Genomic DNA, 56,445 nt, shown 5'->3' with positions numbered 1-56,445 from the left:
CGCTCCAGCTCGCTGTCGTTGATCAGTGGAATCATCGGCGCACAGATCACGCTGACCGGCACGCCGGCCTCTTGCAGCGTGCGCATGGCGCGCAGGCGCGCCCCCGGCGAGGCGGCGCGCGGCTCCATGATGCGTTTCAGCTCGTCGTCGAGGGTGGTCAGGCTGAAGGCCACGCTGACCAGGCGCTGACTGGCCAGCTCGCTGAGCAGATCGAGGTCGCGCAGGATCAGCGAGCCCTTGGTGATGATGTGCAACGGATGCTTGTAGCGCAGGAGAATTTCCAGGGCCTGGCGGGTCAGGCGCTGCTCGCGCTCGATCGGCTGGTAGGCATCGGTGTTGATCCCCAGGGCGATCGGCTGCGGCACATAGCCGGGCTTCTGCAGCTCTTCCTCGAGACGGCTGGCCAGGTTGGTCTTGGCGATCAGCCGGGTTTCGAAATCGATGCCCGGCGACATGTCCCAGTAGGCGTGGCTCGGGCGGGCGAAACAGTAGATGCAACCATGCTCGCAGCCGCGATAGGGATTCACCGAACGGTCGAAACCGACATCCGGCGAGTTGTTGCGGGTGATCACCGTCTTCGCCAGTTCGCTGCGCACCTCGGTGGCGCGCGACGGCGGCGTCTCGTCCTGAAACCAGCCGTCGTCTTCGGCCACCGAACGGGTCGGGGCGAAACGGTTGTGCGGGTTGCTGGCGGTACCGCGACCGCGGGGTGGCAGGGAAACGGACATGGGGCGACTCCGACAGAATACTGTATATAAATACAGTTATTCTGCCCTACCACCAAGTACCAGCCGTCGCCCTGCCGGCAGCATCCCCATGCCCAGGCCGTTGACCCTACGGTCATGTCCAAGGTCTGTGGCGTGGCGCCCCCCTGCGCTCGTAGGAACATAGGATCTACGGTTTGCGGGTGTCTCGTAGGAATTCGCTCGCCGCCTTCGACGAAGCGTTGTCGCGCAGCAAACTGTGTAGGGTAGGAGCCAGGGTGACGCCTAGTCCTTGCTGGCGATCCGGCGTCCCAGCGATATTTGCTGACCAAAAGCATCGCCAGCAAGCTGGCTCCTACAAAAAACGTCATAACCCATAGCGTCCATGACAGACGGGTTGTTTGATAAGAGCGGCGGAAACACCCAGTTCCATGCCCGCAAAAGACATCGCGAGCATGGGCTAGACGCCCCCGCCGCTCCTACGCTTGCGCATGCAACATAGGATCTACGGAGCCAGGCATCGAGGTCGCTGTCGCTGCCCGAGCCTTATTCCGTCGGCTTCTTCAGCTTGGGATTGGGGAAGAACTGCACCGCCTGCACCTTGGGATCGGCGGCCTTGGGTTTCAGGGCGCTGACGTTGACCCGGGTCGGCAGCTCCTTGGGCACCGAATTGCCGCGCGCATCCAGGGTGTCGGCGTAGCCGCAGGCCACGCATTCGCGGTGCGGCACGCCGTCTTCGTCCCACATCTGGATCTTGTCCTGCTCGCTGCAGGCCGGGCACACGGCGCCGGCGATAAAGCGACGCTTGCTGACATTCATCGGGACGTCGCTCATGCGGCCTCCTGGCTCAGGCCCAGATGGCGCAGCAGCGGGTCGATGCTCGGCTCGCGGCCACGGAAGTCGACGAACAACTCCATCGGTTCGCGCGAGCCGCCACGGGCGAGGATCGCCTCGCGGAAGGCGCGGCCGGTGTCGCTGTTGAACACGCCTTCTTCCTCGAAGCGCGAGAAGGCATCCGCCGACAGCACTTCGGCCCACTTGTAGCTGTAGTAACCGGCCGCGTAACCGCCGGCGAAGATGTGCGCGAAGCTGTTGGGGAAGCGGTTGTAGGCCGGCGGGCGCAGCACCGAGACCTCGGCGCGGATGCCTTCGAGCACCTCGAGCACGCTGCGGCCGTCGCCGTGGCTGGCGTGCAGTTCGAAGTCGAACAGGGAGAACTCCAGCTGGCGCACCATCATCAGCCCGGACTGGAAATTCTTCGCCGCCAGCATCTTGTCCAGCAGGTTCTGCGGCAGGGCGTCGCCGGTCTGGTAATGCCCGGAAATCAGCGCCAGACCTTCCGGCTCCCAGCACCAGTTCTCCATGAACTGGCTCGGCAGCTCGACCGCGTCCCAGGCCACGCCGTTGATCCCCGAAGCGCCGGCATGCTCGACCCGGGTCAGCAGGTGGTGCAGGCCGTGGCCGAACTCGTGGAACAGGGTGGTGACTTCGTCGTGGGTCAGCAGCGCCGGCTTGGCGCCCACCGCCGGGGTGAAATTGCACACCAGATTGGCCACCGGGCTGATCAGTTTGCCGCTGGCGTCGCGGCGCTTGTCGCGGGCGCCGTCCATCCAGGCGCCGCCGCGCTTGTTGGCGCGGGCGTAGAGGTCGAAGAAGAAGCGCCCGACATGTTCGCCGTGCTCCTTGATCTCGAACAGGCGTACATCCGGGTGCCAGGCATCGAACCCGGACAGCTCCTCGATCTGGATGCCGTAGAGCTTCTCGACGATGGCGAACAGGCCGCCCAGCACCTTGTCGATGGGGAAATAGGCGCGGAGGATTTCCTGGGAAATGCTGTAACGCTGCTCGCGCAGCTTCTCGCTGTAGTAACCGACATCCCAGCTTTGCAGGTCGCGGCAGCCTTGCTCGGCGGCGAAGGCTTGCAGCTCGGCCAGGTCCTGGACGGCGAACGGCTTGCTGCGCACCGCCAGGTCACGCAGGAAGTGCAACACCTGATCGGTGGACTCGGCCATCTTGCTGGCCAGGCTCAGCTCGGCGTAGTTGGCGAAACCCAGCAGCTTGGCCAGCTCCTGGCGCAGCTCGAGAATCTGCTGCATAACCGGGCTGTTGTCGTGCTGGCCGGCGTTCGGCCCCTGATCGGAGGCGCGGGTGCAGTAGGCGGCATACACCTCTTCGCGCAACGCGCGGTGGTCGGCGTAGGTCATCACCGCGAAGTAGCTGGGGAACTCCAGGGTGATCAGCCAGCCGTCCAGGCCCTTGGCCTCGGCCGCCTGGCGCATCTGCGCCTTGGCCGAATCGGTCAGGCCGGCCAGCGCCGACTCCTCACTGACCTGCTTGCTCCAGGCCTGGGTGGCATCCAGCAACTGGTTGGAGAAACGGCTGCCGAGTTCGGAGAGCTTGCTCTGGATCGCACCGAAGCGCTGCTTCTCGGCTTCCGGCAGGTCGATGCCGGACAGATGGAAGTCGCGCAGGGTGTGCTTGAGGATGGTCTGCTGGGCGACCTCGAAGGTGGCCGCCTCGGGGCTCGCGGCCAGGGCGTGATAGGCCTCGTACAGCGCGCGGTTATGGCCCAGCTCGGTCGAGTATTCGGACAGCTTGGGCAGGCAGGCCTCATAGGCCGCGCGCAGCTCGGCGTTGTTGCACACCGCATTGAGATGGCTGACCGGACTCCAGGCGCGATTCAGGCGATCGTTCAATTCGTCGAGCGCCAGCACCAGCCCATTCCAGCTCGGTGTGCCAGACTGTTGCTTGAGCAGTTCGGCAATGGCGGCGCGGTTCTCGGCAAGTAGCTTATCCACCGCCGGCTCGACATGCTCCGGGCGGATGACGGAATAGGGTGGCAGGTCGAAGGCTTGCAGCAGCGGGTTGTTGGCGGTCACGATTGGGCACCTGTAACGAAATGGGTTTGAAGCCATGAACCTGCGCTGGGCAGGCTGGACTCGGCACATATGCCCGTCATCATAATTACAATCACAGCTCACCGCAGCCTAAGAGGTTATATCGTGGCGATACGTACTTACCAACAGTTCACCCCGCAGCTTGGCGAGCGGGCCTTTGTCGATGCCTCGGCCGTGGTTATGGGCGACGTGGAAATCGGCGCCGACAGCTCGATCTGGCCGCTGGTGGTGATCCGTGGCGACATGCACAGCATCCGCATCGGCGAACGCACCAGCATCCAGGATGGCTGCGTGCTGCACATCACCCACGCCGGGCCCTTCAATCCGCGCGGCTACCCGCTGAATATCGGCGACGACGTGACCATCGGCCACAATGTCACCCTGCACGGCTGCAACATCGCCAACCGGGTGCTGATCGGCATGGGCAGCATCATCATGGATGGCGTGGTGATCGACGAGGAAGTGGTGCTCGGCGCCGGCAGCCTGGTCACCCCCGGCAGCCACCTGGAAAGCGGCTACCTGTACGTCGGCAGCCCGGCGCAGAAAGCCCGCGAACTGACCGAAAAGGAACGCAGCTACTTCCGTTACAGCGCCGACAACTACGTGCGCCTGAAGGATCAGCACCTGATGGAAGGCTATGCCAGCCGATGACGCGGGGAGGCATGCACTACCAGAACATCCTCTTCGACCTCGACGGCACCCTGACCGACCCGCGCGAGGGCATCACCCGCTCGGTGCAGCATGCGCTGGCGCAGCTCGGCATCGATGAGCCGGATCTGCAGGCGCTGGAGCACTTCATCGGGCCGCCGCTGTTGCAGTGTTTCATGCAGACCTATGGCTTCGACGAGGCCACGGCCTGGCAGGCGGTGGGGCATTACCGCGAGCGGTTCGCCGAGGTCGGGCTGTACGAGAACCGGGTATTCGCGGGCGTGACGGCGTTGCTCGAGCTGCTGCAGGCGCAGCGGCGCACCCTGTATATCGCCACTAGCAAGCCGCGGGTGTTCGCCGTGGAGATCGCCCGGCATTTCGATTTCGCCCGGCACTTCACCCTGATCTACGGCAGCGAACTGGATGGCACCCGCACCGACAAGGTCGAGCTGATCGGTCATCTGCTGGAGCGGGAGGGTCTCGATACGGCCAGCACCCTGATGATCGGCGACCGCAAGCACGATCTGATCGGCGCGCGGCGCAACGGCCTGGATGCGGCGGCGGTAGGTTATGGTTTCGGCAGCTTCGCGGAACTGCAGGCCGAGGCGCCGACCTATCATTTCCCTACCCTGGCCGAGCTGCACCGGGCCTTTAGCGACTGAGGCCCGGGATGGCCAGATACGCAGCGCGATGGGTCAGGCGCGTAGCGGCGTAATCCGTGGTAGGGGCAGCATGGGTATCGCCATGCTCAACCCATCATAATCAACCGTTCTTCTGGTAGATGATCTTGCGGGTGCCGCCGTCGCAGCTGCCGACCACCATGCTCTGATCCTGCACCTCGTCGTTGTCGACGATCTCCAGGGTGTAGCTGGAAACGCCGGCGGCCTGGATCTTCACTTCGATTTCCTGCTTGAGTTCCTCGCAGGGTTTGGGCGCCGCCCATGCCGTGCTGCCAAGCACGCCGAGCAGCACAGCCACTGTCCATCGGTTCATTGCACATCTCCTGGGTTTTGCGAAACTCGCCAGTATTCGACCGGCGCGCGGTACAGCAAGTTCTAGTTGGCTTTGGGCAAGGCTTCCAGTGCCCGGGTGCGCGCCTCGGCTGGCAACGTGCCGAGGGCGGCAACCCTCTGGTAGAAGCGCGGCCAATCACCGCCAACCTCGGCGAACAAGGCGGCGAACGCCGCTACCCACTTGTCGTAGAGGCCGAACGGCAGCAGCTTGGCGTTGTTCAGCGGCGCCGCGACCCAGGCATCGTAGCGGCCCTGGCCGCCCCACTCGCGCTCACGCAGGGTCCGGTACTCCTGGCGCAGACGCTCGAACTCGGCCTGTTTGGCCGCACGCATGGCGTCCACCGCCAGGTCGCTGGCATACAGCTGCTCCAGGCGCGCGCGACTGGCCAGCACCAGCGCGCTGAATTGTTCGCGCTGCCTGGCTTCGCGGCGGTCGACGGCGTTCAAGCCGCGCGCCAGCTGCCACTGGCGCAGACCTTCGCGCTCGACGAAGGTGGCGAAGGATTCGTTGAACGCGGTGTCGTCGGCCACATACAGCTGCTGGTGGGCCAGTTCGTGGAAGAGCACCGCCACCAGGCGCTCATCGTTCCAGCGCAGCATGGTGTTGAGAATCGGGTCGTTGAACCAGCCCAGGGTGGAGTAGGCCTCGACGCCGCCCAGGTAGGTGTCGAAACCTTGCTGCTGGAGCAGCGCCGCCGCACCACGGGCACGGCCCAGGCTGTAGTAACCGCGATAGGCCACGCAGCCGGCGATGGGAAAGCAGTGCAGCTCGGGCTTGACGGAAAACTCCGCCGTGGCGAACAGGTTCCACACCACGTAAGGCCGCTGGATATCGGCATACCGGCGGTAGCTGCGGTTATCCGGCAGGCCCAGTTCGGCACTGGCGAAGTCGCGCGCCTGCTGGGTCAGAACCAGGCGTTGCTTGAGGCCGGCATCCACCTGCGGATCGCGCAGCAAGGCTTCGACCGGCTGGCTCGCCTGCAACAGCTGCACCTGCCCGCGGGCCAGGTGGCTGTAGTAATCCAGGGTGCTGCAAGCGCCGAGCGACAGCAGCGCCGCCAGCAGCGGAACCCAGCGCCGGCGGAGCGAGTCGATAGAGAAAGGTGCAATGCGATGCGTCATGCCCGCCAAACTAGCGCATTGCAGCGACTGCCTGCACTATCGACGTAAGCTGATTGCAGCGCATCAATTGCGGAGACTCCCATGCGTTACCCAGCCCTGATCCTCAGCCTGTTGCTTCTCGGCGCCTGCGCCTCGCCGTTGCCAGCGCGCGACCCCGGCATGGCCTGGGTCGACCTGTACACCAGCGCCAGCGATCTGCTGATGGCCGAGGAACTCGACGGCAAGCGGGTCAACGATGGCCGTTACTTTCAGATCAGCCCTGGCGCCCACGAACTGATCGCGCGCTTCCAGTTCGAAGTGCAGGGCGGCGGCAACTTGATGGCCGAGCCGGTGCAGCGCACCTGCGAGCTGCGCGTGCGCTACGACGACTTCGCCGCCGGCCAGCGCTACCGGATCGAAGCGCGGACGCTGGCGATGAGCGCCCAGGGCTGGCTCTACGACGACCAGCGCAAGGTGCTGGCACGCGCCAAGGTACTGCGCTGCGGCGTTTTCTAGCCGCTAGCAGGCGGTTGCAAGACTGCCAGCGGGAACCTCGCGGATACTATCGGATCAAGCGTCGAGCACGGCTTCCAGGGTGATCTCGGCATTCAACAGCTTGGATACCGGGCAACCGTTCTTGGCGGTTTCTACCGCCTGCTCAAAGGCCGCTCGGTCGGCACCCGCAATCTTGGCGCGCAGGGTCAGGTGCACGGCGGTTATGGCGAAACCGCCGTCGAGCTTGTCGAGGGTAACCTCAGCCCTGGTCTCGATGCTTTCGGCGGTCATTCCGGCGTCACCCAGCTCCTTGGACAGGGCCATGGAAAAACAGCCGGCATGGGCCGCGCCGATCAGCTCTTCCGGGTTAGTGCCCGGCTGATCCTCGAAGCGCGAATTGAAGCCATAGGGGCTGTTCGACAAGGCACCGCTCTGGGTGGAGATAGTGCCTTTGCCATCTTTGATGCCGCCTTGCCAGTGGGCCGATGCTGTCTTTTTCATCTGAATTCTCCATTGCATTAGGGGCTACAGAGTTGAGAGAGCTATCGGCGCGACAAGTTCGCGCCGATTTAGCCAGCACGTACCTGCGCGAGAATCTCGAAGGCGCGCAAGCGGTCGGCGAAGTCGTAGAGGTCGCAGGTGAAGATCAGCTCGTCGGCCCCGGTCTGCTCCAGCAGCACCTCCAGGCGCGCCCGAACTTTCTCCGGGCCACCAACCACCGCCATGCCGAAGAAGCTGGCGACCGCCTCCTTCTCGTGGGGCAGCCACAGGCCGTGCATGCTCTTGACCGGCGGCTTCTGCACCAGGCTGTGGCCACGGATCAGGGCGAGAATGCGCTGGTAGGCCGTGGTTGCCAGGTATTCCGCCTGTTCGTCGCTGTCGGCGGCGATCAGTGGCACACCGAGCATCACATAGGGCTCGTCGAGCAGCGCCGAGGGCTTGAAATGGTTGCGGTAGACGCGAATCGCCTCGTGCATGAAGCGCGGTGCGAAGTGCGAGGCGAAGGCATAGGGCAGGCCTTTCTCGCCCGCCAACTGGGCGCTGAACAGGCTGGAACCGAGCAGCCAGATCGGCACCTGGGTGCCGCTGCCCGGCATGGCGATGACCCGCTGATTCGGCGTGCGCGGGCCCAGGTAGCCCTGCAATTCCTCGACATCCTGGGGGAAGTCATCGGCACTGCCGGAGCGCTCGCGGCGCAGGGCATGGGCGGTGAACGGGTCGGCGCCTGGCGCGCGCCCCAGGCCCAGGTCGATGCGCCCCGGATACAGGGTGGCGAGGGTGCCGAACTGCTCGGCGATCACCAAAGGCGCATGATTGGGCAGCATCACCCCGCCGGAGCCGACGCGAATGGTCGAGGTACCCGCGGCCAGGTAACCCACCAGCACCGCAGTCGCCGAGCTGGCGATACCGTCCATGTTGTGGTGCTCGGCCACCCAGAAGCGGGTGAAACCGAGGCGCTCGACATGCCGGGCCAGGGCCAGGGAGTTGTGCAGCGCCTGCTCGGGCCCGCCGTCATCACGGATCGGTGCGAGATCGAGGGTGGAAATCCTGGTCTGTGCTAACGCGCTCATCTGCCCCTGCCTGTTCGATTAGGGTCTATCGAAGCGAGTCGATACCCGAGTGGAATGCTGGGGGCTTACTCTACGGCGTCCAGGCGCGAGCGGCCAGCAACGACCGCCGGCGATCCACGGCGCGCGCATAAGCCCAGGCGCAATCCGGGACGCTGCAGTGGTCCAAGACGATTGCATCCGGGCTATCGCTGATCGGCAGTAGAGTCCCTCAGCTCTCGCTGATGCGGAAACCGACCTTGAGGGTCACCTGGTAGTGGCCGACCTTGCCGTTTTCGATATGCCCGCGGCTTTCCAGGACTTCGAACCATTCCAGGTTGCGGATCGACTTGGCACACTCGGCCAGGGCATTGTTGATCGCATCATCGCTGCTGATGCGCGAAGAGCCGACGACTTCGACTTTCTTGTAGGTGTGGTGATCAGACATGACGCTTTCTCCTCGAGAGGGTAGTTAAACGCTAGTCGATAACTCGGCAGTGCGTGGCCTCTCTTTGCCCGGTGATGACCTGCTCGGGCGTGGCTCGAAGCGCCGCGGTCAACCACTCAGCTCGCCGCGCAGCCACTCGGCCAGGCATTGCGCGCGCTTGTCCAGCCGCCGCGCAGGCACCCACAAGGCCAGGCGAGCCGGGGTCGCGACGAAGCCCCAGGGGGCGACCAGGCGCCCGCCCGCCAGATCATCGGCGACCAGTTGTTGCGGGGCGATGGCCACGCCCAGGCCAGCCGCCGCGGCCTCCAGCAGGTAGTAGAGGTGCTCGAAGCCCTGACCCAGCCTGAGTGCGCGGGTATCCAGGCCATTGCGCGCCGCCCAGCTCGGCCAGGCCTGCGGGCGCGAGCTGGTGTGCAGCAGGGGTTCGCCCAGCAGCGCCGCCGCTGGCGCCGCGTGCAGTTCGGCGAAGCGTCCATAACGCGGACTCAGGACCGGCCCGATGCGCTCGACCGCCAGCTCGAACACCTGCATGTCCGCCGGCCAGGGCGGCTCGGCGAACCACAGGGTGGCGTCGACCCCGGCACGCCGCGGATCCAGCTCACCCTCGCTGGCCGAGAGTTGCAGGCGCAACTCCGGCAGCTCGCGATTGAGCCGATCCAGCCGCGGAATGAACCAGCGCGCCAGCAGGCTGCCGGGGCAGGCCAGGACGAAGGGCGCCTCGGCCTGACCCTGCTGCAGCTCGCTGCAGACCGCCCGCACCCGCTCGAACGCCTCGCTGCTGACGTCGCGCAGGCGCACACCCGCATCTGTGAGTTTAAGGCCGCGGCCATCCTTGACGAACAAGGGCACGCCGAGGTGCTCTTCCAGCGCCCTGATCTGCCGACTGACCGCACCATGGGTGACATGCAGCTGTTCCGCCGCCTGACTGACGCTGTGCAGGCGGGCGGCTGCCTCGAACGCCCGCAGGGCATTGAGTGGGGGGAGCGCTTGACTCATCTGTGAGTTTTCCTGACAGGTTTAGGCGATCTTATCGCTTTTCTGTCAACCGCCACAGCCGTATCCTCAACACAGCTCGTAGGAGCGGGGGGACGCCTAGTCGCCATGCCCGCGATCGCGCCCAGGGGGCGCTCCTACACCATTCACCCGCAGGAGAACGCCATGACCTCATACCGCAGCGGCCCCGATGCCAATGGCCTGTTCGGCTCGTTCGGCGGCCAGTACGTCGCCGAAACCCTGATGCCGCTGATCCACGAGCTGGCCGCGGAATACGAGAAGGCCAAGCTCGATCCCGAGTTCGCCAAGGAGCTGGCCTACTTCCAGCGCGATTACGTCGGCCGCCCGAGCCCGCTGTATTTCGCCGAACGCCTGACCGAGTTCTGTGGCGGCGCGAAGATCTACCTCAAGCGCGAAGAGCTCAATCACACCGGCGCGCACAAGATCAACAACTGCATCGGCCAGATCCTCCTGGCCCGGCGCATGGGCAAGAAACGCATCATCGCCGAGACCGGCGCCGGCATGCACGGCGTGGCCACCGCTACAGTGGCGGCGCGTTTCGGCCTGGAATGCGTGATCTACATGGGCACCACCGACATCGATCGGCAGCAGGCCAACGTGTTCCGCATGAAGCTGCTCGGTGCCACCGTGATCCCGGTGGTCGCCGGCACTGGCACCCTGAAAGACGCGATGAACGAAGCCCTGCGCGACTGGGTGACCAACGTCGACAGCACCTTCTACCTGATCGGCACCGTCGCCGGCCCGCATCCGTACCCGGCGATGGTCCGCGACTTCCAGGCGGTGATCGGCAAGGAAACCCGCGAGCAGATCCTCGCCCAGGAAGGCCGTCTGCCCGACAGCCTGGTGGCCTGCATCGGCGGCGGCTCCAATGCCATGGGCCTGTTCCACCCCTTCCTCGACGACCAGGACATCCAGATCATCGGCGTCGAAGCGGCTGGCCACGGCATCGCAACCGGCAAGCACGCGGCCAGCCTCAACGGCGGCGTACCCGGCGTGCTGCATGGCAACCGCACCTTCCTGCTGCAGGACGACGATGGCCAGATCATCGACGCGCACTCGATCTCCGCCGGCCTCGATTACCCCGGCATTGGCCCGGAGCACGCCTGGTTGCACGACATAGGTCGCGTCGAATACACCTCGATCACCGATGACGAAGCGCTCGACGCCTTCCACAAATGCTGCCGCCTGGAGGGCATCATCCCGGCCCTGGAAAGCGCCCACGCCTTGGCCGAAGTGTTCAAACGCGCGCCCAAGCTGCCCAAGGAACACCTGATGGTGGTCAACCTGTCCGGCCGTGGCGACAAGGATATGCAGACCGTTATGCACCACATGAGCGAACAGGAGAAGCACGCATGAGCCGCCTGCAGACGCGCTTTGCCGAGCTGAAACAACAGAACCGCGCCGCCCTGGTGACCTTCGTCACCGCCGGCGACCCTCACTACGCCGCCTCCCTGGCGATCCTCAAGGGTCTGCCGGCGGCCGGCGCCGACGTGATCGAACTGGGCATGCCCTTCACCGACCCGATGGCCGATGGCCAGGCGATCCAGCTGGCGAATATCCGCGCCCTGGACGGCGGGCAGAACCTGGCCAAGACCCTGCAGATGGTTCGTGAATTCCGCCAAGGCGAACAGAGCACGCCGCTGGTGCTGATGGGCTACTTCAACCCGATCCACAAGTACGGCGTCGCGCGCTTTATCGCCGAGGCCAAGGAGTCGGGGGTCGACGGCCTGATCGTGGTCGACCTGCCGCCGGAACATAACGTCGACCTCTGTGACCCGGCGCAAGCCGCGGGCCTGGATTTCATCCGCCTGACCACCCCGACCACCGACGATGCGCGCCTGCCCAAGGTGCTCAACGGCAGCTCCGGCTTCGTTTATTACGTGTCGGTGGCGGGCGTCACCGGTGCCGGTGCGGCGACCCTGGAGCATGTCGAACAGGCCGTGGCGCGTCTGCGCCGCCACACCGACCTGCCGATCAGCATCGGCTTCGGCATCCGCACCCCGGAGCATGCGGCGACCATCGCCCGCCTGGCCGACGGCGTGGTGGTCGGTTCGGCGCTGATCGACCAGATCGCCAACGCCGAGAACGACCAGCAGGCCGTGGACGGCGTGCTACAGCTTTGCGCCGAACTGGCCGCAGGCGTGCGCGGCGCGCGGTTGTAGACCTCGAATGCAGGGTGGGCCGGGCGGCAATCCGTGCCTTGGCCGACTACTGCGAAGCCTGCAGTTGGCGCTGCGCCATCTTCTGCCGGCGATAGCTGATCGCGGCGGCGGGCACCGGGGTGACCTTGCCGGTTTCCAGCCAGCGCTTGAGGCGGTTGGCGTCGGCCATGTGGGTGTATTTGCCGAAGGCATCCAGCACCACGAAAGCCACCGATTTTCCGGCCATCTGCGTACGCATCACCAGGCAGTGGCCGGCTTCGTCGGTGAAGCCGGTCTTGGTCACCTGCACGCTCCAGTTGTCCTTGCGCACCAGGGCGTTGGTGTTGCGAAAACCCAGGGTGTAGTTGGGCTTGCGGAAGGCCACGGTTTTTTCCCGGGTGGTGCTCAACTCGCTGATCAATGGATAGCCCTGGGTGGCCTTGAGCAACAGCACCAGGTCGGTGGCCGTGGAGACGTTATGTTCCGACAAGCCGGTCGGCTCGACGAAATGGCTGCGCGTCATGCCCAGCGCCCGGGCCTTGGCATTCATCGCCGCGATAAAGGCCACATGACCGCCCGGATAATGGTGCGCCAGGCTGGCCGCCGCACGGTTCTCCGACGACATCAGCGCCAGCAGGAGCATGTCGCGACGGCTGACCTCGCTGCCCACCCGCACCCGCGAAAACACGCCGCGCATCTCCTGGGTATCGCGAATGATGATCGGCAGCTGCTGATCCAGCGGCAACTGGGCGTCCAGCGCGACCATGGCGGTCATCAGCTTGGTCACCGAGGCGATCGGCACCACCATGTCCGGATTGCTGGAATAGAGCACCTGGTTGGTTTGCAGGTCGACCAGCAGGGCGCTGCCGGCAGCAAGCTCCTGCTGGGTCGGCGCCTGGCTGGCGGCCAGGCTGTTCGAGGTAACGCCAAGGCCGCTGCAGATCAGCAACAGACCGACTATCGAATGACGAATGTTCACGGGGAAATTCACTGGGTTGAGTGGGGAAGAGTCAGAGCGGCGGCTACTGAGCGCGTCAGTATACGGAACTCGACCAGCACTTTTGCAGTGTAGGCCGTCTATACCGCTGCATTGCGCCCGTTCGGCGGAACCTCTCAGAGCGGCGAGCCTTCCCGCGCCAGTTCCAGCTTGAGCCAGTCGACGAACTGCTGGGTCAGGCGCTGGCGGCGCTTGCGCTCGGGCAACACCACGTAATAGCCGAAGTCGGAGCGCACCTCGCCGGCGCACAGGCGGCACAGCAGGCCTTGATCGAGCAGCTCATCGACCAGGTGGCGCCAGCCGATCGCCACGCCCTGGCCGGCGATGGCCGCCTGAATCAGCAGGGTGTAGTTGTCGAAGCGCAGCATGCCCGGGCTGGGCGTCTCGGCGATGGCGAACGCCCGGAACAGGCCATTCCAGTCGAACCAGCGCGAACGAATCTCCGGGCGCAGGTGCAGCAGGGGCAACTCGGCCAATGCCGTCGGCGCCAGCGGCAAGGCCCGGCCCTTGAGCAGCTGCGGGCTGCACACCGGGAATACTTCCTCGTGAAACAGCAGATGGGCCTCGCCGTGCTTGAAACGGCCATCGCCGAACGCGATGGCCACGTCGATCTCGGCCGGCAGCGCGGCCAGGTCGCGGGCGCTGGTGATCAGGCTGACATCGAGGTCCGGATGGAGCTGATGGAAACGCTGCAATCTGGGCATCAGCCAATAGGCGGCGAAGGCGAAGTCGGTGGCCACCTGCAGCACCTCATGCTGCTGCCCGGCAGCGACCGCGGCCAGGCCGGCGTCGAGGCTTTGCAGGCCGTCCTGGACGTAGCGCAACAGCAGCGCGCCGGCCTCGGTGAGGACGATGCCGCGATAGACGCGGTCGAACAGCCGGGTCGCCAGCTGCTGTTCGAGGCGCTTGATCTGCTGACTGATGGCCGGCTGGCTGCTGCCCAGTTCGGCGGCAGCCGCGGTGAAACTCAGGTGGCGGGCAGCCGACTCGAACACCCGCAGCACATCCAGGGACAGCCCCGCAGCGCTCTTAAACATAATCTGTAGTTATCCGAGTCATGTATTAACCGCGGGTTTACCCGGTTTTTGCCAGGCCTGATCATCAAGCCAGCAATGTCGCATAAATCTTTAATATGGAAAACCAGCGACCCATGAAGCGTCCGAATATCCTCTTCATCATGACCGACCAGATGGCCGCGCCTATCCTGCCGATTCACGATGCGGCATCGCCGATCAAGATGCCCAACCTGGTGCGCCTGGCCGAGCGCAGCGTGGTGTTCGACGCCGCCTACTGCAACAGCCCGCTCTGCGCACCCTCGCGCTTCGTCCTGGTCAGCGGCCAGTTGCCGAGCAAGATCGGCGCCTACGACAACGCCGCCGACTTCCCCGCCGACGTGCCGACCTACGCCCACTACCTGCGCCGCCTCGGCTACCACACGGCGCTGTCGGGCAAGATGCACTTCTGCGGCCCGGATCAGCTGCACGGCTACGAGCAGCGCCTGACCAGCGACATCTACCCGGCCGACTACGGCTGGGCGGTGAACTGGGATGCGCCCGAGGAGCGCCTGAGCTGGTACCACAACATGGCCTCGGTGCTGCAGGCCGGCCCCTGCGTGCGCAGCAACCAGCTGGATTTCGACGAGGAGGTGGTGTTCAAGGCCCAGCAGTACCTGTACGACCATGTACGCAGCAATCCCGAGCAGCCGTTCTGCCTGACGGTGTCGATGACCCACCCCCACGACCCCTACTGCATCCCCGCAGAGTTCTGGAATCTGTACGAAGGCGTCGACATCCCGCTACCCGGCCAGGTCATCGACCAGGCCGAACAGGATGCGCATTCGCAGCGCCTGCTCAAGGTCATCGACCTGTGGGGCAAGACCCTGCCCGAAGACAAGATCAAGGACGCGCGGCGCGCCTACTTCGGCGCCTGCAGCTACATCGATGCGAACATCGGCAAGCTGCTGAAGACCCTCGCGGACTGCAACCTGGCCGAGGATACGATCATCCTGTTCTCCGGCGACCACGGCGACATGCTCGGCGAGCGCGGCCTCTGGTACAAGATGCACTGGTTCGAGATGGCCGCCCGGGTGCCGCTGCTGGTGCATGCGCCCAAGCGGTTCGCCGCCCGGCGGATCGGCCAGTGCGTGTCGACCATGGACCTGCTGCCGACCCTGGTGGAACTGGCCGGCGGCCAGGTCGACGCCGACCTGGCCCTGGATGGCCGCTCGTTGCTCAGCCACCTCAAGGGCGAGGGCGGGCACGATCAAGTGCTCGGCGAATACATGGCCGAAGGCAGCATCGGCCCGCTGATGATGATCCGCCGCGGCGACTGGAAGTTCATCTACTCCGAGCAGGATCCGCTGCTGCTGTTCGACCTGCGCCACGACCCGCAGGAGCGCGAGAACCTCGCGACTTCGGTGGATCACCAGGGTCTACTGGCCGAATTTGTCGATGAGGCGCGCACGCGCTGGGATATCCCGGCCATCCACCGGGCGACCCTGGCCAGCCAGCGCCGCCGCCGCCTGGTCGCCGACGCGCTGACCCGCGGCCGGCTGAAAAGCTGGGATCACCAGCCGCTGGTCGATGCCAGCGAGCAGTACATGCGCAACCACATCGACCTCGATGACCTGGAGCGCCGCGCCCGTTATCCACAGGTATGACAGCAACACGCGTGCAACCACATAATTAGAAATCCGAGGAAACCAGTCATGAATAAATCAGCCACAGTGTTTCTCGGCGGGCTGTTATTGGCCGCCAGCACCTTCCACGCCCAGGCCGAAGACGCCAGTTGCAGCACGGTGAAACTGGGCGATCCGGGCTGGAGCGATATCGCCGTGACCAACGGCATCGCCAGCTTCCTGCTCGAGGGCCTGGGCTACAAGGCGCAGACCCAGACCCTGGCCGTGCCGATCATCTTCGCCGGCCTGCACAAGGGCCAGGTCGACGTGTTCCTCGGCAACTGGATGCCGGCGCAGCAGAGCAACTACGACAAGTTCGTCGCCACTGGCGAGGTGGACAAGCTCAAGGAAAACCTCAGCGGCACCGAGTACACCCTGGCCGTGCCGACCTATGCCTATGAGGCCGGGGTGAAGACCTTCGCCGACCTGGAGAAGCACGCCGACAAGTTCGACCGGAAGATCTACGGTATCGGTTCCGGCGCGCCGGCCAACGAGTCGATCAAGCAGATGATCGCCGCCAATGAGTTCGGCCTGAAGGACTGGAAGCTGGTGGAGTCCAGCGAGCAGGCGATGCTGGTGCAGGTCGGCCGCGCAGTGAAGCGCGAGCAGTTCGTCGCCTTCCTCGGCTGGACCCCGCACCCGATGAACGTGCAATACGACATGCGCTACCTCAAGGGCGGCGAGAAGTATTTCGGCGAGAGCGGCAGCGTCAACACCCTGGCCCGCAAGGGCTACGCCGCTGCCTGCCCGAATGTCGGCAAGCTGCTGAGCAACCTGAACTTCACCCAGGAGATGGAAAACGCCATCATGGACCAGGTGCTGAGCAAGCAGGCGAGCAATGCCGAAGCGATCAAGGCCTGGCTGCAGGCCAATCCGGCGGTGCTCGACGGCTGGCTGGAGGGCGTCAGCAGCCGTGATGGCGGCAACGGCCTGGCGGCAGTGAAGGCGCAGCTTTGAATTAACCGGCGCGATTGGTAGGGTGGGCTGAAGCGGATCGTTGCCCGGCGGATCGTTGCCTGGCGGATCGCCGCCCGACGGATCGCCGCCCGCTCCACCCTACGTCCGACCAAGAGCGACACTGAATGCCGCTACCCAGCCGCCAGACCCTGCTGCCGTTCCTGCGCTGGCTGCCCAACACCAGCAAGCGCAGCCTCGCCAGCGATCTGCTGGTGGGCCTGAGTGGCGCCATCCTGGCGCTGCCGCAATCCATCGCCTACGCCCTGATCGCAGGGCTGCCGGCCGAGTACGGCCTGTATGCGGCCATAGTGCCGGTGATCATCGCCTGCCTGTGGGGCTCGTCCTGGCACCTGATCTGCGGGCCGACCGCGGCGATCTCCATCGTCCTGTTCACCAGCGTCAGCCCGCTGGCGACGCCGGGCAGCGACGACTTCATCGGCCTGATCCTGCTGCTGACCTTTCTCGCCGGGCTGTTCCAGTGGCTGCTCGGCCTGCTGCGCTTCGGCGCCCTGGTGAATTTCGTCTCGCACTCGGTGGTACTCGGCTTCACCCTGGGTGCGGCCGTGGTCATCGCCCTCGGCCAGTTGCCCAACCTGCTCGGCATCAGTGTGCCCAGCCAGGCCACGGCGCTGGCGACCATCCTCGATATCGGCCAGCACCTGGCGGAAACCGACTGGCGCGCCCTGGCCCTGGCCGGCTTCACCCTCGGCGTCAGCCTGCTGGTCAGGCGCCTGTGGCCGCGCTTGCCGGCCCTGCTGATCGGCATCGTCGCCGCCAGCCTGGTCGTGCTGGCGTGGCCGGCCCAGCTCGGCGCCATCGCCCTGGTCAGCGCCTTCGAGGGGCGCTTGCCGCCGTTCAGCCCGTTGACCTTCGAGCTGTCGAGCATTCTCCAGTTGCTGCCCGCCGCGGTGGCCTGCGGCATGCTCGGCCTGGTCACCAGCCTGTCGATCGCCCGCGCCCTGGCCAGCCGATCCCAGCAGTTCCTCGACGCCAACCAGGAAGTGCGCGCCCAGGGCCTGTCGAATCTGCTCGGCCCCTGGTTCTCCGCCTCGCTGTCGGCCGGCTCCTTCACCCGCTCGGCGCTGAACCTGCAGGCCGGCGCGCACTCGCCACTGGCCGGGGTGTTTTCCGCGCTGCTGGTGGCGCTGTTCGCCCTGCTCGGCGCCAGCCTGATCGCGCACATCCCGCTGCCGAGCATGGCCGCAGGCATCCTCCTGATCTGCTGGGGCCTGGTGGATGTTGCCGGGGTGCGCGCGCTGTTCCGGGTCAGCCGCTCGGAGTTCCTGGTGATGCTGCTGACCCTGCTCGCCACCCTGCTGATGGAGCTGCAGACAGCGATCTATGCCGGGGTGCTGGCTTCGCTGTTCTTCTACCTCAAGCGCACCTCTCAGCCGCGGGTGAAATTCTGGCAGGAGGGCGAGGAGGAACTGCTGCGCGTCGAGGGCTCGATCTTTTTCGGGGCCTGCCACTACCTGCAACAGCTCATCCAGCACAGCAAGGGCGAGCGGGTGATCATCGATGCCCACCACGTCAACTTCATCGATTACGCCGGGGTGGAAATGCTTCACCAGGAGGCGCGGCGGCTGCTCGCACAAGACCGCAGCCTGATCCTGCGCCGCGCCCGGCCCCAGGTGATCGAGGAAATCCAGAAGCTCGAAGGCGCCGAGCTGTGCCCGGTGCGGTTCGAGGATTAGGACGTAGGGTGGATGACGCTTTTTTCATCCACCTTGCTGGCCCATGGTGGATGGGTGAAGCGTCAGCTACGCGCCCCGATCCACCCTACGGAATTTGCCGCTTCAGGCCGCGAGCGAGCGACGCATCTCGGCCAACACCGGCGCGCTGTCCGGGCGCACGCCGCGCCAGAGTAAGAACGCTTCGGCGGCCTGCTCGACCAGCATGCCCAGACCATCCAGGGTGCGCGCCGCGCCCTGCTCGGCGGCCCAGCGGTTGAAGGCAGTCGGCTGCCTGGCATACATCATGTCGTAGCACAGCGTATGGCCCGACTCGATCAGGCTCGCGGCGATGGGCGGCGACTCGCCGGCCAGGCTGGCCGAAGTGCCGTTGATGATCAGGTCGACCGGCGCATCGATCCAGTCGAAACCGCAGGCCACCACCGGGCCCAGGTCGGCGAATTCGCTGGCCAACTGCTCGGCCTTGGCCAGCGTGCGGTTGGCGATCACCAGGGCCGCCGGCTGCTGCGCCAGCAAGGGCTCGAGCACGCCGCGCACGGCGCCGCCGGCACCCAGCAGGAGGATGCGCTTGCCGCGCAGCTCGAAGCCGGCGTTGACGCTCAGGTCGCGCACCAGTCCGGCGCCGTCGGTGTTGTCGCCGAGCAAGCTGTCGTCATCCAGCTTCTTCAGGGTATTCACCGCGCCAGCGCGTTGGGCGCGAGCGGTCAGGCTATCGGCCAACTGAAAGGCCTGCTCCTTGAACGGCACCGTGACGTTGGCGCCCTTGCCGTCGACGAAGAAGTGCCGGGCGAAACCGGCGAAGTCGTCCAGCGGCGCGAGCAGCGCCTCGTAGCTCAACTGCTCGCCGGTCTGCGCGGCAAACAGGCGGTGAATCAGCGGCGACTTGCTGTGCGCGATGGGGTTGCCGAATACGCCGTAGCGGTCCATGAAAAGTCCTGTATCGAAAGGGCCATTGTAGGAGCCAGGGGGGACGCCTAGTCCTTGCTGGCGATCAGCCTTGATCGCCAGCAAGCTGGCTCCTACAGACAATATTCGCGTGTTCTTAATGACCCGCCAGCCAGTCGCGGTCGGTCAGATAATATTCGGTCAGGCGCGCTTCTTCGCTGCCCGCCGCGGGTTTCCAATCGTAGCCCCAGCGCACGTGCGGCGGCAGCGACATCAGGATCGACTCGGTGCGCCCGCCGGACTGCAGGCCGAACAGGGTGCCGCGGTCGTAGACCAGGTTGAACTCGACGTAACGACCCCGGCGGAAGGCCTGGAACTCGCGCTCGCGCTCGCCGTAGGGGGTCAGCTTGCGCCGCTGCACGATCGGCAGGTAGGCCGCGAGGTAGGCATCGCCGATGGCGCGGACAAAGGCGAAGCTGGTGTCGAAGTCCCACTGGTTGAGGTCATCGAAGAACAGGCCGCCAATCCCGCGCGGCTCGCCACGGTGCTTGATCTGGAAGTAACGGTCGCACCAGTCCTTGAAGCGCGGATAGACCTCGGCACCGAAGGGCGCACAGGCTGCGAAGGCGACCCGGTGCCAGTGCACGCAGTCTTCCTCGTTGGCGTAATAGGGGGTCAGGTCGAAGCCGCCACCGAACCACCAGACCGGCTCCTCGCCTGGTTTCTCGGCGCTGAAGAAGCGCACGTTGGCATGCGAGGTGGGCACATAGGGGTTTTCCGGATGGATCACCAGGGACACGCCGAGTGCCTCGAAGCCGCGACCGGCCAGCTCGGGCCGATGGGCGCTGGCCGAAGGCGGCAGGCCGTCGCCAAACACGTGGGAGAAGTTGACCCCGCCCTTTTCGATCAGCGCGCCATTCTCGATCACCCGCGTACGGCCACCGCCGCCGCCCGGGCGCTGCCAGCTATCCTCGAAGAACTCGGCGCCACCGTCCTCGGCTTGCAGGGCGGAGCAGATACGGTCTTGCAGGTCGAGCAGATAGGCCTTTACGGCCTCAGTACGGTCACTCACGGCGGCACCTTGGCAAGCAGTCAGGCCAGCCGGAGGTTGCCCGGCCGGCGAAATCGGTGGCAAGCATAACATTTGCCCAGGCGCCCTCGCAGTTGACGCCGCTCGAGCGACAGGATTGGATAGATGCCCCGACGCACCCCGGCCGCCGTCATCATCGGCGGTTTGATCGAACCCCTGCAGCAAGGAGCCTTGTATGGCCAAGCGTATTCAATTCAGCAGCCACGGCGGCCCCGAAGTCCTCGAGTACCGCGACTACCAGCCAGCCGCACCCGGCCCCCACGAGGTCCGCGTGCAGAACCAGGCGATCGGCCTGAACTTCATCGACACCTATTTTCGCAGCGGCCTGTATCCGCCACCGGCCCTGCCGTCGAGCCTGGGCAACGAAGCTGCCGGCATCGTCGAAGCGGTCGGCGCCCAGGTCAGCCAGTTCCAGGTCGGCGACCGCGTGGCCTACGCCACCGCACCGCTGGGCGCCTACAGCGAACTGCACGTGCTGCCGGCGAGCAAGCTGGTCAAGCTGCCGGAGGCGATCAGCTTCGAGCAGGCCGCTGCTGTGATGCTCAAGGGCCTGACCGTGCAGTACCTGTTGCGCCAGGTGTTCGCGCTCAAGGGCGGCGAAACCATCCTGTTCCATGCCGCCGCCGGTGGCGTCGGCTCCTTCGCCTGCCAGTGGGCCAAGGCGCTGGGGGTGAAGCTGATCGGCACCGTCAGCTCGGCCGAGAAAGCCACGCGGGCCATGGAGCAGGGCGCCTGGGCGACCATCGACTACAGCCACGAGGACGTGGTCCAGCGCGTGCTGGAGCTGACCGACGGGCACAAGTGCCCGGTGGTGTATGACGGGGTCGGCAAGGACACCTGGGAAATCTCCCTCGACTGCGTCGCCCCGCGCGGCCTGCTGGTCAGCTTCGGCAACGCCTCCGGCGCGGTGACCGGGGTCAACCTGGGCATCCTCGCGCAGAAGGGTTCGCTGTTCGTTACCCGGCCGACGGTGGCCGGCTACGCCGACACGCCCGAACGCCTGCAGATGATGGCCGACGAACTGTTCGGCATGATCGAAAGCGGTCGGCTCAAGGTCGATATCAGCAACCGCTATGCACTCAAGGACGCCGCCGCCGCGCAAGCCGCCCTGAGCGCCCGGCAGACCACCGGCTCGACCATTCTGCTGCCGTAGACAAACGGCAATCGTAGGGTGGGTTACGCGGCGCCCACATACCGCATAACTATCAATTTCGTGGCAATGCGCCGCTAACCCACCCTATGCAAACGCATCCCCATCAGGACGGTCGGATCACATCGCCGCTAATCAAGTCGCGGATCAGGCTGGGGTTCTTGCGCCCGCCCAGGGTACCGCCGAGCACCTTGTCCAGTTGCCGCGGGAAGTACTGCTCGACCCGCAGGCGCGAGCGGGCCGCCGGGCGTCCGGCCGGATTGGCCGAGGTCGATACCAGCGGGCCGGTGAGGGCGCAGAGTTCGCGCACCAGCGGGTGATCGCTGACGCGCAGGGCGACGCTGCTGTGCTCGCCGGTGATCCATTCGGGCAGGCGCTGCTGATGCGGCACCAGCCAGGTATTGGGCCCAGGCCAGGTGCTGGCCAGGCGCTCTTGCCAAATATCCGGCAGGTCTTCGAGAAGAAAATCGAACTGGTCAATGCTGTCCGCCACCAGAATCAGGCCCTTGTTCATCGGCCGCTCTTTCAGCGCCAGGAGCCGCTCCACCGCGAGTTCATTCCACGGGTCGCAGCCCAGGCCCCACACCGCCTCGGTCGGGTAAGCGATTATTCCACCCTGGCGGACCACCCGCGCTGCCTGCTGTATCTGCCAACGGCTAACCATTCACTGCTCTCCCGCTAAAGGAATGCCGCGCAGTGTATCCAAGCTAGCGGGCGCGGCCCACCCAGCGTCCACCTTCGCAGGCGATATGGCCGTCCAGTTCCAGCTCGGTAAGGGCCGCCAGCACCTGTGTCAACGGCCAACCGCTGACCGCCGCCAGGCCTTCACTGCTGTGCGGCGCCGCATGCAGCAGGTCGAGCAGCGGGTGTTCGAAGCGTTGGGCCGGGCTCGTTTCGCTCGCCAATGGCGGCTGCAGCTGCCAGCCGCGCAGCGCTTCGAGGATATGCGCAATGCTTTCCACCAGCACGGCGCCATCGCGGATCAACTGATGACAGCCGCGTGCACCGGGGTGGTGGATCGAACCGGGAATGGCATAGACCTCGCGGCCCTGCTCGGCCGCCAGCCGCGCGGTGATCAGCGAGCCGCTGGACGGGCTGGCCTCGACCACCAGCACGCCGAGGGACAGGCCACTGATGATGCGGTTGCGCCGGGGGAAATTGCTCGCATGCGGCGGGCAATCCAGCGGCAACTCGGACACCAGTGCGCCGCCGTGCTCGACGATGTCCGCGGCCAATTGCCGGTGCCGCGCCGGATACAGGCACTGCAAGCCGGTGCCGAGTACCGCGATGGTCTTGCCCGCCACATCCAGTGCGCCTTGATGGGCGGCGCCGTCGATGCCCAGCGCCAGGCCGCTGGTGATGACGAAACCACCGGCAGCCAGGCTGCGGGCGAAGCTGTGCGCGGTATCCAGTCCGGGCCGTGAAGCGCGGCGGCTGCCGACCATGGCCAGTTGCGGCAGCTCGAGCAACCCCGGATCGCCGTCCACGAAGAGCAGGGGCGGTGCATCGCCGAGTTCGGCGAGCAGGCCCGGATACGTGGGATCGTCCCACATCAGCAGATGATGCCGCTCGGCCTCCAGCCAGGCCAGGGCGGCGGCGGCGCGCTCACGCACCTCGCTGCTGCGCCGCGGTTCGGCGCAGGCGGCCGGCAAACCCAGCGAACGCCAGGCACTGGCTGGCGCACTGAGGGCTGCGGAGGCACTGTCGAAGGCGCTGAGCAATTTGCGAAAACGTCGCGGCCCAAGCTCCGGCAGGCTGTGCAGACGCAGGCGGGCTTCGAGTTCGGCAGGGGAAATGCAGTAGCTGGGGCATTGCGCCATGGCGATCATCCTTGATCGGTCGCGCCCGGGAATCCCGAGGAGTGGCGGGCGGCAGGTAGCGGTGCAGCAGAAACGCCAACCGCGCAAGCGCGCGGCTGGTGTCGGGGACGTTACGGGTTACGCACCTTGTCCATCACGGCGAGCTGGCGGTTAGCGCCGAGGATCAGGCCATAACTGAGCTTGTCGTAGGTGCGAAACACCATCAGCAGACCGGCCCGCTCATCGGGGATCTTCACCGCGTCGCCGGTGACCCGATCGCGCACGGTTTCACCGGTCTTGTACACCGCCAGCACGTTGCCCTCGGTCAGGCCATCACGCGCGCCCTTGTTCAGGGTGACCACGTCGAATTGGCCGATCTGGGTCACGCCGCGCGGGACGTCGAGGATCAAACCGTTGATTTCGCTGCTCGGCTCGCTGGGCATGAAGGTCGAGTTGATCGCCCGCTCTTCGGTGGCGAACAGGCGGTCGCCAAGGCGCACTTCCTGGGTCGAGCGCGCCAGGTTCATGGTGCCGATATCGCCTTCTTCGGCAATGATCTCGCCACCACCGATGTCATCGGCGTTGATCCCGAGGAACTCCTGGGTGTCCGGATCGATGTAGGTTTTACCCTGACGGAAGATGCCATATACCGGTGCGGTTTCATCGAACACCCCACGGGCATAGACCCGATCGCCGGCACCGCTGACCACACGCTCGGAGTCGCCGGCGACTATATAGGGTGCACTCTCGAATGCTTCGGGGGTATCGACGATGCGGTTACTCAGCAGAAAGCTATTGATCGCCTCCAGCGGAATGGTCGGAATGGCTTCGGCCATCGGCGTGCTGCGGACCTGCGGCGACAGCTTGATGGTGCCGCGCGACTCGCCACGGCTGAGCATCAGGCGTGGTTGGCCATCGACATAGACCAGGCTGAGTTGATCGCCGGGATAGATCAGATGCGGGTTGGCCACCTGCGGGTTGGCGTGCCAGATTTCCGGCCATTTCCATGGTTGGCTGAGAAACCGCCCGGAAATATCCCAGAGGGTATCGCCCTTGACCACGGTATAACGGTCTGGGTGACCGTCCTTGAGTTGCACTTCGGCCTGGGCCAAGCCGCTAGCGGCAAGCAATAGCAGGGCGAGTAGTGATTTCCTCATGCGGTGAATCCCTTTATTATGTGCCTTCACGTGGAGCGCCCTAGCGCCGCGACTAAACCCAGTAGTACTGCGGCGTGAAGCCGTTTTTCAATGCTGCTCATCATCTTAGCAGCGGATTTTGACTTTATTCCACAAGTGCATCACAAACGCATATGGCTATCTTGAACATCCTCGAATTTCCCGATCCACGCTTGCGCACCATCGCCAAGCCGGTGGACACGGTCGACGACGCCTTGCGTCAGCTGATCGACGACATGTTTGAAACCATGTACGAAGCGCCGGGCATCGGCCTGGCCGCGACCCAGGTCAACGTGCACAAGCGTCTGGTAGTGATGGATCTGTCGGAAGACAGAAGCGAACCGCGGGTGTTCATCAACCCCGAGTTCGAGACCCTCACCGACGAGGTGGAGCAGTATCAGGAAGGCTGCCTCTCGGTGCCGGGCTTCTACGAAAACATCGACCGCCCGCAGAAAGTCAGGATCAAGGCGCAGGACCGCGATGGCCAGCCCTTCGAGCTGATCGCCGAAGGCCTGCTCGCGGTGTGCATCCAGCACGAATGCGACCACCTCAACGGCAAGCTGTTCGTCGATTACCTGTCCAACCTCAAACGCGACCGCATCAAGAAGAAGCTGGAAAAGCAACATCGCCAGCAGGCTTGAGCCACATCTATAAAGGCTTGCTGCGGCAAGCCTTTTTCTTTCTAGCAGTGAGAATCCATGTCCGAGTCTTTGCGCATCGTCTTTGCCGGCACCCCGGAGTTCGCCGCCGAACACCTCAAGGCCCTGCTAGATAGCCCGCACCAGATCGTTGCGGTTTATAGCCAGCCGGATCGCCCGGCCGGCCGCGGACAGAAGCTCGCCGCCAGCCCGGTCAAGCAACTCGCGGTGCAGCGCGAGATCCCGGTCTATCAACCGCAGACCCTGCGTGACCCGGCCGCCCAGGCCGAGCTGGCCGCGCTCGCGCCCGACCTGCTGGTGGTCGTGGCCTACGGCCTGATCCTGCCGCAGGCGGTGCTGGATATCCCGCGGCTGGGCTGCATCAACAGCCACGCCTCGCTGCTGCCGCGCTGGCGCGGCGCCGCGCCGATCCAGCGTGCCATCGAAGCCGGCGACAGCGAGTCCGGGGTCACCGTGATGCAGATGGAAGCCGGCCTGGATACCGGGCCGATGCTGTTGAAAGTGCGCACGCCGATCGCCGCCGACGACACCGGCGGCAGCCTGCACGACCGCCTGGCCAGCCTCGGCCCGCAGGCGGTTATCGAGGCCATCGCCGGCCTGGCTGCCGGCACGCTGCAAGGCGAGGTGCAGGACGACAGCCTGGCGACCTACGCGCACAAATTGAACAAGGACGAGGCACGCCTGGACTGGGCACACCCGGCCGTGGAGCTGGAGCGGCTGATCCGCGCCTTCCACCCCTGGCCGATCTGCCACAGCACGCTGCATGGCGAAGCGCTCAAGGTGCATGCCGCCGAGCTGGGCGAGGGCAGCGGTGTCCCCGGCAGCATACTGGCGGCCGACAAACAGGGCCTCACGGTGGCCTGCGGCCAAGGCGCACTGCGCCTGACCCGCCTGCAACTGCCGGGCGGCAAGGCGCTTGATTTCAGTGACCTGTACAACAGCCGCCGCGAGCAGTTCGCCGCCGGCCTGGTGCTCGGCCTATGAATCCGCGCCTCGCTGCCGCCCGCGCCCTGGCTGTGGTGCTCAATGGCAAGGCTTCGCTGGGCAGCAGCCTGCCGCCGCTGCTGGACAAGGTCGAGCAGCGCGACCGCGGCCTGGCCCAGGATCTGGCCTTCGGCACCGCACGCTGGCAGCCGCGCCTGGCGCTGATCGCCGAGAAACTGCTGCAAAAACCCTTCAAAGCGGTCGATCGTGACGTCGAGGCGTTGCTGCTGATCGGCCTGTATCAGCTGTTCTACACCCGTATTCCGGCCCATGCCGCCATCGGCGAGACGGTGGCCTGTGTCGACAAGCTGAAGAAGCCTTCGCTCAAGGGCCTACTCAATGCCGTGCTGCGCAATGCCCAGCGCGACAGCGAAAGCATTATTGCCAGCCTGGATCGCGATCCGGTGCTGCATAGCGCCCATCCCCGCTGGCTGCAGAAAGCCCTGAAAGCCCAGTGGCCCGAGCAATGGGAGGCCATCTGCGCGGCCAACAATGCCCATCCGCCGCTGATCCTGCGGGTCAATCGGCGCCTCGGCAGCCGCGATGACTACCTGGCCGAGCTGCACGCCGCCGACATTGCCGCCGAGCCCTGCCGGTATAGCCGTGACGGCATCCGTTTGCTCCAGGCGTGCGATGTCACCAGCCTGCCGGGCTTCGCCGCAGGCCGGGTCAGCGTGCAGGACGAAGCCGCACAGCTGGCCGCCGGGCTGCTCGAACTGGCACCCGGGCAACGGGTGCTGGATGCCTGCTGCGCGCCGGGCGGCAAGACCTGTCACCTGCTCGAAGCCGAACCCGCACTGGCCGGCGTGGTGGCGGTGGATCTGGAAGAAAAGCGCCTGGTGCGGGTGCGCGAAAACCTCAAGCGCCTCAACCTCGACGCCGAACTGATCGCCGCCGATGGTCGTGATACTGCGGCCTGGTGGGATGGCCAGCCGTTCCAGCGGATTCTGCTCGACGCGCCGTGCTCCGCCACCGGGGTGATTCGCCGCCATCCGGACATCAAGCTGACCCGTCAGGCCGCGGATATTCCAGCGCTGGCCCAGTTGCAGGGCGAGTTGCTGGATGCCCTGTGGCCGACCCTGGAAGTCGGCGGCATCCTGCTGTACGCCACCTGCTCGGTGCTGCCCATGGAAAACAGTGACACCATCGCCGCCTTTCTCGCCCGTACGCCAAGCGCACGCGAGCTGCAGATAAGCGCTGACTTCGGTCTGCAACCAGCCCATGGTCGCCAGCTGCTGCCGCAAATCGACGGCCACGATGGTTTCTACTATGCCAAGCTGAGCAAGATCGCCGCGTCTTCCCCCTCTACAGGAGTGATCGCTTGAAAATCATCATTCTCGGCGCCGGCCAGGTCGGTGGCACCCTGGCGGAACACCTGGCCAGCGAGGCCAACGACATCACCGTGGTCGACACCGACGGCGATCGTCTGCGCGACCTCGGCGACCGTCTGGATATCCGCACCGTGCAGGGCCGCGGCTCCTTCCCCACGGTGCTGCGCCAGGCCGGTGCGGACGATGCCGACATGCTGATCGCGGTGACCAACAGCGATGAAGTCAACATGATCGCCTGCCAGGTGGCCTACACCCTGTTCCACACCCCGACCAAGATCGCCCGGGTGCGCGAGGCCGCCTACCTGACCCGCTCCGGCCTGTTCGACAACGAAGCGATTCCGGTCGATGTGCTGATCAGCCCGGAACAGGTGGTGACCAACTACATCAAGCGCCTGATCGAATACCCCGGCTCGCTGCAGGTGATCGACTTCGCCGAAGGCAAGGCCCAGCTGGTGGCCGTGCGCGCCTACTACGGCGGCCCGCTGGTCGGCCAGCAACTGCGCCAACTGCGCGAGCACATGCCCAACGTCGACACCCGGGTGGCGGCGATCTTCCGCCGCAACCGGCCGATCATTCCCCAGGGCGATACCGTGATCGAGGCCGACGACGAGGTGTTCTTCATCGCCGCCAAGGGCCATATCCGTGCGGTGATGAGCGAGATGCGCCGCCTCGAGGTCAGCTACAAGAAGGTGGTGATCGCCGGCGGCGGGCATATCGGCGAGCGCCTGGCCGAGGCCATCGAGAGCCGCTACCAGGTGAAGATCATCGAGATGAACCCGGCGCGTTGCCGCTACCTCTCGGAAAACCTCGACAGCACCGTGGTCCTGCAAGGCAGCGCCTCGGACAAGAATCTGCTGGTCGAGGAGAACATCAGCGACGCCGACATCTTCCTCGCCCTGACCAACGACGACGAGGCCAACATCATGTCGTCCTTGCTGGCCAAGCGTCTCGGCGCGCGCAAGGTGATGACCCTGATCAACAACCCGGCCTATGTCGACCTGGTCCAGGGTGGCGAGATCGATATCGCCATCAGCCCGCAGCTGGCTACCATCGGCACCCTGCTGACCCACGTGCGCCGTGGCGATATCGTCAGTGTGCACTCGTTGCGCCGCGGCGCCGCCGAAGCCATCGAGGCCATCGCCCACGGCGACGCCAAGTCGAGCAAGGTGGTCGGCCGCGCCATCAAGGACATCCCGCTGCCGCCGGGCACCACCATCGGCGCGATCATCCGCGCCGAGGAAGTGCTGATCGCCCACGACGCCACCGTGATCGAATCCGGCGACCACGTGATCCTGTTCCTGGTGGACAAGAAGTACATCCGCGATGCCGAGCGGTTGTTCCAGGTCGGCCTGACGTTTTTCTAAGCGCAGGAGCGGGCCATGCCCGCGAAGCTCTTGGGTTGCCCGGCTCGCGGGCATCGAACTAGGCGTTCCCCCCGCTCCTACTCGGAGGTTTTATGCTCGAATCCCTGGAAAAAATGCTGGCCAAGGGCGTGGACAATGCCCTGCTGCGCTTCGGCCTGGGCAAGGGCTATCTGGATGCCGGCGAAGCGGCGCGCGCCGCCGACCACCTGCAGCGCTGCGTCGAGTTCGACCCCAAGTATTCGGCCGCCTGGAAGCTGCTGGGCAAGGCGCTGCTGGCCGCCGAGCAACCGCTGGCCGCCCGCCAGGCCTGGGAGCAGGGCCTGCAGGCGGCCCGCGAGCATGGCGACAAGCAGGCGGAAAAGGAAATGACGGTATTTTTGCGCAAGCTGGACAAACGCCAGCAGCAACCCGAGTAGCTCACCAGCAGTCGATCACCCGGCTGGCGGCTGCGCCGCCATCAACCTCGGCAAGACAGCGCCTGGCGCTTGGGCACGGCCCGGGCGATGGCGTTGAGCAGCATGCCGTAGAGCGGCACGAAGAGCAGCAGGCTGACCGCCAGCTTGATCGCGTAATCCACACTGGCGATCTCGACCCAGTGCTCGGCCATGAACGGCTCGCTGCTGTGCCAGAAGGCGATGGAGAAGAAGGCGAAGGTATCCAGCAGGTTGCCCAGCACCGTCGAGGCGGCCGGGGCCACCCACCATTGCCGCAGGTTGCGCAGGCGATCGAATACCTGGATATCCAGCAGTTGCCCGAGGACATAGGCGATGAAGCTGGCCAGGGCGATGCGGGCGACGAACAGGTTGAACTCCTGCAAGGCGGCAAGGCCGGCGAAACTGCCGCTCTGGAACAGCACGGACACCCCATATGAGGCGACCAGTGCCGGCAGCATGACCCTGGCGATCACCTGGCGCGCCGGACCTTTGCCCAGCAGGCGCACGGTGAGGTCGGTGGCCAGGAAGATGAACGGAAAGCTGAACGCACCCCAGGTGGTCTGCCAGCCGAACAGGCTCATGGGCAGCTGCACCAGGTAGTTGCTGGCAATGATGATCAGCATGTGAAAGGCGATCAGGCCGGCCAGAGCCGGGCGCCAGATCGTCGTAGAAACCGAGGGCATGGCATGTCCTTTTTGAATGAGATGGGGTTAGGGAACCCATTGCCGCGGCGGGAAACTGTCAACCGCGCGGCATTCTAGCGTTTTCTTGACCGCCAGGATAAGTTTTATCCGCACCGCGGACAGCCGGTCAACGCTCAGAGGTTGTGAAAATATCGAGCGCCGTAGCGAGAGCGTCTCCTGGTGTTCGCGGCAAGGCGCGTTACGCGAAAAATGGGGGAGTTTAGTGAGCTAAATGACCCTGTTTTGACTCGCTTCGCTCGCCCTGCGGGCCAGCCTGCGGCTGTTACTCCGCTGCGCTCCGTTCGCGTAGCGCAACGCCAGCAGCGGGCGCCAGGGGGCGGGCGCAGTAGGCGAGAGTTTTTTCACTAGCTCTCAATAAAGCGCAGGCCGATACCCTCGGCGTCCACCCGCATCACTTCCATGTGCAGCACCGGCGCCTCGATCGGCAGGTCCTGCACCTGGCCCGTGATTATCGTGCCCTGGGGCAGGGCCAGCAGATCCGGGTGTTTGACGTAGACACCACCATCGGAAAGGTCACGAGTCTGCGCCACCACTTCACCGAAACTCGGGTGACAGATCTTGATCCGGCACTTCATCGAGGTACGTGGATGCTGGCGCTGACTGGGCATAGTGGTGACCGTCCTGTGCGGGTGAGCTGCGATTAATAGCGCAAAATCCTGGAAACGCCGAGCACTAACATTGAGAAGGCAGCGCTTGGGCGCCTCCACTCAGTACCACTTCTGCTCGCCTGGCGGGCGTTTCTTGAAGCGTTTCATGCTCCACATGTACTGGCTCGGGTAAGCCCGCACGTATTTCTCGATGACCGCGCTCATCGCCGCCACCGCGGTATCCACATCTTCGCTGTACATCTGCGCCGGCGCGGCCTCGAGGATCACCTTGAAGCCGGAACCATCGGCCAGGCGCAGGGCATGCAGAAACACCCCGCGGGCCTTGCCGCCGGTGAGCATGCCGGCCACGAATTTGCTGGTCAGCGCCTGGGTGCCCAGGAAGGGCACGAACACGCCCGCCGACAAGCTGGGCTCGGGGTCGGCGGGAATGCCCACGGCGCCGCCTTTGCGCACTTCCTTGATGACGCTGAGGATGCCTTCACGGGTCGAGGGCGCCACCCGGTTGCCCAACTGCACCCGCTGCTTGCGCAACAGTTCGTCGACCGCCTTGAGCTTGGGCGGCCGGTAGAAAATGATCGGTTTGCACTGGGCGCAGTAGAAGTGATTGAGCACTTCCCAGTTGCCCAGGTGACTGGTGATGCCGACCACGCCCTTGCCACTGGCCAGGGCCTCCTCGAGGACTTCCAGGCCCTCGACCTCACGGATCAGGCCGATGGATTTCTGTGCCGGCCAGATCCAGGCGCAGGCGCTTTCGGTGAATGTCTTGCCGATGTCCTTGAGGCTCTGACCGACCAGGCGCTCGCGCTCGGCCTCGCCCAGCTCGGGGAAGCACTTGGCCAGGTTGATCCGCACCACCTCGCGCGAGCTGTTCGGCAGCTTCCACATCAGCCAGCCGATGGCCGCACCCAAGCCTTGCACCGCACGCCAGGGGAGCAGGGCGAACAGGCGCAAAAACCCCACCACCAAGGCACCTTTGAGCTTTTCCACAGACAACTCCGCAAGGGCAAAAGGTGCCTAGTGTAACCAAGAGTGGCCAGGGCTGGGCACCGCCAAGGACTTAGGGTGGGCGCCATTCCCGCTAGGCACGGCACAGCACGGCATAGCGGTCGCAATCGGTGGCGTGGTCCATGACCATGCCCGTGGCCTGCATATAGGCATAGCAGATGGTCGGGCCGACGAAGGTGAAGCCGGCCTTCTTCAGCGCGCGGCTCATGGCTTCGGCCTCGGCGGTGACGGCCGGCATCTGGCTGCGCTCGCTGAAGTGGTTGATCTTGGGCGCGCCACCGACGAACGACCAGAGCAGCGCCAGCGGATCCTCCAGGCGCAGCCAGGCCTGGGCGTTCTGCCGCGCGGCCTTGAGTTTCAGGCGATTGCGGATGATCCCAGGGTCCTGCATCAGGCTTTCCAGGTACTCATCGCTCATCACCGCCAGGCGCTCAGGATCGAAGCCGAACAGCACCTCGCGGTAGCGTTCGCGCTTCTTCAGCACGGTTATCCAGGACAAGCCGGCCTGGAAGCCCTCCAGCAGCAATAACTCGAACAGCGCCTGGGGATCGCGCTGCGGCACGCCCCATTCCTGATCGTGATAGGCCTGGTAGAGCGGGTCGTCGGTACACCAGAAGCAGCGGGGCATAGGGCCTTCCTGGGCAGTGGAGGCCGCGTGGATTGGGGTATACTCCCGCCCTTTCTGTCGCAGCCCCAACAGGTGAATTTTCCGTGAGCCAGACTACGCCTGCCGTGCGCACCTTCCAAGACTTGATCCTCGTCCTGCAGCAATACTGGGCCGAGCAAGGTTGTGTGGTGTTGCAGCCTTACGATATGGAAGTGGGCGCCGGCACCTTCCACACTGCCACTTTCCTGCGCGCCATCGGCCCGGAGACCTGGAACGCCGCCTACGTGCAGCCCTCCCGTCGCCCCACCGACGGCCGCTACGGCGAGAACCCCAACCGCCTGCAGCATTACTACCAGTTCCAGGTGGTGCTCAAACCCAACCCGGAAAACTTCCAGGAGCTGTACCTCGGCTCGCTGCAGGCCATCGGCATCGACCCGCTGGTGCACGACATCCGTTTCGTCGAAGACAACTGGGAATCGCCGACCCTCGGCGCCTGGGGCCTGGGCTGGGAGATCTGGCTGAACGGCATGGAAGTCACCCAGTTCACCTACTTCCAGCAGGTCGGCGGCATCGAGTGCTACCCGGTGACCGGCGAGATCACCTACGGCCTCGAGCGCCTGGCCATGTACCTGCAGGGCGTCGACTCGGTCTACGACCTGGTGTGGACCGACGGCCAGTTCGGCACCGTCACCTATGGCGATGTGTTCCACCAGAACGAGGTGGAGCAGTCGACCTACAACTTCGAGCACGCCAACGTCGACAAGCTGTTCGAGCTGTTCGATTTCTATGAGTCGGAAGCCAATCGCCTGATCGAGCTGGAGCTGCCGCTGCCGACCTACGAGATGGTGCTCAAGGCCTCGCACACCTTCAACCTGCTGGATGCGCGCCGGGCCATTTCGGTGACCGCGCGCCAGCAATACATCCTGCGCGTACGCGCCCTGGCCCGCGCCGTGGCGCAGAGCTACCTGCAGGCGCGGCGCAAACTCGGCTTCCCGCTCGCCGCCCCCGACCTGCGTGATGAAGTATTGGCCAAGCTGGAGGCAGCAGAATGAGTGCGCACGATTTTCTGGTTGAACTGGGCACCGAAGAGCTGCCGCCGAAATCCCTGAACACCCTGGGCCAAGCCTTCCTCGCCGGCATCGAAAAAGGCCTGAAAGGCGCCGGGCTGAGCTATGGCCAGGTGCGCTACTACGCCGCGCCGCGTCGCCTGGCGGTGCTGGTCGAGCAACTTGAAGAGCAACAGGCCGATCGCACCCAGAACCTCGATGGCCCACCGCTGCAGGCCGCCTTCGACGCCGAAGGCAAGCCGACCCAGGCGGCGCTGGGCTTCGCCAAGAAATGTGGCGTCGACCTGGCCGAGATCGACCGCAGCGGCGCCAAGCTGAGATTCAGCCAGCGCATCCCCGGCCAGGCCGCCGCCGGCCTGCTGCCGGGCATCGTCGAGACCTCGCTGAACGAGCTGCCGATCCCCAAGCGCATGCGCTGGGGCGCGCGCAAGACCGAATTCGTCCGGCCGAGCCAGTGGCTGGTGATGCTGTTCGGCGATGCGGTGATCGACTGCGAAATCCTCGCCCAGAGGTCCGGCCGGGTCTCCCGTGGGCACCGCTTCCACGCCAATCAGGACGTGCGTATTTCCACGCCGGCCAACTACGCCGAAGACCTGCGCAGCGCCTATGTGATCGCCGATTTCGCCGAGCGCCGCCAGCAGATCGCCGCGCGTATCGAGCAATTGGCCAGCGAACAGCAGGGCAGCGCGATAGTACCGCCAGCCCTGCTCGATGAAGTCAGCGCCCTGGTCGAATGGCCGGTGCCGCTGGTCTGCTCCTTCGAGGAGCGCTTCCTCGAGGTGCCCCAGGAAGCGCTGATCATCACCATGCAGGACAACCAGAAGTACTTCTGCCTGCTCGATGGCAACGGCAAGCTGCTGCCGCGCTTCATCACCGTGGCCAACATCGAGAGCAAGGACCCGGCGCAGATCATTTCCGGCAACGAGAAGGTGGTGCGCCCACGCCTGACCGACGCCGAGTTCTTCTTCAAGCAGGACCAGAAGCACAAGCTCGAGACCTTCAACCAGCGCCTGGCCAACGTGGTGTTCCAGGCCCAGCTCGGCTCGGTCTTTGATAAGGCCAAGCGGGTGTCCGCCCTGGCCGCCTTCATCGCCCAGCGCGTCGGTGGCGACGCTACTCGCGCCGCGCGCGCCGGCCTGCTGTGCAAGTGCGACCTGGCCAGCGAGATGGTCGGCGAGTTCCCGGAAATGCAGGGCATCGCCGGCTACTATTACGCCCAGCATGACGGTGAGCCGGAAGACGTCGCCCTGGCGCTCAACGAGCAATACATGCCGCGCGGTGCCGGCGCCGAGCTGCCGAGCACCCTGACCGGCGCCGCGGTGGCCCTGGCCGACAAGCTCGACACCCTGGTCGGCATCTTCGGCATCGGCATGCTGCCCACCGGCAGCAAGGATCCCTACGCCCTGCGGCGCGCCGCCCTGGGCGTGCTGCGTATCCTGATCGAGAAACAGCTGGATCTGGATCTGGCGGCCACCATCGCCTTCGCCATCGAACAGTTCGACGGCAAGGTCAAAGCCGGCGAGCTGGCGTCTCAGGTGCAGGACTTCATCTTCGACCGCCTGCGCGCGCGTTATGAAGACGAAGGCGTCGAGGTCGCCGTCTATCAGGCCGTGCGGGCGGTCAATCCGGTCTCGCCGCTGGACTTCGACCAGCGCGTGCAGGCCGTGCAGGCCTTCCGCACCTTGCCTGAAGCGGCCGCCCTGGCCGCCGCCAACAAGCGCGTGTCGAATCTGCTGGGCAAGGCCGAGGGCCAGGTCGCCGCGAGCATCCAGGCCCACCACTTCGATACGCCGAGCGAGTTCACCCTCAACGCCGCCATCCAGCAGGCCGAACAGGCCGTGCAGCCACTGGCCGAGGCGCGGCAGTACAGCGCCGCCCTGGCGCAACTGGCCGGCCTGCGCGAACCGGTGGACGCCTTCTTCGAGTCGGTGCTGGTCAACGCCGAGAATCCGGCGGTGCGGGCCAACCGCTATGCCCTGCTGGCCAAACTGCGTGGCCTGTTCCTCGGCGTGGCCGATATCTCGGTGCTGGGCTGACGCTTGCCTGATCGTAGGATGGGTCGGGCCGCGCAGGTTGAGCTCGGCGATACCCATCATCACCCTTCGCCGGGTGGCGGCCAACACCGCCACCCGGCCATGGACGTCCCATGAAACTGCTGATTCTCGACCGCGACGGCGTGATCAATCACGACTCCGACGCCTATATCAAAAACCTCGACGAGTGGATTCCGCTGCCCGGTGCCGTCGAGGCCATCGCGCGCCTGTCCAGGGCCGGCTGGACGGTGGCGGTGGCCACCAACCAGTCGGGCCTGGCCCGTGGCTATTACGATCAGGCCGCACTCGACGCGATGCACGCGCACTTGCGCCAACTGGTCGCCGAACAGGGCGGTGAACTGGGGCTGATCGTGCATTGCCCGCATGGCCCGGATGACGGTTGCGACTGTCGCAAGCCAAAGCCCGGTATGCTCCGGCAGATCGCCGCGCACTACGGCGTCAGCCTGGCCGGGGTGTGGTTCGTCGGTGACAGCAGCGGTGACCTCAAAGCCGCGCTGGCCGTCGGTTGTCAGCCGGTACTGGTCAAGACCGGCAAGGGCCTGCTGACCCTGGCCCAGCCATTGCCGGCAGGCACCCTGGTATTCGATGATCTGGCGGCGGTCGCCAGCCAACTTATCCACTGAATGAAGCAGGCCCAGCCTGCTGACGGTAAACGCTCCCATGTCGACAATGCAGACCATCAGAACCTTCCTTTTCTACCTGTTGCTGTCTGTCAGCGCCTGCTTCTGGTGCATCCTCAGCGTATTCGTCGCGCCCTTCCTGCCGTTTCGGGCACGCTACCGTTTCGTCAATCAGACCTGGTGCCGCTGCGCTGTCTGGCTGGCCAAGGTGGTGCTGGGCATCCGCTATGAAGTCAAAGGCCTGGAGAACATCCCGCAGCGGCCCTGTGTGATCCTCGCCAAGCACCAGAGCACCTGGGAGACCTTCTTCCTCTCGGCGCTGTTCGAGCCGCTGAGCCAGGTGATCAAGCGCGAGCTGCTCTATGTGCCGTTCTTCGGCTGGGCCATGGCCATGCTCAAACCCATCGCCATCGATCGCAGCAACCCCAAGGCCGCGCTCAAGCAACTGGCCAAACAGGGCCACGAGCGCCTGGAGCAGGGCGCCTGGGTGCTGATCTTCCCGGAAGGCACGCGGATTGCCACCGGCCAGATCGGCAAATTCTCCCGTGGCGGCGCCTCCCTGGCGGTCAACGCCAACCTGCCGGTATTGCCCATCGCCCATAACGCTGGCGAGTTCTGGCCGAAGGAAGGCTGGGGCAAGACCCCCGGCACCATCCAGGTGGTGATAGGCCCGGTCATGCAGGCTGAAGGCACAGGCCCGCGGGCGATTGCCGAGCTGAACGAGCGCGCCTTCGCCTGGATCAGCCAGGCACAGCGCGATATCGGCGCCCTGGCCGCCGAAGGCGCCGCCTGCAACCTGCACGAAAGCGCTTAGAGCACTGGCGGAGCGGGCATCCGAGTCCGCCAAGCTTTTTGAAAAACTGTGGATAAGCTGTGGGCGAAATAGCGGTAAAACCCCTTTATCCTGCGTAACTAGCTGATTATTAATATCTTTGCCCCGAGCAGGGACAGCTCGCCGGCTGGGTATAAGTTTTCACCCGTTGCGCCAATCGGGCACCGACACGCGATCTTCGTCGACAACGGGACACACAAAGCGGCTAAGCTATTCGCCACTCATGTGCGCTGAAAGGGACTTCAGGCCGATGCTGTCCATATACCAACTCAAACCACACTTCCAGAACCTGCTGCGCCCCGGCGTAAAGCACCTCTACGACAAAGGCGTGAGCGCCAATCAGGTAACGTTGGCGGCGGCCATGATTTCGCTGCTGCTCGGCATCCTCCTGGCGACCTTGCACCAACACGCCTGGCTGTTCGCCCTGATCCCGCTATGGATGATTCTGCGCATGGCGCTCAACGCCGTGGATGGCATGCTCGCCCGCGAGTTCGGCCAGCAATCCAAGCTCGGCGCCTACCTCAACGAACTCTGCGACCTGGTCGCCGACAGCGCCCTGTACCTGCCCTTTGCCCTGCTGCCCGGCGTCTCGCCGCTGCTGGTGGTAGTGGTGGTGCTGCTGGCCCTGATCAGCGAATACGCCGGCGTACTCGGGCCGATGGTCGGCGCCTCGCGCCGCTACGACGGGCCCATGGGCAAGAGCGACCGGGCCTTCTGTTTCGGCGTGCTCGGCGCCGGGGTGGCCAGCGGCCTGTTGCCGCCCAGCTGGATCGACGGCCTGCTCGCGGTGATTCTCGCCCTGCTGCTTTACACCCTCTACAACCGCGTGCGCCAAGGCCTGGCCGAGGCGGCACAACCGACTGACTCGAAATAGGGATATCTCGATGCGCGAAGCCCAGGAACTGCGCTTTACCACCCATGACGGCGTCGAGCTGTTCTATCGCCACTGGCCTGCCGAGGTCGCCGACGCTGCCGCGCCTAAGCGGGCCATCGTGATGTTCCACCGCGGCCACGAGCATGGTGGGCGCATGGCCCATCTGGTCGACGAATTGGACATGCCCGGGTTCGCTTTCTTCGCCTGGGATGCCCGCGGCCATGGCCTGTCGCCGGGCGAACGCGGTGACAGCCCGAGCTTCGCCACCAGCGCGCGCGACGTGCAGACCTTTATCGACCACATCGGCGCCCAGCATGGGCTGGCCGAGGAAGAGCTCGCCGTGCTGGCGCAGAGCGTCGGCGCCGTGCTGGTCGCGACCTGGGCCCATGACTACGCGCCGAAGATTCGCGCCCTGGTGCTCGCCTCGCCGGCCTTCAAGGTCAAGCTCTACGTGCCCTTCGCCCGCAGCGGCCTCAAGCTGATGCGCACCTGGCGCGGCAATTTCTTCGTTAACAGCTACGTCAAAGCCAGGTACCTCAGCCATGATCCAGCGCGTATCGCCTCCTTCGATAACGACCCGCTGATCACCCGGGCGATCTCGGTGAATATGCTGCTCGGCCTGTACGAGGCCGCCGAGCGGGTGGTGGCCGATGCCCAGGCGATCCAGATTCCCACACAGCTGCTGATCTCCGGTGCCGACTTCGTCGTACAGCGCAAACCCCAGGAGCAGTTCTTCGAGCGCCTCGGCAGCCTGCGCAAGGAGCAGCACATCCTGCCCGGCTTCTTCCACGACACCCTCGGCGAACGCGAGCGCAGCCACGCCCTGAGCCGCGCCCGGCGCTTTCTCCTGCGCTGTTTCGAGGAGCCGGTGGCACGTCCTTGCTTGCTCGATGCCGACTGCCTGGGCGCGACCTGCGCCGAGGCCGAAAGCCTGGCCGCGCCGTTGCCGCCTAACTCGCTGCGCGACCTCTACTGGCGCGCCACCCGCGCCGGCCTCAAGTTCGGCAGCAAGCTGGCCGACGGGATCAAGCTGGGCTTCGACACCGGCTTCGACTCCGGCAGCACCCTCGATTACGTCTACCGCAACCGGCCCAGCGGCAAATCGGCGCTCGGCAAGCTGATCGACCGGAACTACCTGAACTCCATCGGCTGGCGCGGCATCCGCCAACGCAAAGTGCACGCCGAGGAACTGCTGCGCCTGGCCATGACCAAGCAGCGCGTGCAGGGCGAAGCCGTGCGCATCGTCGATATTGCCGCCGGCCACGGCCGCTATATCCTCGAAGCCCTGGAAGGCATGCAGCAGCCCGACTCGATCCTGCTGCGCGACTACAGCGATATCAATGTGCGCGACGGCGCCGCGCTGATCGAACAGAAGGGCCTGTGCGATATCGCCCGCTTCGTCAAAGGCGACGCCTTCGACCGCGACGACCTGGCCGCGCTCGATCCCCAGCCAACCCTGGCGGTGGTCTCCGGTTTGTATGAATTATTCGGCAGCAACCAGATGGTCGGCGACTCCCTGGCCGGATTGGCGGCGGCGATGGAAGAGGGCGGTTATCTGGTCTACACCGGGCAACCCTGGCACCCGCAGCTGGAGCTGATCGCCCGCGCCCTGACCAGCCACCGCGGCGGCGAAGCCTGGGTCATGCGCCGGCGCAGTCAGGCGGAGATGGACCAACTGGTCGAGGCCGCGGGTTTCCGCAAGCTGACCCAACGCATCGATGAGTGGGGCATCTTCAGCGTCTGCCTGGCGCAGCGGGTGTCCTGATGGCAAGCGCCGCGGTTAGCCGCGAAGCGGGGCTGTGGAAGCGCGGCCTGCTCTGGCTGCTGCTGTTGGCGCCGCTGTTCTTCGCCAGCTACGGCTTCGCCAACTGGCTGAGCGCTCAGCGGGCGGACGTCGGCACCCTGGTGTTCGCCTGGGAAAGCCGGATACCGCTATGGCCGTGGACCATCGTGCCTTACTGGTCGATTGACCTGCTATATGGCCTGTCCTTTCTGCTGCCGGCGACACGGCGAGAAATGGATCGCCACGGCCTCCGATTACTCAGCGTACAACTGCTGTGCATCGCCGCGTTCCTGCTCTGGCCGCTGCGTTTCACCTTCGGGCGGCCGGAACTGGTTGGCCTGTTCGGCACCCTGTTCGATGTGCTGATGGGCTTCGACAAACCCTTCAACCAGGCGCCTTCCCTGCATATCGCCCTGCTGGTGGTGCTCTGGGTGTGCTTCGCCCGTTATGCCACGGGCCTGTACCGGGTGTTGCTGCATGGCTGGTTCCTGCTGATTGGCGTGTCGGTGCTGACCACCTGGCAGCATCATTTCATCGATGTGCCCACCGGCGTGCTGGCCGGCTGGCTGTGCGTCTGGCTCTGGCCGCATCGCGGTTCCAGCCCGCTGCTGCACTGGCAACTGGCGCGCGATCCGCAGCGCTGGCGCCTGGCGTTGCGCTATGGCTTCGGCGTAGCGCTGATGGCGGCTGTGGCGGTGAATCTGGGCGGCGCCTGGTTATGGCTGTTATGGCCGGGCTTCTCCTTGCTGCTGGTGGCCCTGAACTATGCACTGTTCGACGCGGCAGGCTTTCAGAAGGATGCCAGCGGCCGCCTGAGCAGCGCCGCCTGCTGGCTGTTCGCGCCTTACCTGGCCGCCGCCTGGCTCAACTCACGTCTGTGGACGCGAAAGCATCCGTATGCAGATGAAGTCGGCGAGGGGGTTTGGCTCGGGCGCATTCCCGCGGCAGGGCAGACCGAGCGTTTTCATGCCCAGCTGGATCTCTGCGCCGAATTGCCAAGGCGAGCACCGGCCAAGGCCTATCGCTCGCTGCCGGTACTCGATCTCACGGTACCCAACGCGCACACGCTGCTGGCCGCCGCACAGGCAATCGAAACGCTGCGTCAGCAGGGTCCGTTGCTGGTCTATTGCGCGCTCGGCTATTCGCGCAGTGCCACCGCGGTAGCCGCCTGGTTGTTGCACAGCGGCCGTTGTCAGAACCTGAACGAGGCGCTCGCACGGCTGCGCCGGGCGCGCCCGCAGGTGGTGCTGAGCGAGGCCCATCAGCGCGCGCTGACGGACATGCAGCAACTGAGCGCCGGCGCGACACCGGCCTTGGCAACTGCCCATGGCTACTGAAATGCAGTTGTTTACCCTGGCCAGCCTGCTGCGCCGGGGCAAGGCGCTGGATCGGCTGTCCAGCGCAGTCAGCCTGCTCGGCCTGGCGATCGGCCTGGCACCGCTGCTCGGCGCCCCGGCGCAGCCCTTGAGCGCCCTGTTCTGCGCGCTGCTGGTGCTGCCGGGGCTGGCCGAAAAGTATTGGGCGTTGCGGGTGGCCCTGGATGCCGAGTTCTTCCAGCGCCTGGCGGACGACGCCGAGCACCTGGCGCTGCGTACCCTCGATCTCGATCAGGCGCTCACCCGGCTCGGCCTGCGACCAGCGAACCTGACGGCGCGCAGCTGGGATGAGCGCAGTCGCGGCGCCTTGCGTTTGTTACGCCTGCAGGCACTCTCGCTGCTCGCGCAACTGTTGCTGGCCGTATCGATGGTGCTCGGCCTGCCTTGGCTTTCAATCACTGGATAAGGAATCGTCATGCTCGCTGCCCTGACCGCCTTTGCGATTACCTCAGCCGCGCGCCTGCTTACCGGCGCCCGCGCCCTCTGGCTCGGCTGCACCGCGCAACCGGTGCAGCGGCTGTACTACGCCAACCACAGCAGCCACGGCGACTTCGTGCTGCTCTGGGCCTCGCTACCGCCGGAGCTGCGGCGCAGCACCCGCCCGGTGGCCGGTGCCGACTACTGGCAGCGCGACGGCTTGCGCCGCTATCTGATCCACCAGGTGTTCAACGGCGTGCTGATCGACCGCGAGCGCGGCTCCGCCCACAGCAACCCGCTGCAGCCCATGCTCGATGCCCTGGATAACGGCGATTCGTTGATCCTGTTTCCCGAGGGCACACGCAACCTGGAGGAGGGGTTATTGCCGTTCAAGAGCGGCCTCTTCCATCTGGCCCGGGCGCGACCGCAGGTCGAGCTGATCCCCGTATGGATCGCCAACCTCAGCCGCGTCATGCCCAAGGGCAGGGCGCTGCCATTGCCGCTGCTGTGCACCCTGAGCTTCGGTGCGCCGCTGCAACCGCTGGAAACGGAGAGCAAGGAGGCGTTCCTCGAACGCGCCCGTAATGCCCTATTGGCCATGGCGCCCGAGGAGGCTTGAGATGGATCACAACACCCTGCTGTTGTTCGCCGCTATCGGCGCCCTGTTGCTGCTCGCCTCGGCCATCGGCTGGTTACTTAAACGCCGCAGCGGCGTCACCCCCAACCCGGTGATCGATAACCTCAATGCGCGGATCAACGCCTGGTGGGTGATGGTGCTGGTGATAGGCGCGGCCTTCGTGTTCGGCGATATCGGCGTCATCCTGCTGTTCTATTGCGTCTCGTTCTACGCCCTGCGCGAATTCATGACCCTGACGCCAACCAGGCGCAGCGACTATCCGGCACTGGTGGCGGCCTTCTACTTCGCCCTGCCCATGCAATACCTGTTGATCGCGGTGGACTGGTACGGCCTGTTCACCATCTTCATCCCGGTTTACCTGTTTCTTTTGCTGCCGATTCTCGCCTCCCTGGGCGGCGATACCACGCGCTTCCTCGAGCGTGCCTCCAAGGTGCAATGGGGGCTGATGATCGCGGTCTACTGCATCTCCGCGGTACCGGCCCTGCTGACCCTGGACATCCCTGGCTATGCAGGGCGCAACCTGCTGCTGATCGCCTGGCTGATCATGGTGGTGCAGCTCTCCGACGTGCTGCAGTACGTCTGCGGCAAGCTGTTCGGCAAACACCAGATCGCCCCGCGCCTGTCGCCGTCGAAAACTGTCGAAGGTTTTGTCGGCGGGATAGCCTTGGCCAGCCTGGCCGGCGCGCTGCTGTACTGGATCACCCCGTTCAACTTCTGGCAGGCCGCGCTGATGGCCCTGACCGTCAACCTGCTGGGCTTCGCCGGCGGCCTGGTGATGTCGGCGATCAAACGTGATCGCGGAGTGAAGGATTGGGGTCATATGATCGAAGGCCATGGCGGCATGCTCGACCGCCTGGATTCGGTGTGCTTCGCCGCCCCGATCTTCTTCCACTTCGTGCGCTACTGGTGGGTGCCGCCGCTGGTCTAGATCCAGTACGTCGGCCGCCAGAACACCCCCAGACATAAAACAGCCCAGGTGCTCCTGGGCTGTTTTATTCGACTGCAGCCAAGCTCGAAATACCGTTCAGTTGATCGGCTCTTCAGCCATTGATCGAGGCCAGCGCCGGCCGGTGGCGCCACATGATGGTCGCGATAGTCGCGGCATACAGCCCAATCACCACCAGCCCCACCGACTGAATTTCGAACGGGGTGAATTTGAACAGCAGGACCAGGACGGCCAGCACACTCACGTTGAGCATGATGAACTTCGGCCGCCCCAGTTTCTCGACCTTGATCCCCAGATTGTCGGTGTACAAGCGCACCAGCGAATCTACCGAATTGATCACGAAGATAATCCCCACCGTGACCATCGCCAGCTTAAACAGCAGGGTGATCTCGATGGCGTTGGCGAAGTAGTAGTACAGCACGGAAAACCATATCGCCAACGGGATGGAAGGGATGATCAGCAATGCCAGCAGCAGCTGATAAGTCTTCAGGCCACCGACAAAGCGCGAAACGAACTGGCCGATCATCACGCTCCAGGCGAACCACCAGAACAGGTAGAAGGCGTGGTAGTCGCTCAGCGGCAGGACGAATTCATCCAGCTCGGCGAAATAGCCGGTGCCGATCGCCGAAGCCGCCTCGGCCACGTAGCCTGCATCGGCATCCATCAACCACCACATCCCGGCAATCAGGGCGAAGAACAACCAGGTCGACGCCACGCTGAGGATCTTCAGGTACCTGATATCGGTGCTCGAATAGACCGCCGCCAACAGAATCAGGAAGACCACCAGATACCCCCAGGCTTCGCCGACTTCCGGTGCATACCAGGCGATATTCACCAGGAACAGGTAGGCCGTGAAGGCGCAGGTCGAGATGATCACCAGATTGTTGATGATCTTCACCGGTTTCAGTTCGAAGAACTTCACCCGCGGCTCGATCACGCAGAAGTAGAAAGTGGTGATGAAATAGAACACCCAGATCAGAAAGCCCCAGAAGCCGAACTCGACAGCCAGTGGGTTGGAGAATTGATATTCCGCATCCTTGGCGTAGACCGGGAACTCGGTCAGCGGAAAGATGATCAGGCCCATGTCCAGGCCCGAGGTGAACAGGATCGCCATGAAGGTCAACAACCCCACAGGTTCTGTGCCATGACAGCGCTGATTACCCCAGCGCATCAGGACAAACAGGGTGGTGAGCAAAAGCGTGATGATCGCGCCGGACAAAACAATATTCATAAAGATCCCATGCCTAACGCCTCGCCGGATGCCGTGGGTCGGGATCAACCTTCAGGTCGACTTTAGCGTTGTGCTTGTAGTTGTTTTAATGGACTGCTTGCGGATCGCCCCTTACCTGCCTGGGCACCGCGCTGAGATCCTGGCAGCTCCTATCTGAGCGGCGGCTATGGCAAAGCATCTGGGCGGTAGAACCCCGTAGCCAAGGTCTTTGGCTCCCGGGTCGGTTGCGGCTAAGCCCGCTCAGGTCTCGTCGTTATCCTGTCGTTAGCTGCCAGCCCATGCATTCCCGTAGGCGACGTCTTTTATCCTGTCTCCGGCCAGGTCGCGCCATGGTGCGAGCGATTAGTTGGGGGGGGGGGAATATCGGGCACCAGCAGCAGCGTTCTACTGGTGGGTTCGTTGGATCGTCTGTGTGGCGACAGGTTCCAATAGACGACTTGATCGCTCAGCTACACCACCGCTATAGCCCAACCCTTTTCCCGCCCAACGACCCATCCCCCTGAGTAACACCGCTCAACCGGGCGTCCTGTGTTACGAGCGCCATCCACAGGTAACGTAACTGAGTGATACGGAAACAGATCAGCCACAGTTCGACCTGGCAATAAACGCGCTAAATTACCAATCTATTGATTTATAAGGATATTTTAAAACTGGCACGGGCTGTGCTATATCACTGGCAGAACAACAACAAAAACAGCAAAAAGAAAAACATCTCGACTCTGGCAAAACAAAAACAACACCGCAGAGAAGTAGCAAACAGATTTTTTTGGAGAGGGTATGCTTTTCCGGGCCTCAAACCCGGCAACCAGGCTGAGAAGAATAAAACTACCTTGAGGTAGCCCGTTCTGGTTGGATCACCTAGTGACAAGGGCAGTACCAGCGGCCAAAAAAATACGTTTGCCCTTGATCCCTTCTGGGGATCTGATGAAAAAGCTGTCGATCACTAATAACAACAACAGATCGCTAAACAAGAAAAACAAAGCACGCATTAATTATTAGAGGGGAGCCAATAGCTCCCCTCAGTGCTTTCTGGCTTCCCATCTTCAGCAGGGTCAGCCATAGGTCTTCCACTCCCATCATCAGTCTCGACGTGCTACGGCGTGCGAACGACCGGAAGGAACTGGGTACGGATTCCACAGCTATCTTGCGAGCCGAACAACTCCATGACACTGGACGACTCGACAAGCCGATATCCCATCGCCTTGTAACCACTTTGCCGCTTGCTCCACATCCGGAGCAAAGCAGGATGTCCGGCATCGATGAAGTCGATGATGCGCACATCGGCCTTGCTCGCCTGCTCCCGGTGCAGGCGACCCGCATACTGCTGGAGCGTACCCTTCCAGGAAACCGGCATGGCCAGCACCAAGGTATCCAGTGCAGGATGATCAAACCCTTCTCCAACCAATTTCCCGATTGCCAGGATCATCCGTGGCGCATCAGGTGGTAGTGCTTCCAGCCCGCCGATTAGAACAGCGCGTTGCCTTGTGGACAGTCGCCCAGGCCGGGTGAATAGATTTTCGATGCGCCCGGCCTAGCCGCGCCTCGATGCCTCTCATTTGATCGATTCGTTCTGTCAGTACCAGGATTTATTCGGCCTGCCTAAAGGCCATGTCGACCCCTCAATGATCAAGCTGATTCGCTTGAACACTGCCAAATGGCATCCTGAATAATCGATGCCCTTAGAACCAGGCGCATCGGCAACAAAACGAATAGATCCTCGATGAATGCCACATTCAGTCGCATGCGATCAGCAGGAATCGTCGATAAGTACAAAACCAAGCATCGTCTGACTGAAGCCTTCTCATCTAATTGGCAGGCCTTGCACAAGGCTAACTGATCTCAGGATGGACCCTTCCTTTAATGTGAAAAGCCCCTGCTCACGTTCGTGAGCAGGGGCTTTTCCTTTTCATGCTAATAACCAATAACTCTGGCCGAAATGGCAAATAACTTTGCCCATCGACAACAAACGATCAGAAGTCCAGGTTAGACACCGCCAGAGCGTTGGCCTCGATGAATTCCCGGCGCGGCTCTACGGCGTCGCCCATCAGGGTGTTGAAGATCTGATCCGCACCAATGGCGTCCTCGATCGTCACTTTGAGCATACGCCGTACTTCGGGGTCCATGGTGGTTTCCCACAGCTGGTTCGGGTTCATTTCACCGAGTCCCTTGTAGCGCTGAATGCTATGGCGCTTGGTGCTTTCGCTCATCAACCAGCCCAGGGCGTCCTTGAAGGTGGTAACGGCCTTCTTGCGCTCGCCACGCTGCACGTAGGCGCCTTCTTCCAGCAGGCTGTTCAGTTGGTCGCCCAGGCTGGTGACTGTCTTGTAGTCGTTGCTGGCGAAGAAGTCGCGGTTGAAGGTGATGTAGCTGGAGACCCCGTGGGAAATCAGTTCGACCTGCGGTAGCCAGAGGTGACGCTCCTGGTCTTCGTGCAGGCTGGTCTTGTACACCAGACCGGACTTCTCCATGCCTTTCAGACGGGCATCGAGCAGGCCCAACCAGGCTTGCACGGCATCCTTGTCCGCCAGCTGTTCGCTGCTGACGCGCGGAATGTAGACGAAATGTTCGGTCAGTTCGATCGGGTACAGGCGCGACAGGCGATTGAGGGTCTTCATCACCAGACGGTAGTCGTTGACCAGCCGCTCCAGCGCCGCGCCGGACAGGCCGGGTGCGCTTTCGTTGACGTGCAGGCTGGCGTCTTCCAGGGCCGACTGGGTCATGTATTCCTCCATGGCCTCGTCGTCCTTGATGTATTGCTCCTGCTTGCCTTTCTTGACCTTGTACAGCGGCGGCTGGGCGATATAGATGTAACCGCGCTCGACCAGTTCCGGCAACTGCCGGAAGAAGAAGGTCAGCAGCAGGGTACGGATGTGCGAACCGTCGACGTCGGCGTCGGTCATGATGATGATGTTGTGATAGCGCAGCTTGTCGATGTTGTACTCATCGCGGCCGATACCACAACCGAGCGCGGTGATCAGGGTGCCGACTTCCTGGGAGGAAATCATCTTGTCGAAGCGGGCTTTCTCGACGTTGAGGATCTTGCCCTTGAGCGGCAAGATCGCCTGGGTCTTGCGGTTGCGGCCCTGCTTGGCAGAACCGCCCGCGGAGTCCCCTTCCACTATGTAGAGTTCGGAAAGGGCAGGGTCCTTTTCCTGGCAGTCGGCCAGTTTGCCGGGCAGGCCGGCGATATCCAGCGCGCCCTTACGGCGGGTCATTTCCCGGGCTTTGCGCGCGGCTTCACGGGCGCGGGCGGCGTCGATCATCTTGCCGACCACGGCCTTGGCTTCGCCCGGGTTCTCCAGCAGGAAGTCGGAGAAGTGCTTGCCCATTTCCTGCTCGACCGCGGTTTTCACTTCGGAGGAAACCAGCTTGTCCTTGGTCTGCGAGCTGAACTTGGGGTCCGGCACTTTCACCGAAATAATCGCGGTCAAGCCTTCACGGGCATCGTCGCCGGTGGTGGCAATCTTGTGTTTCTTGGCCAGACCTTCCTGCTCGATATAGGCGTTCAGGTTACGCGTCAGCGCCGAGCGGAAACCGGCCAGGTGGGTGCCACCATCGCGCTGCGGGATGTTGTTGGTGAAGCACAGCAGGTTCTCGTTGAAGCTGTCGTTCCACTGCAAGGCCACTTCGACACCGATGCCATCCTCACGCTGGATGTTGAAGTGAAACACCTGATTGACCGCGGTCTTGTTGAGGTTGAGGTATTCGACGAAGGCGCGCAGGCCACCTTCATACTTGAACAGCTCTTCCTTACCGCTACGCTCGTCCTTGAGCACGATGCCGACGCCCGAGTTGAGGAACGACAGTTCGCGCAGACGCTTGGCCAGAATGTCCCAGTTGAAGTGGATATTGGCGAAGGTTTCCGAGGACGGCTTGAAGTGAATCTGGGTGCCCGTGCTGTCGGAGTCGCCAACGATGCGCATGGGTTCTTGGGGCACGCCATGCACATAGGTCTGCTCCCAGATGTGGCCACTGCGACGCACGGTGAGCAGCAGGTGCTCGGAAAGGGCGTTGACCACCGAGACACCTACGCCGTGCAGGCCGCCGGAGACCTTGTAGGAGTTGTCATCGAACTTACCGCCGGCGTGCAGCACGGTCATGATGACCTCGGCAGCGGAAACACCTTCCTCTTTATGGATATCCACCGGAATGCCACGACCGTTGTCGCTCACGCTGATGGATTCATCCGGGTGGATGGTGATGGTGATGTCGCTGCAATGCCCCGCCAGAGCCTCGTCAATCGAGTTGTCGACCACCTCGAATACCATGTGGTGCAGACCGCTGCCATCATCGGTATCGCCGATGTACATGCCAGGTCGCTTGCGTACGGCATCCAGGCCTTTCAAGACCTTGATGTTATTGGAGTCGTACGTTTGGTTTTCGCTCATGCTTCACTCCCGGTGGTCGTGGTCTGGGTGATACGACCATGTTCCACGTGGAACATGGCAACGGGCGTATCCGTGCGCCAGCCTTCCCTCAACAATTCATGGTCTACACAGGTGATGAACACCTGGCAGTGCAAGTCTTCCAACAAACGACACAAGGCGCGGCGATGCTGCTCATCCAGTTCTGACGGCAAGTCATCCACCAGATAAATGCATTGCCCGCGCTTGGCCTGATTAACCAAATGGCCCTGGGCAATACGCAGGGCACAAATAACCAGCTTCTGCTGGCCTCGCGACAATATCTCCGCGGCACTATGGGCAGCCAGACGCAATCTGAGATCCGCGCGCTGGGGACCGGCCTGGGTATGACCTATTTGCTGATCGCGGAGAAGGGAGGTGGCCAGCACTTCATTCAGCTCACGCTCCTTGTCCCAGCCGCGGTAGTAACTGAGGGTCAAGCCTTCCAGCTCCAACAGTTCGCCCAGCGTGCGTTCGAACACCGGTTTCAAGGCCTTGATATAGGCTCTTCGGTAGCCATCGATCTCGTCGCTGGCCAGGCATAGCTCGCGGTCCCAGGCCGCCTGCGAAGCGGCATCAAGTGTACCATGCCGCAGCCACGAGTTCCGCTGCCGCAGGGCCTTCTGCAGGCGCTGCCAGGCCGGCATAAAGCGAGGTTCCACGTGGAACACTCCCCAATCGAGAAACTGCCGACGAACCTTGGGTGCACCTTCGAGGAGGCGGAAACTGTCCGGGTTGATCAACTGCAGTGGCAGCGCTTCAGCCAACTGGGCAGCACTGCGCGCATTCTGCCCATCGATGCGAATCTGCAACTCGCCCTGACGATCACGGGAAATCCCCAGACTGCTTTGCCGGCCATCGGCCAGTTGCACTTCACCGAAAACCGTACAGGCCAGCTGCTCGTACTGAATCATCGGCAGTAGTCGTGTGCTGCGAAATGAGCGGGCCAAACCAAGCAGATGAACGGCTTCCAGCAAACTGGTTTTGCCGCTGCCATTGGCACCGTGGAGAATATTGATACGCGGGGAGGGGGAGAGGGTCACCGGGTGCAAGTTGCGCACCGCGGTGACCATGACGCGGGTGAGGGACATTTAGCAGTTACAGGCGCATGGGCATAACGACATAGGCGGAATCGTCGTTATCGGCCTCCTGCACCAGAGCACTGCTATTGGAGTCGGACAAAATCAGGCGCACCTGATCAGTCGTCATCACACCCAAGACATCGAGCAGGTAGCTGACATTGAAACCGATCTCCAACTGATTGCCGTTGTAGTCCACGGCGATCTCTTCTTCGGCCTCTTCCTGCTCCGGGTTGTTGGCCTGAATTTTCAGCAGACCGCTAGCCAGTTGCAAACGAATACCGCGGTACTTTTCGTTGGAGAGAATGGCAGTGCGGCTGAACGCTTCACGCAGGCCTTGGCGATCGGCGACCACCAGTTTGTCGCCACCGCGCGGCAGCACTCGCTCGTAATCCGGGAACTTGCCGTCGACCAGTTTTGAGGTGAAGGTGAACTCCCCGGTGGTCGCACGAATATGATGCTGGCCCAGGATGATGCTGACGTTGGCATCCTGCTCGGTCAGCAGACGTGCCAACTCGAGAATGCCTTTGCGCGGCACTATCACCTGATGCCGTTCGGTTTGTTCGATCTCGGCTGCCATCGAACACATGGCCAGTCGATGACCGTCGGTGGCGACTGCGCGCAGAATCCCGGTCTGCACTTCCAGCAACATGCCATTGAGGTAATAGCGCACGTCTTGTTGCGCCATGGCGAAGCTGGTGCGCTCGATCAGGCGGCGCAGCCTGCTTTGGCTCAGGCTGAGGGTCAACGAACCCGGGCCTTCCTCGACCGTGGGGAAGTCATTGGCCGGCAGGGTCGACAGGGAGAAACGGCTACGTCCGGCCTTGACCAGCAGCTTCTGATCGTCGACGCGGATGTCAATCAACGCATCATTCGGCAGGCTTTTGCAGATATCCATCAGCTTGCGCGCCGGCACGGTGATCTCACCGGGTTCGGCCGGTTCATCCAGGCTTACGCGGCCGACCAACTCGACTTCGAGATCGGTGCCGGTCAGCGACAGTTGCTGGCCTTCGACCACCAGCAGCACATTGGACAGCACCGGCAAGGTCTGGCGGCGTTCCACGACGCCGGCGACCAGTTGCAGTGGTTTCAACAAGGCTTCGCGTTGAATAGTGAAATGCATGGTCTAGTCCCTTGCCTAGTGGAGTGGCGTATTCAAGTGGTCAACGTACGCAGCAGATTCTTATAATCCTCGCGGATGTCCGCGTCGGATTCCTTCAGTTCAGCAATCTTACGGCAAGCATGCAATACCGTGGTGTGATCGCGGCCGCCGAAGGCATCGCCAATTTCCGGCAGGCTGTGGTTGGTCAACTCCTTCGACAGCGCCATCGCCACTTGCCGTGGTCTTGCCACCGAGCGTGAACGGCGCTTGGAGAGCAGGTCGGAGATCTTGATCTTGTAGTATTCGGCGGTAGTGCGCTGGATATTGTCGATGCTGACCAGCTTGTCTTGCAGCGCCAACAGATCCTTCAGCGATTCACGGATCAACTCGATGGTGATGTCACGGCCCATGAAGTGCGAATGGGCAATCACCCGCTTGAGCGCACCTTCCAGCTCACGCACGTTGGAACGGATGCGCTGGGCAATGAAGAACGCCGCGTCGTGGGGCAGATCGACTTTGGCCTGATCGGCCTTCTTCATCAGGATCGCCACCCGGGTTTCCAACTCGGGCGGTTCGACCGCCACCGTCAGGCCCCAACCGAAGCGCGACTTCAGGCGCTCTTCCAGGCCTTCGATTTCCTTCGGGTAGCGGTCGCTGGTCAGGATTACCTGCTGACCACCTTCAAGCAGTGCGTTGAAGGTGTGGAAGAACTCCTCCTGGGAGCGTTCCTTCTTGGCGAAAAACTGGATGTCGTCGATCAACAAGGCATCCACCGAACGGTAGAAACGCTTGAACTCGTTGATCGCATTCAGCTGCAGCGCCTTGACCATGTCGGCAACGAAGCGCTCCGAATGCAGGTACACCACCTTGGCATTCGGGTTCTTCTGCAGCAGATGGTTGCCCACCGCATGCATCAGGTGAGTCTTGCCCAGGCCCACGCCACCATAGAGGAACAGCGGGTTGTAACCATGCTTGGGATTGTCCGCCACCTGCCAGGCTGCCGCGCGGGCCAGCTGGTTGGACTTGCCCTCGACGAAATTGTCGAAGGTGAAGGTACGGTTCAGGTAGCTGGTGTGCTTGAGCCCGCCTTCCACTTGTACCGTGCGCTCTGTGCGCGCAGGAGCGGTCTGGCTGGCGGCCCCTGCCATTGGATCAAAACTGGATCGCGATGGCTCTGACAGCGCCGGGGCGGCCTTGGGCGCTGCTACTGGCGTGCTGGTCACGGCTGGAGCAGGCGCGGCAGCCATGCGCGGAGCACTGCTGCGTTTGCTGCCTATTAATAAGGATAATGCCGGCACCATGCCGTTGGTGCGTTCGGCGAGCAATTCCAGCAGCCGCGTCAGGTACTTTTCATTGACCCAGTCGAGCACGAAACGATTCGGCGCATAGACGCGAAGCTCGTCGCCTGCGGCTTCGACCTGCAGCGGTCGGATCCAGGTATTGAATTGCTGGGCAGGCAGTTCATCGCGCAGAAGCTCTACGCACTGCTGCCAAAGTTCAACGGACACGGATAACCCCTAAATAGGAAAGCGGCGAGGCAAAAAACAGCCGCCATTGTAGCCGCCGAAGACCGAGTTATCCACACGTAACGAGCGCTCTGGTGAGATACCCGGTGTCAGCCATGGGCCTTACCACTGGTCGATAACTGTATATTCAACTCTGTGGATAACCCCGCTTGAGCCCAGCGGATAAGCCTGGGCATAAGTGCTGCACAAACCTGGCTGTGGATAACATGGCATTCCATCCCCAGCTTATCCGCCGTCTTCACACAGCCGCAGCACCTGTTCCGGACAGACTTACCCTGCCGCCAAAGCTTCATGGATAAAGGGCTTGAGGCACTTATGCACAGGCAGGACGCTGGCTAATAGTAGTTAACATTACAGAAAAGCTTTAAATATTCTCTTCTCTATATTCTTTATTAACGAATAATGCTGGTTGGAAATTGACCTGACCCTCGTGATTCTCTAGAATCGCCGGTCTCTTAAAACGGGGGCCATTCCGGCCCGTAGTCGACCATCCAGGTAACACGCCATGAAACGCACTTTCCAACCCAGCACTATCAAACGCGCTCGCACCCACGGTTTCCGTGCTCGTATGGCCACCAAGAACGGCCGTGCTGTCCTGTCGCGTCGCCGCGCCAAGGGCCGTAAGCGTCTCGCCGTCTAAATTTCGGTATTGTGGTGAGTCGAGACTTCAGTCGGGAAAAGCGTCTGCTAACCCCCCGACAATTCAAGGCAGTCTTCGACTCCCCTAGCGGCAAAGTTCCGGGCAAAAATGTCCTGCTGCTGGCGCGCAACAACGAGCTGGATCACCCCCGCCTGGGTTTGGTGATCGGCAAGAAGAGCGTCAAGCTCTCGGTTGAGCGCAATCGCCTGAAACGCCAGATCCGCGAATCGTTCCGCCTCAACCAGGACAGCCTGGTCGGTTGGGACATCGTAGTGGTTGCGCGCAAAGGCCTGGGCGATCTGCAGAATGCCGAACTGGCTCACCAGTTCGGCAAGCTCTGGAAACGCCTGGCACGCAACAAGCCACGCCCGGAAACTTCTACCCCTATCGGGATAAACGACAGTCCCCATGCGTAAACTGGCCTTGGTTCCAATCCAGTTCTACCGCTACGCCATCAGTCCTTTGATGGCCAGCCACTGTCGTTTCTATCCAAGCTGCTCCTGCTACGCGCATGAAGCCATCGAACAACATGGCCTCATGCGTGGTGGCTGGCTGGCACTGCGCCGGCTTGGCCGCTGTCACCCGTGGAATCCCGGTGGCTACGACCCGGTTCCCCCCGCGAAAACCTCCCGTTCCTCTTCGATGGCCGAATAATCATGGATATTCAACGCTCGATCCTGATCGTCGCCCTGGCAATCGTGTCCTATATGATGGTTCTCCAGTGGAACCAGGACTACGGCCAAGCTGCCCTGCCGACTCAGACTGCAGCAGTCAGCAGTACCGTTCCGAGCTTGCCGGATACCACTGTCAGCGCAAAAACTGCCAACGGTGACGACATACCGACCGCAGCTCCTGCCGCCGATTCAGGCTCTATCAGCGTTGCCCCGGTGGCCGTCAGTGACCAACTGATTCGAGTGAAAACCGACGTCCTGGATCTGGCCATCGATCCCCGTGGCGGCGATGTAGTGGAACTGCGTTTGCCGCAGTACCCACGTCGGCAGGACCACCCGGACGTGCCTTTCCAGTTGTTCGATAACGGCAGCGAGCGCACCTATCTGGCGCAAAGCGGCTTGATCGGTAGCAACGCGCCGGACAAATCCAGCGGTCGTGCACTGTGGAGCAGCGACCAGCAGAGTTACGCATTGGCTGAAGGCCAGGACCAACTGCAGGTAGACCTCAAGCTCAGCGAAGACGGCGTCAATTACATCAAGCGCTTCACCTTCAAGCGCGGCCTGAATCCCGAGTGCTCGGCCAAGGAACAACAGCTGAAGAAGCCGGGATGCGTAGATCCCGCGTCTTACCAGATGACTGTCAGCTACCTGATCGATAACCAGAGTGGCAAAGCGTGGAGCGGCAATATGTTCGCCCAGCTCAAGCGCGATGGCAGTGACGATCCTTCCTCGACCACTGCCACTGGCACCGCGACCTACTTGGGCGGCGCGCTCTGGACCGCCGACGAGCCGTACAAGAAAGTGTCGATGAAAGATATCGACAAGCAAGTCTTCAAAGAAACCGTCGAAGGAGGCTGGGTTGCCTGGCTGCAGCACTATTTTGTCACTGCCTGGATTCCTGAAAAGGGTAGCGCCAACCAGGTCCAGACCCGCAAGGATAGCCAAGGCAATTACATTGTCGGCTTTACCGGCCCGGCCGTTCAGGTTGCTCCCGGCGCCCAAGGCGAAATCAGTGCCATTCTGTATGCCGGCCCGAAACTTCAGGGTCACCTGAAAACCCTATCCCCCGGCCTGGAATTGACCGTCGACTACGGCATTCTGTGGTTCCTCGCCCAGCCGATCTTCTGGTTGCTGGAACATATCCACAGCATCCTGGGCAACTGGGGCTGGTCGATCATCGTCCTGACCATCATCATCAAACTGATCTTCTTCCCATTGTCTGCCGCCAGCTACAAGTCGATGGCGCGCATGCGTGCCGTAGCGCCGAAACTGGCACTGTTGAAAGAACAGCACGGTGACGATCGGCAGAAGATGTCCCAGGCGATGATGGAGCTGTACAAGAAAGAGAAGATCAACCCCCTGGGTGGTTGCCTGCCGATTCTGGTACAGATGCCGGTGTTTCTCGCGCTCTACTGGACCCTGCTGGAAAGCGTGGAGATGCGCCAGGCCCCCTGGATGTTCTGGATTACCGACCTGGCGATCAAGGATCCGTTCTTCATCCTGCCGATCATCATGGGCGCCACCATGTTCATCCAGCAGCAGCTCAACCCGACGCCGCCGGATCCGATGCAGGCCAAGGTGCTGAAGCTGATGCCGATCATCTTCACCTTCTTCTTCCTCTGGTTCCCGGCCGGTCTGGTGCTGTACTGGGTGGTCAACAACGTCTTGTCGATCGCCCAGCAGTGGTACATTACCCGCAAGATCGAAGCGGCGACCAAGGCGGCTGCGGCCTGATCAGTCGGAGCAGCTAAGCTCTCGCAAGCCGTTACCCAAGACGCCCCCATCGTGGGGCGTCTTGCTATCCAGCGTTTGGAGTCCAGCATGTCAACAGTCCGTGAAACCATTGCCGCCGTCGCCACCGCCCAGGGCCGTGGTGGTGTCGGCATCGTGCGGGTCTCGGGTCCCCTGGCCGGGCAACTGGCCCTGGCGATTTGCCAGCGCCAACTGAAACCCCGCTATGCCCATTACGGTCCCTTCTTCGCCGATGCCGAACAGGTGCTGGATGAGGGCCTGGCCCTGTACTTTACCGGCCCCAACTCCTTTACCGGCGAAGACGTGCTGGAACTGCAAGGCCACGGCGGCCCGGTGGTGCTCGATTTGCTCCTGCGCCGCTGCCTGCAACTCGGTGCGCGCCAGGCCCGCCCCGGCGAGTTCAGCGAACGTGCGTTTCTCAACGACAAACTCGACCTGGCCCAGGCCGAGGCAATTGCCGACCTGATCGAGGCCAGCTCCGCACAGGCGGCGCGTAATGCCCTGCGCTCGCTGCAAGGCGAATTCTCGCGGCGCGTGCATGGCCTGACCGAACGCCTGATCAGCCTGCGGATCTACGTCGAGGCGGCCATCGACTTCCCCGAGGAAGAAATCGACTTCCTCGCCGATGGCCATGTACTCAACCTGCTCGAGGGCGTGCGCACGGACCTTTCCGGCGTGCTGCGCGAAGCCGGACAAGGCGCACTGCTGCGCGATGGCATGACGGTGGTGATCGCCGGTCGGCCGAATGCCGGTAAATCCAGTTTGCTCAATGCCCTGGCCGGGCGTGAAGCCGCCATCGTCACCGAGATCGCCGGGACCACCCGCGACGTGCTGCGCGAACATATCCACATCGATGGCATGCCATTGCATGTGGTGGATACCGCCGGCTTGCGCAGCACTGAAGACCAGGTGGAAAAGATCGGCGTCGAGCGTGCGCTGCAAGCCATTGGCGAAGCCGACCGCATACTCCTGGTGGTCGACGCCACCGCGCCCGAAGCCGACGACCCGTTCTCGCTATGGCCGGAGTTTCTCGATCAGCGCCCCGCTCCGGGCAAGGTCACCCTGATCCGCAACAAGGCCGACCTGTCGGGCGAAGCCATTGCCCTGGAAGTCGGCAGCGACGGTCATGTGACCATCAGCCTCTCGGCCAGATCCAGCGAGGGTCTGGAGCTGCTGCGTGAACACCTGAAAGCCTGCATGGGCTATGAACAGACTGCCGAGAGCAGCTTCAGTGCCCGCAGGCGCCATCTGGAGGCGTTGCGCCTGGCCGCCACCCATCTCGACCACGGTCACGCGCAGCTGACCCTGGC

The 56,445-nt window shown here is 63.6% G+C and carries 53 protein-coding genes and 2 pseudogenes (2 of these 55 running past the window's edge); 29 read left to right on the top strand and 26 right to left on the bottom strand.

What is annotated here, in order from left to right; genetic code table 11:
- The 3 genes from G9C89_RS11955 to prlC form a co-directional block, all read right to left on the bottom strand.
- A protein-coding gene (locus G9C89_RS11955) for a PA0069 family radical SAM protein (protein ID WP_172148113.1) crosses the window boundary here: on the bottom strand, positions 1–728 show its 5' portion. It extends 334 nt beyond the left edge of the window; 728 of the gene's 1,062 nt are visible here — the first part of the coding sequence; it begins with the start codon at positions 726–728; its stop codon lies beyond the left edge, outside the window.
- A gap of 522 nt (positions 729–1,250) precedes the next feature.
- Positions 1,251–1,538, bottom strand: coding sequence for a YheV family putative zinc ribbon protein (locus tag G9C89_RS11950; protein WP_172148112.1), 288 nt, complete (start codon positions 1,536–1,538; stop codon positions 1,251–1,253).
- Positions 1,535–3,619, bottom strand: coding sequence for an oligopeptidase A (gene prlC, locus G9C89_RS11945; protein ID WP_172148111.1), 2,085 nt, complete (start codon positions 3,617–3,619; stop codon positions 1,535–1,537). The genes G9C89_RS11950 and prlC overlap by 4 nt, the downstream gene beginning before the upstream one ends.
- 87 nt (positions 3,620–3,706) lie before the next feature.
- On the opposite strand from prlC, the gene G9C89_RS11940 reads away from it, so the two are divergent.
- Together G9C89_RS11940 and G9C89_RS11935 are read left to right on the top strand one after the other, a co-directional pair.
- Positions 3,707–4,252 (top strand): gamma carbonic anhydrase family protein, encoded by a 546-nt coding sequence (locus tag G9C89_RS11940; RefSeq protein WP_172148110.1) that lies wholly within the window; start codon positions 3,707–3,709, stop codon positions 4,250–4,252.
- An 11-nt stretch (positions 4,253–4,263) separates the two neighbouring features.
- Positions 4,264–4,911: an HAD family hydrolase gene (locus tag G9C89_RS11935; protein ID WP_172148109.1), complete on the top strand. Its 648-nt coding sequence runs from the start codon at positions 4,264–4,266 to the stop codon at positions 4,909–4,911.
- Positions 4,912–5,011: 100 nt separating this feature from the next.
- On the opposite strand, the gene G9C89_RS11930 is transcribed toward G9C89_RS11935, so the two are convergent.
- A complete protein-coding gene (locus G9C89_RS11930; protein ID WP_172148108.1) occupies positions 5,012–5,242 on the bottom strand; it encodes a DUF1161 domain-containing protein in 231 nt (76 codons plus the stop codon).
- A gap of 62 nt (positions 5,243–5,304) precedes the next feature.
- Positions 5,305–6,384, bottom strand: coding sequence for an aminopeptidase (locus G9C89_RS11925; RefSeq protein WP_172148107.1), 1,080 nt, complete (start codon positions 6,382–6,384; stop codon positions 5,305–5,307).
- 81 nt (positions 6,385–6,465) lie between these two features.
- On the opposite strand from G9C89_RS11925, the gene G9C89_RS11920 reads away from it, so the two are divergent.
- Positions 6,466–6,879 carry a PA0061/PA0062 family lipoprotein gene (locus tag G9C89_RS11920; protein WP_172148106.1) on the top strand — a complete coding sequence of 138 codons (414 nt, stop codon included), beginning with the start codon at positions 6,466–6,468 and terminating at the stop codon, positions 6,877–6,879.
- 54 nt (positions 6,880–6,933) lie between these two features.
- Here G9C89_RS11920 and G9C89_RS11915 read toward each other — a convergent pair whose 3' ends face one another.
- From G9C89_RS11915 to G9C89_RS11900, 4 genes are all read right to left on the bottom strand, one after another.
- Positions 6,934–7,359: an OsmC family protein gene (locus tag G9C89_RS11915; RefSeq protein ID WP_172148105.1), complete on the bottom strand. Its 426-nt coding sequence runs from the start codon at positions 7,357–7,359 to the stop codon at positions 6,934–6,936.
- 68 nt (positions 7,360–7,427) lie between these two features.
- Positions 7,428–8,429: an LLM class flavin-dependent oxidoreductase gene (locus G9C89_RS11910; protein WP_172148104.1), complete on the bottom strand. Its 1,002-nt coding sequence runs from the start codon at positions 8,427–8,429 to the stop codon at positions 7,428–7,430.
- A 208-nt stretch (positions 8,430–8,637) separates the two neighbouring features.
- A complete protein-coding gene (locus G9C89_RS11905) occupies positions 8,638–8,853 on the bottom strand; it encodes a dodecin (RefSeq protein WP_172148103.1) in 216 nt (71 codons plus the stop codon).
- A 108-nt stretch (positions 8,854–8,961) separates the two neighbouring features.
- Entirely contained in the window at positions 8,962–9,849 is an 888-nt protein-coding gene (locus G9C89_RS11900) for a LysR family transcriptional regulator (RefSeq protein WP_172148102.1), read from the bottom strand.
- Positions 9,850–10,011: 162 nt separating this feature from the next.
- On the opposite strand from G9C89_RS11900, the gene trpB reads away from it, so the two are divergent.
- Both trpB and trpA read left to right on the top strand, forming a co-directional pair.
- Complete coding sequence (trpB, locus tag G9C89_RS11895; RefSeq protein WP_172148101.1) at positions 10,012–11,223, top strand: tryptophan synthase subunit beta; 1,212 nt, start codon at positions 10,012–10,014, stop codon at positions 11,221–11,223.
- A complete protein-coding gene (gene trpA / locus G9C89_RS11890) occupies positions 11,220–12,029 on the top strand; it encodes a tryptophan synthase subunit alpha (protein WP_172148100.1) in 810 nt (269 codons plus the stop codon). Before trpB ends, trpA begins: the two co-directional genes overlap by 4 nt.
- A gap of 46 nt (positions 12,030–12,075) precedes the next feature.
- Here trpA and pbpG read toward each other — a convergent pair whose 3' ends face one another.
- Positions 12,076–12,987: a D-alanyl-D-alanine endopeptidase gene (gene pbpG / locus G9C89_RS11885; protein WP_172148099.1), complete on the bottom strand. Its 912-nt coding sequence runs from the start codon at positions 12,985–12,987 to the stop codon at positions 12,076–12,078.
- Positions 12,988–13,121: 134 nt separating this feature from the next.
- A complete protein-coding gene (locus G9C89_RS11880; RefSeq protein ID WP_172148098.1) occupies positions 13,122–14,042 on the bottom strand; it encodes a choline sulfate utilization transcriptional regulator in 921 nt (306 codons plus the stop codon).
- Between the two features lie 113 nt (positions 14,043–14,155).
- On the opposite strand from G9C89_RS11880, the gene betC reads away from it, so the two are divergent.
- The 3 genes from betC (at position 14,156) to G9C89_RS11865 (ending at position 18,333) form a co-directional block, all read left to right on the top strand.
- Positions 14,156–15,664, top strand: a complete 1,509-nt coding sequence (betC, locus tag G9C89_RS11875) for a choline-sulfatase (protein WP_172148097.1) — start codon at positions 14,156–14,158, stop codon at positions 15,662–15,664.
- Positions 15,665–15,712: 48 nt separating this feature from the next.
- On the top strand, positions 15,713–16,639 hold the full coding sequence (gene choX, locus G9C89_RS11870; RefSeq protein ID WP_172148096.1) for a choline ABC transporter substrate-binding protein: 927 nt from the start codon (positions 15,713–15,715) through the stop codon (positions 16,637–16,639).
- 125 nt (positions 16,640–16,764) lie between these two features.
- Positions 16,765–18,333: a SulP family inorganic anion transporter gene (locus G9C89_RS11865; RefSeq protein ID WP_172148095.1), complete on the top strand. Its 1,569-nt coding sequence runs from the start codon at positions 16,765–16,767 to the stop codon at positions 18,331–18,333.
- Between the two features lie 102 nt (positions 18,334–18,435).
- Here the strand turns inward: G9C89_RS11865 and aroE are convergent, their stop codons facing one another.
- Together aroE and hemF are read right to left on the bottom strand one after the other, a co-directional pair.
- Positions 18,436–19,257, bottom strand: coding sequence for a shikimate dehydrogenase (aroE, locus tag G9C89_RS11860; protein ID WP_172148094.1), 822 nt, complete (start codon positions 19,255–19,257; stop codon positions 18,436–18,438).
- A gap of 115 nt (positions 19,258–19,372) precedes the next feature.
- Entirely contained in the window at positions 19,373–20,287 is a 915-nt protein-coding gene (gene hemF, locus G9C89_RS11855; RefSeq protein WP_172148093.1) for an oxygen-dependent coproporphyrinogen oxidase, read from the bottom strand.
- A gap of 193 nt (positions 20,288–20,480) precedes the next feature.
- Between hemF and G9C89_RS11850 the strand changes: the two genes are divergently transcribed.
- Positions 20,481–21,458 carry an NADPH:quinone reductase gene (locus tag G9C89_RS11850; protein WP_172148092.1) on the top strand — a complete coding sequence of 326 codons (978 nt, stop codon included), beginning with the start codon at positions 20,481–20,483 and terminating at the stop codon, positions 21,456–21,458.
- Between the two features lie 103 nt (positions 21,459–21,561).
- Here G9C89_RS11850 and G9C89_RS11845 read toward each other — a convergent pair whose 3' ends face one another.
- The 3 genes from G9C89_RS11845 to G9C89_RS11835 all read right to left on the bottom strand — a co-directional run bounded on the left by G9C89_RS11845 (position 21,562) and on the right by G9C89_RS11835 (position 24,411).
- Positions 21,562–22,119 (bottom strand): L-threonylcarbamoyladenylate synthase, encoded by a 558-nt coding sequence (locus tag G9C89_RS11845; RefSeq protein ID WP_172148091.1) that lies wholly within the window; start codon positions 22,117–22,119, stop codon positions 21,562–21,564.
- A 43-nt stretch (positions 22,120–22,162) separates the two neighbouring features.
- Positions 22,163–23,275, bottom strand: a complete 1,113-nt coding sequence (gene dprA / locus G9C89_RS11840; RefSeq protein ID WP_172148090.1) for a DNA-processing protein DprA — start codon at positions 23,273–23,275, stop codon at positions 22,163–22,165.
- Positions 23,276–23,385: 110 nt separating this feature from the next.
- On the bottom strand, positions 23,386–24,411 hold the full coding sequence (locus G9C89_RS11835) for a LysM peptidoglycan-binding domain-containing protein (RefSeq protein ID WP_172148089.1): 1,026 nt from the start codon (positions 24,409–24,411) through the stop codon (positions 23,386–23,388).
- Positions 24,412–24,563: 152 nt separating this feature from the next.
- Here G9C89_RS11835 and def point away from each other — a divergent pair, with 152 nt between their 5' ends.
- The 5 genes from def to G9C89_RS11810 all read left to right on the top strand — a co-directional run bounded on the left by def (position 24,564) and on the right by G9C89_RS11810 (position 29,183).
- Entirely contained in the window at positions 24,564–25,070 is a 507-nt protein-coding gene (gene def / locus G9C89_RS11830; RefSeq protein ID WP_172148088.1) for a peptide deformylase, read from the top strand.
- A 57-nt stretch (positions 25,071–25,127) separates the two neighbouring features.
- Entirely contained in the window at positions 25,128–26,072 is a 945-nt protein-coding gene (fmt, locus tag G9C89_RS11825; protein WP_172148087.1) for a methionyl-tRNA formyltransferase, read from the top strand.
- Entirely contained in the window at positions 26,069–27,397 is a 1,329-nt protein-coding gene (rsmB, locus tag G9C89_RS11820) for a 16S rRNA (cytosine(967)-C(5))-methyltransferase RsmB (RefSeq protein ID WP_172148086.1), read from the top strand. The genes fmt and rsmB overlap by 4 nt, the downstream gene beginning before the upstream one ends.
- Complete coding sequence (gene trkA / locus G9C89_RS11815; RefSeq protein WP_172148085.1) at positions 27,394–28,767, top strand: Trk system potassium transporter TrkA; 1,374 nt, start codon at positions 27,394–27,396, stop codon at positions 28,765–28,767. Before rsmB ends, trkA begins: the two co-directional genes overlap by 4 nt.
- Positions 28,768–28,859: 92 nt before the next feature.
- Positions 28,860–29,183, top strand: coding sequence for a tetratricopeptide repeat protein (locus G9C89_RS11810; protein WP_172148084.1), 324 nt, complete (start codon positions 28,860–28,862; stop codon positions 29,181–29,183).
- 41 nt (positions 29,184–29,224) lie between these two features.
- Here G9C89_RS11810 and G9C89_RS11805 read toward each other — a convergent pair whose 3' ends face one another.
- From G9C89_RS11805 to G9C89_RS11790, 4 genes are all read right to left on the bottom strand, one after another.
- Entirely contained in the window at positions 29,225–29,884 is a 660-nt protein-coding gene (locus tag G9C89_RS11805) for a 7-cyano-7-deazaguanine/7-aminomethyl-7-deazaguanine transporter (protein ID WP_172148083.1), read from the bottom strand.
- A 365-nt stretch (positions 29,885–30,249) separates the two neighbouring features.
- Positions 30,250–30,513: a PilZ domain-containing protein gene (locus G9C89_RS11800; RefSeq protein WP_172148082.1), complete on the bottom strand. Its 264-nt coding sequence runs from the start codon at positions 30,511–30,513 to the stop codon at positions 30,250–30,252.
- Positions 30,514–30,612: 99 nt separating this feature from the next.
- Positions 30,613–31,500: a lysophospholipid acyltransferase gene (locus G9C89_RS11795; protein WP_172148081.1), complete on the bottom strand. Its 888-nt coding sequence runs from the start codon at positions 31,498–31,500 to the stop codon at positions 30,613–30,615.
- A 91-nt stretch (positions 31,501–31,591) separates the two neighbouring features.
- Positions 31,592–32,146 carry a DNA-3-methyladenine glycosylase I gene (locus G9C89_RS11790; protein WP_172148080.1) on the bottom strand — a complete coding sequence of 185 codons (555 nt, stop codon included), beginning with the start codon at positions 32,144–32,146 and terminating at the stop codon, positions 31,592–31,594.
- Positions 32,147–32,229: 83 nt separating this feature from the next.
- On the opposite strand from G9C89_RS11790, the gene glyQ reads away from it, so the two are divergent.
- The 10 genes from glyQ (at position 32,230) to G9C89_RS11740 (ending at position 42,713) form a co-directional block, all read left to right on the top strand.
- The gene (gene glyQ / locus G9C89_RS11785; RefSeq protein ID WP_172148079.1) at positions 32,230–33,177 is read left to right on the top strand and encodes a glycine--tRNA ligase subunit alpha; all 948 of its coding nucleotides are present in this window, start codon (positions 32,230–32,232) and stop codon (positions 33,175–33,177) included.
- On the top strand, positions 33,174–35,228 hold the full coding sequence (gene glyS / locus G9C89_RS11780) for a glycine--tRNA ligase subunit beta (RefSeq protein WP_172148078.1): 2,055 nt from the start codon (positions 33,174–33,176) through the stop codon (positions 35,226–35,228). The genes glyQ and glyS overlap by 4 nt, the downstream gene beginning before the upstream one ends.
- Before the next feature lie 110 nt (positions 35,229–35,338).
- Positions 35,339–35,869 (top strand): D-glycero-beta-D-manno-heptose 1,7-bisphosphate 7-phosphatase, encoded by a 531-nt coding sequence (gmhB, locus tag G9C89_RS11775; RefSeq protein WP_172148077.1) that lies wholly within the window; start codon positions 35,339–35,341, stop codon positions 35,867–35,869.
- 37 nt (positions 35,870–35,906) lie between these two features.
- Positions 35,907–36,680 carry a lysophospholipid acyltransferase family protein gene (locus G9C89_RS11770; RefSeq protein WP_172148076.1) on the top strand — a complete coding sequence of 258 codons (774 nt, stop codon included), beginning with the start codon at positions 35,907–35,909 and terminating at the stop codon, positions 36,678–36,680.
- A 268-nt stretch (positions 36,681–36,948) separates the two neighbouring features.
- Complete coding sequence (locus tag G9C89_RS11765) at positions 36,949–37,572, top strand: CDP-alcohol phosphatidyltransferase family protein (protein WP_172148075.1); 624 nt, start codon at positions 36,949–36,951, stop codon at positions 37,570–37,572.
- 10 nt (positions 37,573–37,582) lie between these two features.
- On the top strand, positions 37,583–39,337 hold the full coding sequence (locus G9C89_RS11760; RefSeq protein WP_172148074.1) for a bifunctional alpha/beta hydrolase/class I SAM-dependent methyltransferase: 1,755 nt from the start codon (positions 37,583–37,585) through the stop codon (positions 39,335–39,337).
- A complete protein-coding gene (locus G9C89_RS11755) occupies positions 39,337–40,692 on the top strand; it encodes a phosphatase PAP2/dual specificity phosphatase family protein (protein WP_172148073.1) in 1,356 nt (451 codons plus the stop codon). The genes G9C89_RS11760 and G9C89_RS11755 overlap by 1 nt, the downstream gene beginning before the upstream one ends.
- On the top strand, positions 40,682–41,137 hold the full coding sequence (locus G9C89_RS11750) for a hypothetical protein (protein ID WP_172148072.1): 456 nt from the start codon (positions 40,682–40,684) through the stop codon (positions 41,135–41,137). Before G9C89_RS11755 ends, G9C89_RS11750 begins: the two co-directional genes overlap by 11 nt.
- A 9-nt stretch (positions 41,138–41,146) precedes the next feature.
- On the top strand, positions 41,147–41,767 hold the full coding sequence (locus tag G9C89_RS11745; RefSeq protein ID WP_172148071.1) for a lysophospholipid acyltransferase family protein: 621 nt from the start codon (positions 41,147–41,149) through the stop codon (positions 41,765–41,767).
- A 1-nt stretch (position 41,768) separates the two neighbouring features.
- Positions 41,769–42,713, top strand: a complete 945-nt coding sequence (locus G9C89_RS11740; RefSeq protein ID WP_172148070.1) for a phosphatidate cytidylyltransferase — start codon at positions 41,769–41,771, stop codon at positions 42,711–42,713.
- Positions 42,714–42,825: 112 nt separating this feature from the next.
- Here G9C89_RS11740 and G9C89_RS11735 read toward each other — a convergent pair whose 3' ends face one another.
- The 6 genes and pseudogenes from G9C89_RS11735 to dnaA form a co-directional block, all read right to left on the bottom strand.
- Positions 42,826–43,962, bottom strand: coding sequence for a BCCT family transporter (locus tag G9C89_RS11735; protein ID WP_172148069.1), 1,137 nt, complete (start codon positions 43,960–43,962; stop codon positions 42,826–42,828).
- Between the two features lie 1,093 nt (positions 43,963–45,055).
- Positions 45,056–45,548: pseudogene (locus G9C89_RS11730) on the bottom strand (hypothetical protein); the annotation flags it as partial.
- Between the two features lie 384 nt (positions 45,549–45,932).
- A complete protein-coding gene (gyrB, locus tag G9C89_RS11725) occupies positions 45,933–48,350 on the bottom strand; it encodes a DNA topoisomerase (ATP-hydrolyzing) subunit B (protein ID WP_172148068.1) in 2,418 nt (805 codons plus the stop codon).
- A gap of 3 nt (positions 48,351–48,353) precedes the next feature.
- Positions 48,354–49,456 (bottom strand): annotated as a pseudogene (gene recF / locus G9C89_RS11720) (DNA replication/repair protein RecF).
- A 7-nt stretch (positions 49,457–49,463) separates the two neighbouring features.
- Positions 49,464–50,567, bottom strand: a complete 1,104-nt coding sequence (gene dnaN / locus G9C89_RS11715; RefSeq protein WP_172148066.1) for a DNA polymerase III subunit beta — start codon at positions 50,565–50,567, stop codon at positions 49,464–49,466.
- A 32-nt stretch (positions 50,568–50,599) separates the two neighbouring features.
- Positions 50,600–52,054, bottom strand: a complete 1,455-nt coding sequence (dnaA, locus tag G9C89_RS11710; RefSeq protein ID WP_172148065.1) for a chromosomal replication initiator protein DnaA — start codon at positions 52,052–52,054, stop codon at positions 50,600–50,602.
- Positions 52,055–52,577: 523 nt separating this feature from the next.
- Between dnaA and rpmH the strand changes: the two genes are divergently transcribed.
- From rpmH to mnmE, 5 genes are all read left to right on the top strand, one after another.
- The gene (gene rpmH / locus G9C89_RS11705) at positions 52,578–52,712 is read left to right on the top strand and encodes a 50S ribosomal protein L34 (protein ID WP_002551315.1); all 135 of its coding nucleotides are present in this window, start codon (positions 52,578–52,580) and stop codon (positions 52,710–52,712) included.
- 14 nt (positions 52,713–52,726) lie between these two features.
- Positions 52,727–53,128: a ribonuclease P protein component gene (gene rnpA / locus G9C89_RS11700; protein WP_172148064.1), complete on the top strand. Its 402-nt coding sequence runs from the start codon at positions 52,727–52,729 to the stop codon at positions 53,126–53,128.
- Positions 53,121–53,366: a membrane protein insertion efficiency factor YidD gene (gene yidD / locus G9C89_RS11695; protein ID WP_172148063.1), complete on the top strand. Its 246-nt coding sequence runs from the start codon at positions 53,121–53,123 to the stop codon at positions 53,364–53,366. Before rnpA ends, yidD begins: the two co-directional genes overlap by 8 nt.
- 2 nt (positions 53,367–53,368) lie before the next feature.
- Positions 53,369–55,117 (top strand): membrane protein insertase YidC, encoded by a 1,749-nt coding sequence (gene yidC / locus G9C89_RS11690; RefSeq protein ID WP_172148062.1) that lies wholly within the window; start codon positions 53,369–53,371, stop codon positions 55,115–55,117.
- Positions 55,118–55,204: 87 nt separating this feature from the next.
- Positions 55,205–56,445 carry the 5' portion of a tRNA uridine-5-carboxymethylaminomethyl(34) synthesis GTPase MnmE gene (gene mnmE, locus G9C89_RS11685; RefSeq protein ID WP_172148061.1) on the top strand. It continues 127 nt past the right edge of the window, so 1,241 of the gene's 1,368 nt are visible here — the first part of the coding sequence; it begins with the start codon at positions 55,205–55,207; its stop codon lies off the right edge, out of view.

It is taken from the genome of Pseudomonas tumuqii (genome assembly GCF_013184545.1).
GTDB lineage: Bacteria > Pseudomonadota > Gammaproteobacteria > Pseudomonadales > Pseudomonadaceae > Aquipseudomonas > Aquipseudomonas tumuqii.
This window is presented reverse-complemented; position numbering and strand designations above follow the sequence as displayed.

Bases quoted from the DNA above. Each gene is read 5' to 3' on its own strand.
- yidC (WP_172148062.1), top strand. From the start codon at position 53,369: ATGGATATTCAACGCTCGATCCTGATCGTCGCCCTGGCAATCGTGTCC.
- G9C89_RS11760 (WP_172148074.1), top strand. From the start codon at position 37,583: ATGCGCGAAGCCCAGGAACTGCGCTTTACCACCCATGACGGCGTCGAG.
- G9C89_RS11805 (WP_172148083.1), bottom strand. From the start codon at position 29,884: ATGCCCTCGGTTTCTACGACGATCTGGCGCCCGGCTCTGGCCGGCCTG.
- G9C89_RS11810 (WP_172148084.1), top strand. From the start codon at position 28,860: ATGCTCGAATCCCTGGAAAAAATGCTGGCCAAGGGCGTGGACAATGCC.
- dnaN (WP_172148066.1), bottom strand. From the start codon at position 50,567: ATGCATTTCACTATTCAACGCGAAGCCTTGTTGAAACCACTGCAACTG.
- G9C89_RS11835 (WP_172148089.1), bottom strand. From the start codon at position 24,411: ATGAGGAAATCACTACTCGCCCTGCTATTGCTTGCCGCTAGCGGCTTG.
- trpB (WP_172148101.1), top strand. From the start codon at position 10,012: ATGACCTCATACCGCAGCGGCCCCGATGCCAATGGCCTGTTCGGCTCG.
- G9C89_RS11935 (WP_172148109.1), top strand. From the start codon at position 4,264: ATGCACTACCAGAACATCCTCTTCGACCTCGACGGCACCCTGACCGAC.
- gyrB (WP_172148068.1), bottom strand. From the start codon at position 48,350: ATGAGCGAAAACCAAACGTACGACTCCAATAACATCAAGGTCTTGAAA.
- G9C89_RS11915 (WP_172148105.1), bottom strand. From the start codon at position 7,359: ATGAAAAAGACAGCATCGGCCCACTGGCAAGGCGGCATCAAAGATGGC.
- G9C89_RS11950 (WP_172148112.1), bottom strand. From the start codon at position 1,538: ATGAGCGACGTCCCGATGAATGTCAGCAAGCGTCGCTTTATCGCCGGC.
- G9C89_RS11880 (WP_172148098.1), bottom strand. From the start codon at position 14,042: ATGTTTAAGAGCGCTGCGGGGCTGTCCCTGGATGTGCTGCGGGTGTTC.
- G9C89_RS11905 (WP_172148103.1), bottom strand. From the start codon at position 8,853: ATGTCTGATCACCACACCTACAAGAAAGTCGAAGTCGTCGGCTCTTCG.
- G9C89_RS11910 (WP_172148104.1), bottom strand. From the start codon at position 8,429: ATGAGCGCGTTAGCACAGACCAGGATTTCCACCCTCGATCTCGCACCG.
- G9C89_RS11930 (WP_172148108.1), bottom strand. From the start codon at position 5,242: ATGAACCGATGGACAGTGGCTGTGCTGCTCGGCGTGCTTGGCAGCACG.
- rpmH (WP_002551315.1), top strand. From the start codon at position 52,578: ATGAAACGCACTTTCCAACCCAGCACTATCAAACGCGCTCGCACCCAC.
- prlC (WP_172148111.1), bottom strand. From the start codon at position 3,619: ATGGCTTCAAACCCATTTCGTTACAGGTGCCCAATCGTGACCGCCAAC.
- G9C89_RS11850 (WP_172148092.1), top strand. From the start codon at position 20,481: ATGGCCAAGCGTATTCAATTCAGCAGCCACGGCGGCCCCGAAGTCCTC.
- glyS (WP_172148078.1), top strand. From the start codon at position 33,174: ATGAGTGCGCACGATTTTCTGGTTGAACTGGGCACCGAAGAGCTGCCG.
- G9C89_RS11740 (WP_172148070.1), top strand. From the start codon at position 41,769: ATGGATCACAACACCCTGCTGTTGTTCGCCGCTATCGGCGCCCTGTTG.
- G9C89_RS11920 (WP_172148106.1), top strand. From the start codon at position 6,466: ATGCGTTACCCAGCCCTGATCCTCAGCCTGTTGCTTCTCGGCGCCTGC.
- G9C89_RS11900 (WP_172148102.1), bottom strand. From the start codon at position 9,849: ATGAGTCAAGCGCTCCCCCCACTCAATGCCCTGCGGGCGTTCGAGGCA.
- G9C89_RS11865 (WP_172148095.1), top strand. From the start codon at position 16,765: ATGCCGCTACCCAGCCGCCAGACCCTGCTGCCGTTCCTGCGCTGGCTG.
- G9C89_RS11765 (WP_172148075.1), top strand. From the start codon at position 36,949: ATGCTGTCCATATACCAACTCAAACCACACTTCCAGAACCTGCTGCGC.
- trpA (WP_172148100.1), top strand. From the start codon at position 11,220: ATGAGCCGCCTGCAGACGCGCTTTGCCGAGCTGAAACAACAGAACCGC.
- choX (WP_172148096.1), top strand. From the start codon at position 15,713: ATGAATAAATCAGCCACAGTGTTTCTCGGCGGGCTGTTATTGGCCGCC.
- def (WP_172148088.1), top strand. From the start codon at position 24,564: ATGGCTATCTTGAACATCCTCGAATTTCCCGATCCACGCTTGCGCACC.
- betC (WP_172148097.1), top strand. From the start codon at position 14,156: ATGAAGCGTCCGAATATCCTCTTCATCATGACCGACCAGATGGCCGCG.
- G9C89_RS11845 (WP_172148091.1), bottom strand. From the start codon at position 22,119: ATGGTTAGCCGTTGGCAGATACAGCAGGCAGCGCGGGTGGTCCGCCAG.
- fmt (WP_172148087.1), top strand. From the start codon at position 25,128: ATGTCCGAGTCTTTGCGCATCGTCTTTGCCGGCACCCCGGAGTTCGCC.
- dprA (WP_172148090.1), bottom strand. From the start codon at position 23,275: ATGGCGCAATGCCCCAGCTACTGCATTTCCCCTGCCGAACTCGAAGCC.
- G9C89_RS11790 (WP_172148080.1), bottom strand. From the start codon at position 32,146: ATGCCCCGCTGCTTCTGGTGTACCGACGACCCGCTCTACCAGGCCTAT.
- G9C89_RS11755 (WP_172148073.1), top strand. From the start codon at position 39,337: ATGGCAAGCGCCGCGGTTAGCCGCGAAGCGGGGCTGTGGAAGCGCGGC.
- yidD (WP_172148063.1), top strand. From the start codon at position 53,121: ATGCGTAAACTGGCCTTGGTTCCAATCCAGTTCTACCGCTACGCCATC.
- G9C89_RS11750 (WP_172148072.1), top strand. From the start codon at position 40,682: ATGGCTACTGAAATGCAGTTGTTTACCCTGGCCAGCCTGCTGCGCCGG.
- aroE (WP_172148094.1), bottom strand. From the start codon at position 19,257: ATGGACCGCTACGGCGTATTCGGCAACCCCATCGCGCACAGCAAGTCG.
- rsmB (WP_172148086.1), top strand. From the start codon at position 26,069: ATGAATCCGCGCCTCGCTGCCGCCCGCGCCCTGGCTGTGGTGCTCAAT.
- G9C89_RS11770 (WP_172148076.1), top strand. From the start codon at position 35,907: ATGTCGACAATGCAGACCATCAGAACCTTCCTTTTCTACCTGTTGCTG.
- G9C89_RS11745 (WP_172148071.1), top strand. From the start codon at position 41,147: ATGCTCGCTGCCCTGACCGCCTTTGCGATTACCTCAGCCGCGCGCCTG.
- G9C89_RS11925 (WP_172148107.1), bottom strand. From the start codon at position 6,384: ATGACGCATCGCATTGCACCTTTCTCTATCGACTCGCTCCGCCGGCGC.
- G9C89_RS11800 (WP_172148082.1), bottom strand. From the start codon at position 30,513: ATGCCCAGTCAGCGCCAGCATCCACGTACCTCGATGAAGTGCCGGATC.
- G9C89_RS11735 (WP_172148069.1), bottom strand. From the start codon at position 43,962: ATGAATATTGTTTTGTCCGGCGCGATCATCACGCTTTTGCTCACCACC.
- gmhB (WP_172148077.1), top strand. From the start codon at position 35,339: ATGAAACTGCTGATTCTCGACCGCGACGGCGTGATCAATCACGACTCC.